Annotated in this window: 55 protein-coding genes, 1 tRNA gene and 1 pseudogene (1 of these 57 running past the window's edge); 27 read left to right on the forward strand and 30 right to left on the reverse strand. The window is 50.0% G+C overall.

Annotated features, from left to right (window positions below; genetic code table 11):
- Positions 1-126: 126 nt before the first annotated feature.
- The 3 genes and pseudogenes from HQ48_RS09545 to HQ48_RS09470 all read right to left on the reverse strand — a co-directional run bounded on the left by HQ48_RS09545 (position 127) and on the right by HQ48_RS09470 (position 651).
- Positions 127-258 (reverse strand): hypothetical protein, encoded by a 132-nt coding sequence (locus HQ48_RS09545; RefSeq protein ID WP_255360625.1) that lies wholly within the window; start codon positions 256-258, stop codon positions 127-129.
- A gap of 3 nt (positions 259-261) precedes the next feature.
- Positions 262-369: pseudogene (locus tag HQ48_RS09550) on the reverse strand (hotdog domain-containing protein); the annotation flags it as partial.
- Positions 370-396: 27 nt separating this feature from the next.
- Positions 397-651, reverse strand: coding sequence for a hypothetical protein (locus HQ48_RS09470; RefSeq protein ID WP_235300177.1), 255 nt, complete (start codon positions 649-651; stop codon positions 397-399).
- 389 nt (positions 652-1,040) lie between these two features.
- On the opposite strand from HQ48_RS09470, the gene rpsF reads away from it, so the two are divergent.
- The 9 genes from rpsF to rbfA all read left to right on the forward strand — a co-directional run bounded on the left by rpsF (position 1,041) and on the right by rbfA (position 9,846).
- A complete protein-coding gene (gene rpsF, locus HQ48_RS01545) occupies positions 1,041-1,385 on the forward strand; it encodes a 30S ribosomal protein S6 (RefSeq protein ID WP_044188089.1) in 345 nt (114 codons plus the stop codon).
- 3 nt (positions 1,386-1,388) lie between these two features.
- Complete coding sequence (rpsR, locus tag HQ48_RS01550) at positions 1,389-1,661, forward strand: 30S ribosomal protein S18 (RefSeq protein WP_044188091.1); 273 nt, start codon at positions 1,389-1,391, stop codon at positions 1,659-1,661.
- Positions 1,662-1,686: 25 nt separating this feature from the next.
- Positions 1,687-2,187, forward strand: coding sequence for a 50S ribosomal protein L9 (gene rplI, locus HQ48_RS01555; protein ID WP_044231369.1), 501 nt, complete (start codon positions 1,687-1,689; stop codon positions 2,185-2,187).
- Between the two features lie 245 nt (positions 2,188-2,432).
- On the forward strand, positions 2,433-2,624 hold the full coding sequence (rpsU, locus tag HQ48_RS01560) for a 30S ribosomal protein S21 (RefSeq protein ID WP_044188095.1): 192 nt from the start codon (positions 2,433-2,435) through the stop codon (positions 2,622-2,624).
- A gap of 246 nt (positions 2,625-2,870) precedes the next feature.
- Positions 2,871-3,134, forward strand: a complete 264-nt coding sequence (locus HQ48_RS01565) for a YtxH domain-containing protein (protein ID WP_044188097.1) — start codon at positions 2,871-2,873, stop codon at positions 3,132-3,134.
- A gap of 157 nt (positions 3,135-3,291) precedes the next feature.
- On the forward strand, positions 3,292-4,158 hold the full coding sequence (locus tag HQ48_RS01570; RefSeq protein ID WP_152568284.1) for a hypothetical protein: 867 nt from the start codon (positions 3,292-3,294) through the stop codon (positions 4,156-4,158).
- 175 nt (positions 4,159-4,333) lie between these two features.
- Positions 4,334-4,903, forward strand: coding sequence for a superoxide dismutase (locus HQ48_RS01575; protein ID WP_235300181.1), 570 nt, complete (start codon positions 4,334-4,336; stop codon positions 4,901-4,903).
- An 85-nt stretch (positions 4,904-4,988) separates the two neighbouring features.
- Positions 4,989-9,485 (forward strand): translocation/assembly module TamB domain-containing protein, encoded by a 4,497-nt coding sequence (locus tag HQ48_RS01580; RefSeq protein ID WP_044231371.1) that lies wholly within the window; start codon positions 4,989-4,991, stop codon positions 9,483-9,485.
- Between the two features lie 25 nt (positions 9,486-9,510).
- Positions 9,511-9,846, forward strand: coding sequence for a 30S ribosome-binding factor RbfA (gene rbfA, locus HQ48_RS01585; RefSeq protein WP_044188108.1), 336 nt, complete (start codon positions 9,511-9,513; stop codon positions 9,844-9,846).
- A gap of 77 nt (positions 9,847-9,923) precedes the next feature.
- Here the strand turns inward: rbfA and HQ48_RS01590 are convergent, their stop codons facing one another.
- The 16 genes from HQ48_RS01590 to HQ48_RS08960 form a co-directional block, all read right to left on the reverse strand.
- Positions 9,924-10,259, reverse strand: a complete 336-nt coding sequence (locus HQ48_RS01590) for a tetratricopeptide repeat protein (protein WP_235300182.1) — start codon at positions 10,257-10,259, stop codon at positions 9,924-9,926.
- Positions 10,250-10,960, reverse strand: coding sequence for a tetratricopeptide repeat protein (locus HQ48_RS01595; protein ID WP_369794295.1), 711 nt, complete (start codon positions 10,958-10,960; stop codon positions 10,250-10,252). Before HQ48_RS01595 ends, HQ48_RS01590 begins: the two co-directional genes overlap by 10 nt.
- Positions 10,875-11,966 (reverse strand): tetratricopeptide repeat protein, encoded by a 1,092-nt coding sequence (locus HQ48_RS01600; protein ID WP_044231374.1) that lies wholly within the window; start codon positions 11,964-11,966, stop codon positions 10,875-10,877. The genes HQ48_RS01595 and HQ48_RS01600 overlap by 86 nt, the downstream gene beginning before the upstream one ends.
- A 39-nt stretch (positions 11,967-12,005) precedes the next feature.
- On the reverse strand, positions 12,006-13,961 hold the full coding sequence (locus HQ48_RS01605; protein WP_044231375.1) for an LTA synthase family protein: 1,956 nt from the start codon (positions 13,959-13,961) through the stop codon (positions 12,006-12,008).
- A gap of 181 nt (positions 13,962-14,142) precedes the next feature.
- On the reverse strand, positions 14,143-15,087 hold the full coding sequence (gene trxB / locus HQ48_RS01610) for a thioredoxin-disulfide reductase (protein WP_044188116.1): 945 nt from the start codon (positions 15,085-15,087) through the stop codon (positions 14,143-14,145).
- Positions 15,088-15,268: 181 nt separating this feature from the next.
- Complete coding sequence (locus HQ48_RS01615; RefSeq protein ID WP_044231376.1) at positions 15,269-16,216, reverse strand: DUF4300 family protein; 948 nt, start codon at positions 16,214-16,216, stop codon at positions 15,269-15,271.
- A gap of 587 nt (positions 16,217-16,803) precedes the next feature.
- Positions 16,804-17,043, reverse strand: a complete 240-nt coding sequence (locus tag HQ48_RS01620; protein ID WP_044231377.1) for a hypothetical protein — start codon at positions 17,041-17,043, stop codon at positions 16,804-16,806.
- Positions 17,044-17,120: 77 nt separating this feature from the next.
- Positions 17,121-18,500 carry a hypothetical protein gene (locus HQ48_RS01625; protein WP_052408922.1) on the reverse strand — a complete coding sequence of 460 codons (1,380 nt, stop codon included), beginning with the start codon at positions 18,498-18,500 and terminating at the stop codon, positions 17,121-17,123.
- A 142-nt stretch (positions 18,501-18,642) separates the two neighbouring features.
- On the reverse strand, positions 18,643-19,353 hold the full coding sequence (locus HQ48_RS01630) for an SAM-dependent methyltransferase (protein WP_044231378.1): 711 nt from the start codon (positions 19,351-19,353) through the stop codon (positions 18,643-18,645).
- A 20-nt stretch (positions 19,354-19,373) separates the two neighbouring features.
- Positions 19,374-20,537 carry a hypothetical protein gene (locus HQ48_RS01635; RefSeq protein WP_152568285.1) on the reverse strand — a complete coding sequence of 388 codons (1,164 nt, stop codon included), beginning with the start codon at positions 20,535-20,537 and terminating at the stop codon, positions 19,374-19,376.
- A 172-nt stretch (positions 20,538-20,709) separates the two neighbouring features.
- Positions 20,710-21,183 (reverse strand): biopolymer transporter ExbD, encoded by a 474-nt coding sequence (locus HQ48_RS01640; RefSeq protein WP_044188126.1) that lies wholly within the window; start codon positions 21,181-21,183, stop codon positions 20,710-20,712.
- A 4-nt stretch (positions 21,184-21,187) separates the two neighbouring features.
- Entirely contained in the window at positions 21,188-21,793 is a 606-nt protein-coding gene (locus HQ48_RS01645; protein WP_044231379.1) for a biopolymer transporter ExbD, read from the reverse strand.
- A 39-nt stretch (positions 21,794-21,832) separates the two neighbouring features.
- On the reverse strand, positions 21,833-22,309 hold the full coding sequence (locus tag HQ48_RS01650; protein ID WP_044231380.1) for a hypothetical protein: 477 nt from the start codon (positions 22,307-22,309) through the stop codon (positions 21,833-21,835).
- A gap of 25 nt (positions 22,310-22,334) precedes the next feature.
- Entirely contained in the window at positions 22,335-23,174 is an 840-nt protein-coding gene (locus HQ48_RS01655; protein ID WP_369794217.1) for a MotA/TolQ/ExbB proton channel family protein, read from the reverse strand.
- Between the two features lie 478 nt (positions 23,175-23,652).
- Positions 23,653-24,684 carry a thiamine-phosphate kinase gene (gene thiL, locus HQ48_RS01660; protein WP_044231381.1) on the reverse strand — a complete coding sequence of 344 codons (1,032 nt, stop codon included), beginning with the start codon at positions 24,682-24,684 and terminating at the stop codon, positions 23,653-23,655.
- A 33-nt stretch (positions 24,685-24,717) separates the two neighbouring features.
- Complete coding sequence (locus tag HQ48_RS08960) at positions 24,718-25,533, reverse strand: META domain-containing protein (RefSeq protein WP_081969683.1); 816 nt, start codon at positions 25,531-25,533, stop codon at positions 24,718-24,720.
- Between the two features lie 1,700 nt (positions 25,534-27,233).
- Between HQ48_RS08960 and HQ48_RS01680 the strand changes: the two genes are divergently transcribed.
- Positions 27,234-30,083 carry a pitrilysin family protein gene (locus tag HQ48_RS01680; protein ID WP_044231385.1) on the forward strand — a complete coding sequence of 950 codons (2,850 nt, stop codon included), beginning with the start codon at positions 27,234-27,236 and terminating at the stop codon, positions 30,081-30,083.
- Between the two features lie 291 nt (positions 30,084-30,374).
- On the opposite strand, the gene HQ48_RS01685 is transcribed toward HQ48_RS01680, so the two are convergent.
- The 10 genes from HQ48_RS01685 to HQ48_RS01730 form a co-directional block, all read right to left on the reverse strand.
- Positions 30,375-30,446 (reverse strand) — tRNA-Arg (locus HQ48_RS01685).
- A gap of 130 nt (positions 30,447-30,576) precedes the next feature.
- A complete protein-coding gene (locus HQ48_RS01690; protein WP_044231388.1) occupies positions 30,577-32,223 on the reverse strand; it encodes a leucine-rich repeat domain-containing protein in 1,647 nt (548 codons plus the stop codon).
- A gap of 161 nt (positions 32,224-32,384) precedes the next feature.
- Positions 32,385-33,476, reverse strand: coding sequence for a GDP-L-fucose synthase (locus HQ48_RS01695; protein ID WP_044231389.1), 1,092 nt, complete (start codon positions 33,474-33,476; stop codon positions 32,385-32,387).
- Between the two features lie 4 nt (positions 33,477-33,480).
- Positions 33,481-34,635: a GDP-mannose 4,6-dehydratase gene (gene gmd, locus HQ48_RS01700; RefSeq protein WP_044231391.1), complete on the reverse strand. Its 1,155-nt coding sequence runs from the start codon at positions 34,633-34,635 to the stop codon at positions 33,481-33,483.
- 11 nt (positions 34,636-34,646) lie between these two features.
- Positions 34,647-35,204 carry an FHA domain-containing protein gene (locus HQ48_RS01705; RefSeq protein ID WP_044231392.1) on the reverse strand — a complete coding sequence of 186 codons (558 nt, stop codon included), beginning with the start codon at positions 35,202-35,204 and terminating at the stop codon, positions 34,647-34,649.
- On the reverse strand, positions 35,197-36,897 hold the full coding sequence (locus tag HQ48_RS01710) for a S41 family peptidase (RefSeq protein WP_044231393.1): 1,701 nt from the start codon (positions 36,895-36,897) through the stop codon (positions 35,197-35,199). Before HQ48_RS01710 ends, HQ48_RS01705 begins: the two co-directional genes overlap by 8 nt.
- Positions 36,898-36,939: 42 nt before the next feature.
- Entirely contained in the window at positions 36,940-38,295 is a 1,356-nt protein-coding gene (locus HQ48_RS01715) for a dihydroorotase (protein ID WP_044231394.1), read from the reverse strand.
- Positions 38,292-39,041: a polyprenol monophosphomannose synthase gene (locus HQ48_RS01720; protein WP_044231396.1), complete on the reverse strand. Its 750-nt coding sequence runs from the start codon at positions 39,039-39,041 to the stop codon at positions 38,292-38,294. The genes HQ48_RS01715 and HQ48_RS01720 overlap by 4 nt, the downstream gene beginning before the upstream one ends.
- Positions 39,042-39,230: 189 nt before the next feature.
- Positions 39,231-40,211 carry an SPFH domain-containing protein gene (locus HQ48_RS01725; protein WP_044231398.1) on the reverse strand — a complete coding sequence of 327 codons (981 nt, stop codon included), beginning with the start codon at positions 40,209-40,211 and terminating at the stop codon, positions 39,231-39,233.
- Between the two features lie 37 nt (positions 40,212-40,248).
- Complete coding sequence (locus tag HQ48_RS01730) at positions 40,249-40,716, reverse strand: NfeD family protein (RefSeq protein WP_044231401.1); 468 nt, start codon at positions 40,714-40,716, stop codon at positions 40,249-40,251.
- A gap of 299 nt (positions 40,717-41,015) precedes the next feature.
- On the opposite strand from HQ48_RS01730, the gene HQ48_RS01735 reads away from it, so the two are divergent.
- Positions 41,016-41,684 (forward strand): YceI family protein, encoded by a 669-nt coding sequence (locus HQ48_RS01735; protein ID WP_235300178.1) that lies wholly within the window; start codon positions 41,016-41,018, stop codon positions 41,682-41,684.
- An 823-nt stretch (positions 41,685-42,507) separates the two neighbouring features.
- Here the strand turns inward: HQ48_RS01735 and HQ48_RS09475 are convergent.
- Positions 42,508-42,672, reverse strand: a complete 165-nt coding sequence (locus HQ48_RS09475) for a hypothetical protein (RefSeq protein WP_235300179.1) — start codon at positions 42,670-42,672, stop codon at positions 42,508-42,510.
- Between the two features lie 37 nt (positions 42,673-42,709).
- On the opposite strand from HQ48_RS09475, the gene HQ48_RS09255 reads away from it, so the two are divergent.
- From HQ48_RS09255 to HQ48_RS01810, 16 genes are all read left to right on the forward strand, one after another.
- Positions 42,710-42,859, forward strand: a complete 150-nt coding sequence (locus HQ48_RS09255) for a hypothetical protein (protein ID WP_235300180.1) — start codon at positions 42,710-42,712, stop codon at positions 42,857-42,859.
- A gap of 194 nt (positions 42,860-43,053) precedes the next feature.
- Positions 43,054-43,602 carry a DUF177 domain-containing protein gene (locus HQ48_RS01745; RefSeq protein WP_044231431.1) on the forward strand — a complete coding sequence of 183 codons (549 nt, stop codon included), beginning with the start codon at positions 43,054-43,056 and terminating at the stop codon, positions 43,600-43,602.
- A gap of 66 nt (positions 43,603-43,668) precedes the next feature.
- On the forward strand, positions 43,669-43,854 hold the full coding sequence (gene rpmF, locus HQ48_RS09130) for a 50S ribosomal protein L32 (protein WP_081964789.1): 186 nt from the start codon (positions 43,669-43,671) through the stop codon (positions 43,852-43,854).
- Positions 43,855-43,951: 97 nt separating this feature from the next.
- Positions 43,952-44,950, forward strand: coding sequence for a beta-ketoacyl-ACP synthase III (locus HQ48_RS01750; RefSeq protein ID WP_044189513.1), 999 nt, complete (start codon positions 43,952-43,954; stop codon positions 44,948-44,950).
- A 109-nt stretch (positions 44,951-45,059) separates the two neighbouring features.
- A complete protein-coding gene (locus HQ48_RS01755; RefSeq protein WP_044231404.1) occupies positions 45,060-46,997 on the forward strand; it encodes an acyltransferase family protein in 1,938 nt (645 codons plus the stop codon).
- A 117-nt stretch (positions 46,998-47,114) separates the two neighbouring features.
- Positions 47,115-47,690, forward strand: a complete 576-nt coding sequence (locus tag HQ48_RS01760; protein WP_044189517.1) for a superoxide dismutase — start codon at positions 47,115-47,117, stop codon at positions 47,688-47,690.
- 118 nt (positions 47,691-47,808) lie between these two features.
- A complete protein-coding gene (locus HQ48_RS01765) occupies positions 47,809-48,789 on the forward strand; it encodes a polyprenyl synthetase family protein (protein WP_044231405.1) in 981 nt (326 codons plus the stop codon).
- 26 nt (positions 48,790-48,815) lie between these two features.
- A complete protein-coding gene (locus tag HQ48_RS01770) occupies positions 48,816-49,001 on the forward strand; it encodes a hypothetical protein (RefSeq protein ID WP_044189521.1) in 186 nt (61 codons plus the stop codon).
- 893 nt (positions 49,002-49,894) lie between these two features.
- The gene (locus HQ48_RS01775; RefSeq protein WP_052408925.1) at positions 49,895-51,016 is read left to right on the forward strand and encodes a DUF2589 domain-containing protein; all 1,122 of its coding nucleotides are present in this window, start codon (positions 49,895-49,897) and stop codon (positions 51,014-51,016) included.
- 101 nt (positions 51,017-51,117) lie between these two features.
- On the forward strand, positions 51,118-51,999 hold the full coding sequence (locus HQ48_RS01780; protein WP_044231406.1) for a DUF2589 domain-containing protein: 882 nt from the start codon (positions 51,118-51,120) through the stop codon (positions 51,997-51,999).
- A 28-nt stretch (positions 52,000-52,027) separates the two neighbouring features.
- Positions 52,028-53,179 carry a DUF2589 domain-containing protein gene (locus HQ48_RS01785; protein ID WP_044231408.1) on the forward strand — a complete coding sequence of 384 codons (1,152 nt, stop codon included), beginning with the start codon at positions 52,028-52,030 and terminating at the stop codon, positions 53,177-53,179.
- Between the two features lie 31 nt (positions 53,180-53,210).
- Entirely contained in the window at positions 53,211-53,978 is a 768-nt protein-coding gene (locus HQ48_RS01790) for a hypothetical protein (RefSeq protein WP_044231409.1), read from the forward strand.
- Positions 53,979-54,023: 45 nt separating this feature from the next.
- Positions 54,024-54,974, forward strand: coding sequence for a hypothetical protein (locus tag HQ48_RS01795; protein WP_152568286.1), 951 nt, complete (start codon positions 54,024-54,026; stop codon positions 54,972-54,974).
- Positions 54,975-54,998: 24 nt separating this feature from the next.
- Complete coding sequence (locus tag HQ48_RS01800; RefSeq protein WP_044231411.1) at positions 54,999-55,217, forward strand: hypothetical protein; 219 nt, start codon at positions 54,999-55,001, stop codon at positions 55,215-55,217.
- A gap of 53 nt (positions 55,218-55,270) precedes the next feature.
- Positions 55,271-56,398, forward strand: coding sequence for a DUF2589 domain-containing protein (locus HQ48_RS01805; protein ID WP_081969684.1), 1,128 nt, complete (start codon positions 55,271-55,273; stop codon positions 56,396-56,398).
- A gap of 5 nt (positions 56,399-56,403) precedes the next feature.
- Positions 56,404-57,671: the 5' portion of a DUF6734 family protein gene (locus tag HQ48_RS01810; protein WP_081969685.1), read on the forward strand. 571 nt of this gene lie beyond the right edge of the window; 1,268 of the gene's 1,839 nt are visible here — the first part of the coding sequence; it begins with the start codon at positions 56,404-56,406; its stop codon lies beyond the right edge, outside the window.

Here is a 57,671-nt window from a genome sequence, read left to right on the forward strand (position 1 = left end):
GTTGGTTTAGTTGCCATGTCGATACAATGTAATTACATATTAAAGATAATAATAATCAGAGATATATACAACGTTTCTAACCGAAAAGAGGCAAAATGCCGTGCAACGGTCTCAATGTGTGATTTGCTATTCTTCTAGTGGGCTACTAGGTGGCTGAAATGCCTTAGATCGTAGTTGCTGATTGGCTAAGGGGAGGAGGACGGAGGTCATCGTCCCCTCGACTGTCGTCTGTCCATTGGCTATTAGCCAGAGATTCATGCAGACTTTTCTGTCTGTTGTGGCTGTAATTTTTGCCCGTAATTCCAGTGATTGACCCATTGGGGTAGGGTGGCGATAGTTAAGATTGAGATTAGCTGTGACGTAGCGCAGGGCTGGTTCGCTCCCTAGTGCTCGGCCCTAGTGCCGGTAGCCAGCCGCAGAGGCTGTCGCATTTCCATGGCAGTCTAGTATCGCCGCGATCAGTCCGCCGTAGACAAATCCGGGGAATCCCCCAGTGTATTCCTCCGAAGGAGTAAAGGTGGCTATCGTTTCGCCTGCTGCTTCGTCCGCCCAATAGCTCAAGATGTGCAGACCATGAGCATTGTCTGTACCACACCCGAAGCAGTGGCTGAATTGAGGAGGATAGTACTCCTGAAAAGCTTTCGATTTCATCTTAATAATATGTATGGAGGTTTGGCTATAACCCACGAAAGGTACATAATACTCTGCACAAATCATTTGTAGGCATTCGGATAAGTAGCTATCTTTGATGTGCCTTTGGGCTATGCAAGTATCGCCGAAAAGGCGCGACCAACTGAAGGAGGTTGGACAATCAAGCCGGCTGAGTATATCCCAAATGTCGTGGGGCTGTGGCAAAATTCATTTTTGCTGCAGCCCCATTTAATACACCTAATAGGTTGCCCAAGTTTGCCTTCGTATTGGCAGCGATTTAGGGTGCTTTACGTTCGAAGTTGTACCGAGTGCTACGGCTAATTGCGTGGGTGTGATATTTTTTGTACCTTTGTCGCCGTTATTTAACAAACTAACAGTATCAATAAACAATGAACAATTACGAAACCGTTTTCATTTTAACTCCCGTTTTGTCTGAGGTTCAGATGAAGGAAGCGGTAGACAAGTTTATCGGTCTGCTCCAGAAAGAAGGAGCCGAGATCGTAAACCACGAGAATTGGGGTCTGAAGAAGTTGGCCTATCCAATCCAGAAGAAGTCTACAGGGTTCTACCAGCTTGTAGAGTTTAAGGCAAACCCAGAGACAATCGCTGTGCTGGAAACTAACTTCCGCCGTGACGAAGCTGTACTTCGCTTCTTGACTTTCCGTCAGGATAAGTTCGCTGCTGAGTACGCTGCTAAGAGAAGAAACTTGAAGTCATCATCTAACGCAAACTAAACAATGGCTGCACCTCAATCAGAAATTCGCTACCTAACTCCACTATCGGTAGACAAGAACAGAAAAAAGTATTGCCGTTTCAAGAAGAGCGGTATCAAGTACATCGACTATAAGGATCCCGACTTCCTCAAGAAGTTCCTCAACGAACAGGGTAAGATCCTTCCACGTCGCATCACCGGGACTTCACTCAAGTTCCAGCGTCGTGTGGCTCAGGCTGTGAAGCGTGCGCGTCACCTAGCTCTGCTGCCTTACGTAACAGACAACATGACTAAGTAATTTTAACGAGAGGAGACAGAATACAATGGAAGTTATTTTGAAAGAAGACGTAGCTGGTCTAGGCTACAAGGACGACGTAGTAACCGTAAAGAATGGTTACGGGCGCAACTTTCTAATCCCTCAAGGTAAGGCTATCATGGCTACGGAGTCTGCCAAGAAGATGTTGGCAGAGAACCTTAAGCAGCGTGCTCACAAACTCGCCGCTATCAAGAAGGAAGCCGAAGAGAAGGCTGCTAAGCTTGAGGGTGTGAAGCTTGTGATCTCTATGAAGACTGGTGCAGCAGGTGCTATCTATGGCTCTGTGACCAACATCCAGATTGCAGAGGAGCTAGCCAAGAAGGGCTTCGATGTAGAGCGTAAGCTCATCACCGTCAAGGGTGTTAAGGAGCTTGGTAGCTACACGGCTATGGTACGCTTCCACAAGGAGGTGTCTGTAGAGGTGCCATTTGAAGTGGTTTCGGAGAATGCTCCTGCTCAGCAGGAGGTAGCTGCGGAGGCTGCTCCTGCTACGGAAGCTCAAGCATAAATCCTACGTTAATAGGACGTTTACAAGAGCTATGCGAAAGGCCTGAGCCTTCTCACATAGCTCTTGATTATTTTGTTGCGATTCTTGCTGTAGAGAGTCCTTTTTGCGTGGCTACGTTGCGGCTATTCTAGGGAGTTTTGGTCTGTGGTTTTGGTGTTTACATAAAGTATAGCTAAATTTGCAGACCCAAACTTGGGTTCTTGCATCAAGAAAGGTATAACATAAATATAAAGAATTAAGTAATTATGATCGTAGTTCCATTAAAAGAGGGCGAAAACATCGAGAAGGCTCTGAAGAAGTTTAAGAGAAAGTTTGAGAGAACGGGTGCAGTGCGTGAACTGCGTGCTCGTCAGGCTTTCATCAAACCTTCTGTTATCAAGCGTAAGAAGATGCAGAAGGCCATCTATGTAAAGCAACTTCAGCAGATCGAAGACTAGTCGTCTGGCGACTCTCGTCGCAGGAGTCTAGAGCCCAAGGGCTACACTCTCTCCTTATATACGGAGCTTATCTGCACCAATCGGATATCCCACTAATGGGGGTATCCGATTGCTTTTTGCAAGATATTTGCGTCGTTTCTGAACAGATGTGCTTCAAAAAGGGTTTAAAAATTAGACAATAATTACTAACTTTACGGAGTAGTTTAATGGTCAAGATAAGTTGTTTTACAAAAAAAGAATAAAATTATGGCTAATTCAAATGGAGGAGGCAAGTTTGCCCTAGGACTGCTCATTGGCGCTGCTGTCGGCGCCGCTGTGGCTTATTTCTCGGATCGTAGTAAGCGTGAGCGCTTCGCAGATGACTTCTCATGCACGGTAGATCGAGCTCGTGATAGTATCGTAGAGGGGTACTACGAAGCCAAAGATCGCTACGACCGCTATCGCAAGCGCCTAAGCCACGAAACGGAGGAGCTACTCAGCGAGGTGCGTGACGAGATCAACGATCTCTAGGCCTACAGCTCTTGGGCTACCTGCCTCGCGGATCTTGGTAGCTGTGTATCTAGTGCAGTAATCTCAAGCGTGGCCATGCCCCTTGGGATTGCTGTTTTTTAGTAGTATTAGGAGTTCGTAGAAAGCTCTGCTCTTACCCAAATTATTCGTAGAAACTATGATGACAACCGAACGCCAAGCGCTCAATAAGCTCTCTCAGGCATCTGTCTCCCTGCTAAGAAGTAAGCTCAACCAAGGGCTCAGCTTCTTGGGGCTTCGTGGTGCCCAAACGACGAGTCAAATCGTCCAGTATGTGATACTGGTTTTTTTGCTCTGGCATCTCTTCCTTTTCCTCAATATCGCCCTCGGGCTGTATATCGCTGAGATCTATCAAGCTTCTCAAGCCGTGGGATTGCTGATTGTGGCTGCGGGCTATGCCGTCCTAATCCTACTATATATATTGCTCAGAGGGGTGATACAATCCTATGTGCAGAACCGTGTGGCTCGTAAGGCTATTGATGCGATCGATGCTATCAATAAGCAGATCGACACAGAGCCATGGCTCGTGGTATCGCCTGCCTATAGGGAGGAGTGTGTCATCGCCAGCGAGAAGGCCTATGATGATCTCTCCTGTCGCTCTCTAGAGGCTCAGCGAAAATCTGAGGTAGCTAGACACGATGTGGAGGTAGGTGTGCGTTATGTCCAAGAGAACTATGCCGACATTGCTATCAGCTTGATCGGCGAACGTCTCGAGCAAGTTGTGCCAGCCTATCGCTATGTGGCTCCGCTGGTGCGCCAGTTTAGCTCCAAGGAGCGAACTAAGCTCAGTACCAACGTGCAGACAGCACGCTTGCGCTCCAAGGCCTATCAGCCCAAGGAAGATGGTCTGCTGACTAGGGGCTTCAATTATGTGCGCCCCTATATGCCCTACTTGGGTGTGGCATATAATATCGCTCGCCCCGTCGTTTCGGCTTTCTTGATGACACAGACCCGTGGTATACTCTGGAAGGCTCTAGGGTTTTTCCTTAGGAAGAAACGTAAATAGACATTCATTCAATGGTTAATTTCATCAAATAGATTTAGTACAAAATATGCTTACAGTTATGCTAAGTGGCTTGCTTTTGGCAGGCTCTTTGGCGGGACAGCCTGCCCTAGCAAGCACTCCAGCTCCACATCACAAGGTAAAGGCCGAGGCCGCAGAGGCGCATCGCTTCGAGCTGATGAAGCTTCCATACGCTACCGATGCCCTGGAACCAGTGATCAGTAAGGCTACGGTCGAGCTACACCACGGCAAGCACTTGCAGGGCTATGTCAACAACCTCAATCGCCTCAAAGCAGGTACTGTGTTTGAGCACGTGACCGATTTGGTGAGCATCGTCAAGCAGAGTAAGGGGGGGATATTCGATAATGCTGGTCAGCTCCTCAATCATAACCTCTACTTTGCTCAGTTCTCCCCCAAGCCACAAGCACTCTCAGGAGCATTGGCCGAGGCCATCAAGAAGCAGTGGGGTAGCGAGGCCGAGTTCCGTGCTGCTTTTGAGCGTGAGGGCATGACGCTCTTTGGCTCTGGTTGGCTCTGGCTCGCCTCGGACAAGGCTGGCACACTCTCTATCGTCAAGGAGGCCAATGGGAGTAACCCAGTAGTTCGTGACCTAACACCACTGTTAGGCGTAGACCTGTGGGAACACGCCTACTACCTCGACTATCAGAATAAGCGTGCCGATCACCTCAAGGCTCTCTGGCGCATCATTGACTGGCAAGTGGTAGGCCAACGCTACGACCAAAGATAGAGGAGCGACTAGGATATTAGTAACCCATTCGGTGGGAGCATTAGCTCTATTCCCAACGCTACATCTAAGAAGATCTGAGTAATCGATGAGCTATTGGCAGATCAATAGGCGTGTACTCGGTAGGCTCCGCGTCGCATTCATTGCGATGGCGGTGCTTGCCTTTTTGTACATACTCCCCTCGTTGCTCTTCCTTATACCAAGTATTCAGCGTAGCGCTGGCGATCGGGTCGCCCATACGTTGGGCAAGCTTCTCGGCACAGAGGTGTCGATTGGGCGTGTCAGTGTCGATGGTTGGCTCGACTTGTCGGTCGATGATATTCTGGTATTGGATAGCCTTAGCCGTCCAGCTCTCAAGGCCGATCGTTTGCTTGCTGGTATCGAGCTCTCGGACTTGATCCTAAGCCAGAGCTTGAGGGTTAGCTCAGCGCGCCTTTTTGGGGCATCAATTCATCTGATTGTAGATAGTGCTTCGGGACGGCTCAACGTCCAGCCCATTCTAGAGCGGCTGAGTGGCTCGGACGAGGATTCGTCTTCGCTCGTCGTAGACATCAATACGATCATTCTGCGTGACGCCTCTATCAGTCTACAGCGAAAGACGGGGCAGATACTTGCACTTGAGCGGCTGAATACGAAGATCCGCCGCCTCAATTTCGCCCCCAATCAGTTTGGTGGAGTCGTGGACGAATTGAACTTCTCTACCTCATGGGGCTTTGTTCTCAGGGATATGAAGGCTCAGATCGAGGGGCGTGAGAGCCGCATTACTCTGAGCAATCTTGGTCTTCAGCTCGACGAGAGCGAGATCTCTATCCCACGCCTCACCCTCAATACCTCCCGAGAGGGTTTGGCGATCGTTGAGGAGCTAGATCTAAGACGCATGGAGCTCTCGGCCGGAGATATTGCACCATTCTATGCCCCACTAGAGGCTCTAGGGCAGGCTAAGCTCTCCGTGCAAGCCAAGCTACTGGGCCAACGCGACCATATTGATGTCGAGGAGTGGCAGATGCGTCTGGACAATCGTATGTATCTCAATAGCCAAGGGCAAATTCATCTAGATAGCCTTGGGCAATTTGAGGGGGCGGATTTGCATACCAGTCCGCTCCAACTATCCTCTTCACTGGTATTGCTTTTGCCTAAGTTCATTCCGAATTTTAGTTTGACGGAGCAATTGGCTGCTCTCTCCTCACTCGGGCAAGTGAGCTATCAGGGAGGGTTCAAGATCCGTCTAAACGAATTGCTTGCGGTGGACGGCCTACTCAGTACAGGCCTCGGACGTTGGCAAACGTTTGCGCTCTTGGAACGTATGGATCTAGGGCAGGAGTTCGTTCGTCTGAAGCTCAGTACGCCACGCTTCGATGCAGCTCCGCTCATTGGTCAGACCATGCAGCTAGGCCTATTGTCAGGAGCGTTGGAGCTCGAGGCCAATCGACCCGATAGCCTCTCTGCATGGCAGGCAGCAGGTCGTGTGGATATTGAGCAACTTGCTTGGCGTGGCTACACCTATCGTGACTTACAAGCCACGATTACGAACCCACGAACTGGACGCTATCAGCTAGATCTACACTCGGCCGACCCCAATGCTCAGCTCACGGCGGAGGCCTCATTCTCTCTAACTGGCTCTACACCTCGAGATTTGACATTGGGCGTCGTGAGCGAAGGTATTAACCTTGGGCATCTAGGGCTAGAGGATGGTGAGCTATCTCGTTACTTTACTTTCGATGCTGAGGCACATTTGTCTTCTCTAGATATGCAGGAGGCAGTGGGCACACTTAGGCTGAAGCACTTCTCGCTCGTTGAGCGAGCGGATAGTATGACCCTACGAGATCTTTACCTTAGTCTGAGCAAGGACGAGCATCAACGCTACCTCTCGGCTGTCGCTCCGTGGCTCTCGCTTAGTCTAGTGGGGGACTATCAGCTTACTGAGCTACCTAACCGAATGGTGCATTCGTTCTATCGACATATTCCCCTGCTGCATCACATTGCCCCAGTTAAGAGGAATAGCGACCGCGCACAGTGGGCACGCCTAGAGCTCAAGGTCGATAGCCTGCCTCGCCACCTCGACCGTCATCTTGGGCTTTCGCTTGCCCTCACAGAGCCACTCAGCCTCTCGGGGAGCTACGACGAGGCCAAAGACCACCTTGCTCTTACCCTCTCGGCTAAGGATATGGAGCTATCTCAGCATCGTTTGCGGGATCTGCAGCTATCTCTTGTGGACAATCGGATAGAGGCTAGTGGTGACGTCAAGCTCCTCGGTGGGGGAGCTCTCCTCGGATCTAAGCTCTCACTTGCCTCAAGTGGCGACAGCGTAGAGCTCAAACTGAATCTAGGCCGTGAGGCTGATGGGCAGGAGAATGGCGTCCTTCACCTCTCTACACTTCTAGAAGCAGCCTCTAGCCGAGTCGCTAGCTGGGAAGACTTGCGGGCCAAACTCCGTCTATACCCCTCCAAGTTACGTATTCACTCTGCTCTGTGGCACCTAGCTCCAGCTCATGCCGATTTGTCTGCCCAATCCGTCGCCATACACGGTCTGAGGTTGCAGACCGAGGGGCGTAGCCTAAGGGTAGACGGTTCGCTCGGTAAGCTACCCGGCGATGAGATCGTCGCTCAACTAGAGAATATCAATCTGCGCTACATACTCGAGGCATCGGGCATTGACTTTACGATGATCGAAACCGATCTGACGGGCACAGCTCGTGCTCGTCTAGATGGCGATGTCATCAGAGCCGAAGCGCAGGTAACTAGCCCGAATTTCCATCTCTCGGGTTACGATGTCGCAGCGATTGATGTCGGGCTGAACTGGAATAATGAAGATATGAACCTCAACCTACACGGCTGGGTCAATCAGTTCGCTGGCGGGCGCTCACGTGTGGACGGACATATTCGCCTCGAACCCCCCGCAGGGATAGATCTACAGTTCAAGGCCGAGCAGTTTGACCTTGGCTTCGTACATGTATTCACAGACGGATTTCTCAGTACCATTGGCGGACGAGGCACGGGCTCGGTAAGGCTCTTTGGTCCCTTCGAGCGGGGTGTGACCGTGGCGGGCGAAGCGCAAGTAGACGGGGGCGAAGTCGGAATTAAGATTTTAGGGACTAAGTACTTTTTTGACCAGAAACTGCGCTTCACGCCTGAGCGCATGATCTTCGATAAGCTCCGTCTAAGGGACGAATCTGGGCGGGCGGGGACACTCGAGGGCTATATTGGGCACGATCACTTCGGCGACTTCGACATCCAACTACGTGCCTACGACATTGACCGCCTTAAGCTCCTACAGACCACGACCAATAGAGATATACCCGTCTACGGCACGGCGTACGGCTCTGGTCAGGCGACGCTACGAGGCAATGAGGATCGTCTCTCGATCGATCTGGCACTCTCCAGTGAGGCGGGTACGGATCTGACACTCGACTTCAACCCCGTGCAGATTGGCCGTGAGGAGAGCTTGATGCGCTTCCGACCACTACGCTCCGATAGCCTGCTCTATCAGACCGATACACTTGCCCTTGCCCTAGAGGAGCAGCCTATGGCGTTTGATATGAAGATGAACCTCACCGTGACGCCAGAGGCCAAGATGACTCTGCGCCTTGGCTACGATGGCAACAACGAAATCAAAGGCCGTGGAGAGGGTAATCTGATGATTAACGTACCCAATCTAGGAGAATCCACCGTCTTCGGGAGCCTCGACATTACCGAGGGGCTCTACACCTTCCGCCTAGAGCAGCTTGCGCATAAGCGCTTCACCATCGCCGAGGGCGGAGAGATCGTCTTCCGTGGCAATCCGATGCAGGCCAATCTTGACCTAAAGGCGGTCTACGCGCTGACGGCTAACATCGCCGACCTAGACGAAGACCTTGCCCTCGATGCACGGCGAACGAACATCCCCGTGCACTGTATGCTCGGCATTACGGGCGAAATCACGCACCCCAATGTCCGCTTTGCTCTGGAACTCCCGGGAGTAGACTCTGAGCTAGAGCGCCGTGTCCGCTCGCTGCTGAATACAGACGATGCGGTGATGCGCCAGATGCTATACCTGATTGCTCTTGGTAAGTTCTACACGCCCGATCAGCTCGCCCGTGAAGGCAAGAATACGACGAGCAACTGGACTGCTGTGGCCTCCTCTGCCCTCTCGGAGCAACTGTCGTATCTGCTAGGCAACTTAAGCGAAACGATCAACATCGGCACGAGCATCAAGACGCGCAATACCGCCTTCGAGGATACAGATATTGAGCTCTTGCTCTCGGGGAGCTGGTTCGACAATCGCCTGCTCTTCAGTGCCAACGTCGGCTACCACGACAATCCATATCTCAACAATACGTACATTGGCGAGTTCGATATTGAGTATAAGCTCAACCGACCCGGCACGATTCGCCTCAAGGGCTACAACCACTACAACCAGATGTACCAGTATCTGCGTCAGGGGCTGACGACCCAAGGGTTTGGCATTCTCTTTAGGCAACGCTTCGACCGCCTAGGCGATCTTTTCTCCCCTGCTAAGAGTCGTATCAGACCGCCTCGCATCCTGCCTCTAGATACACTTCCGTCGGATGCAGTACCTTTGCAGGTGCGATCATCAATAGTAGAGTAACATAATAATAAGACAAAAGATAAGTATGGATAATACCCGTATGAGCCGTATCAATCGGCTTCTGCAGAAAGAAATCAGCGATCTCTTTCGCCAACAAACCTCGGCGATGCCGGGCGTACTCGTGACCGTCACCTCGGTTACTGTTAGCCCCGATTTGAGCATTGCACGTGTTCGTCTCTCGATCTTCCCTACCGAGCGAGGCAAGGAGCTCCTCGCGAATATCCGAGAGAATACCAAAACGATTCGTTACGACCTAGGTCAGCGCGTGCGCACTCAGCTACGTAAGCTACCAGACCTATCCTTCTACATCGACGATTCGCTCGACTATCTAGAGCGCATCGACGAGCTACTCAAGAAGTAGCCTACATTTATTCGAGTAAAAGCTAAGGGGGCTGTGCCGAAGTATTGACTTCGTGCGCAGCCCCCTTGCTTTGATTTTTAGTGCTCTTTGAGACGCTTGTCTATTATTTCTAGTAATCTTTTTGCCTTGGGATGTTCAGAGTATTTGAGTAGGATAGCCTTCGCCTCCTCAAGTTCTCCCGTCGGCTTACCCAGCGAGACAACACCCATCACAAGTGTGCTGGCATAGTCTATTCCGTAGGCTTGGGGATTGAGACTTGCTAGCTCTTGGCGGATGTTGCGAGCTTCTTGATAAGCCTCTTCGGCCTTTTCTTTCATCCCTAGCTTCCAGTAGAGGATAGCTAGGTTCTGTTGAGTCATCGCCACATCGGGTTTGTATGCCTGTGGATTCTTGTCCGCCAACTCTAGGCGTATTTTGAGTGCTTCCTCGTAATGCGTTTGTGCTTTCTTAAGCTCTCCGAGGTTTTTGAGTAAGNGCGTATTTTGAGTGCTTCCTCGTAATGCGTTTGTGCTTTCTTAAGCTCTCCGATATCGCTGAGTAAGTTCCCTAAGTTATTTAGAGTTGTCGCCACATCGGGTTTGTATACCTGTGGATTCTTGTCCGCCAACTCTAGGCGTATTTTGAGTGCTTCCTCGTAATGCGTTTGTGCTTTCTTAAGCTCTCCGAGGTTTTTGAGTAAGATCCCTAAGTTATTTAGAGTCGTCGCCACATCGGGGTTGTATGCCTGTGGATTCTTGTCCGCCAACTCTAGGCGTATTTTGAGTGCTTCCTCGTAATGCGTTTGTGCTTTCTTAAGCTCTCCGATATCGCTGAGTAAGNATGCCTGTGGATTCTTGTCCGCCAACTCTAGGCGTATTTTGAGTGCTTCCTCGTAATGCGTTTGTGCTTTCTTAAGCTCTCCGATATCGCTGAGTAAGATCCCCAAGTTATTTAGAGTCGTCGCCACATAGGGGTTGTGTGCCTGTGGATTCTTGTCCGCCAACTCTAGGCGTATTTTGAGTGCTTCCTCGTAATGCGTTTGTGCTTTCTTAAGCTCTCCGATATCGCTGAGTAAGTTNGCGTATTTTGAGTGCTTCCTCGTAATGCGTTTGTGCTTTCTTAAGCTCTCCGATATCGCTGAGTAAGTTCCCTAAGTTATTTAGAGTTGTCGCCACATGGGGCTTGTATGCCTCTGGATGTTTTTTCCAAAAATCCCGGTATATCTGTAGTGCCTCCTCGTAATGGCTCCTAGCTTGATCAAACTCATTGAGATTTTGGAGTAAGAGAGCATAATTGAAGTGATATTCTGCTGTTGGAGCTAACTCAAGCAGACGCTCGTAGAAACCGCAAGCTTCCTTGAAGGAGAACTGCAGCTGAGCAGCCTCTATTAGCTCCTCAAGGAGCCTAGTCTCTTCCTGTATCTCTTTCTGTCGCTTCCGCTCCTTGAACTCCTCGTGGATAGCGGTCAAGCTTCGCTTACTCTCTCCTGCCAACACTCGCTTAATGTCCTCTAGGGTCTCAGCAAGATAATTGTCACCAGTCGCTCTCAACCGTTGTATTTCCTCAGTCAGGTTATGGGTATAATCGAAGAAGAATTTTACAAACTCAGCGATCAGCTGCTTGACCTCTTCGCTGGGGATGCGCTTCGTGTGGAGCATTTCCTCCAGAGCCAAATCTGTCGCTACTTGTCCCTCCTTGAGTGGAAGTTCTCGAAGAAGGGCTCGGAGCTCCTCTGGCTTTATCCCGACTCCCTCCAATATACTCATAATCCTTTCTAGTTCCTCGTGCGTCTTGCGGTGCCCCAAAATATTTTGCTCTTCGCTCCTTGCCTGCTCGTCCGCTCTTAGGGTCATCAGATAATTGTGCGCAGCAGGTTGCTCGCTCAGCCTTTTCTTGAGGCAGTCGATAAACTCTTGAGTGTCTGTATTTGGTGTCTTGTATGCAGAGGGATTCTTGAGGTACTCATCTTTTGCTCGTTGTAGACGGAGTCGATCGCTAAAGCTCGCACCATTGGGCATATAGTCGTTGAGTGCAAGCTGGAAAGCCTCTTCTATTTCACTGTCTGCTTGTGGCGAGGTAAAGAACCTCTTAAACTTATTAAATAAGTACTTGAGTATCTCGCCTATAATCGAGAGATCCATTGTATCAACCTATTGTGTACGATATAGTCAAAGTTAAAACTAGGGCTTGACCTGCAGTTTGTCCTCTCGCATACGCTGGCTAAACTGCTGTAGGTAGCTCTGCATCAGAGGTAGAAGCTCACCGAGAGCCTCGGAGTCGCTATGCTGGAGGTCGGTCTGCAAATGCGGATCTTGCTTGTAGTTGTACAGAGCAATGACTCTCTCGCCATCGAACTGTAGCAGATAATCCCCACGCACCATCTGATATGCTCCGTCTAGTGTGCTCATCGCCCAGTGGTCGGCATTGCTGTCAAGCATATTATGCCCAAACGCCACGACGGGCGCATCTAGCCCGAGTAGGTCGAGGAGCGTGGGCATCAGGTCGGCTTGCTGGACGATCGTCGTGCTATCTCGCCCAACGAGTTGCCCCGAGGGGTCGAAGAAAATCATCGGTATGCGGAAGAGGCCTCTAGAGTTCTTATACTCCTCGAGATGCCCCGGCACGGCATGGTCAGCCGTGATGACGAAGAGCGTATTCTTGTACCAAGGCATCTGCTTAGCTCGCTCGAAGAAGCGTTTGAGCGCATAGTCGGTATAGCGGACGCAGCGGTGAATGGGTATAGGCCCATGTGCGAAGACGTCCTCGTACTGCGCAGGCAGCTGGTAGGGCTCGTGCGAAGTGGTGGTAAATTCGCCTGCGAAGAATGGTTCACGCAGCGTACCAATCTTCTCGCATACAAACTGCAAGAAGGGCTCGTCCCAAATCCCCCATTTCCCATCGTACTGGCTATCATCGCCAAACTCGGTCTTGCCGTAGTACTGCTCGAAGCCCAGCTGACGAGCCATGGCATCGAAGCCCATCGAGCCATTGGGAGCATTGTGGAAGAAAGCCGTCTGATAGCCTGCTTGGCGAGCGATCTCTACGACCGAGCTGATGCGATTGCCAGAGTAGGGCGATAGCACGAACGAGCTCTGTGGCTTGGGGATCGATGCCATCAGGTTGGGCATAGCGTCAATCGACTTGCCTCCACCTGCGTAGCCGCACTCGAAGTAGTAGCTGTGTTGCAGTAGCGAATCGATAAAAGGCGTATAGCCCTCGTAGCCTTCGATGTCACGATTCAGCGCTCCGACCCACTCGCGTGCCATACTCTCCCAGATGATGAGTACTACGTTGCGCCCCTTCATTAACCCAGTGTACTGCGTACTATCGCTTCTGAGGCGTACTGGGTCGAAAAGTGCCCTAGCCCTCTGCTCGTCCATAAACCGATAGTCTGGCAGGACGAACTTATCCGCCAGACGTATCATCATGAAGGGAGTGTTGAGTACCATAGCTCTCTGCTCGGCTCTATCGACATAGGCAGAGGCATTGGCAGGGGAGATAGGTCGAGTAGCTGCAAGGAAGCCTCCACGCATCGCCCCGATGAGTAGGGCTATAGAGCCAGCCGCTAGGGCAACCGAGCCTGCATAGTAGAGCCAAGGGCTACGCACTAGCACGGTCTGGGTGGGGCGAGTTCGACGATACAGCCATACCCATATCAGCACGATGACGATGCCGATGAGCGTAATGCCCCAGTAGCTCCAAAGGAAGTGGACGAAGTTGAAAGGATTCTCGTTGCCAAACTCCTCAAAGACGGATAGGCTGGTGCGTCTGCCGCTGAAGCGATAGTAGACCACATCGCCAAGGTTGAGGATCAACATCGGTATATTGGATAGCCAATAGATCCAATCGGTGAAGCGCTGATAGCTGGCGCTGCTCCTCATACGCAAGGGCAGTAGATGCAGTACGATGACCAGCAGGTTGGTGTAGGCAATGGCCGAAGCGTCGAATCTGAGCCCACCGAGCATAATCTGGTTGAAGCTCGCCCAGCTGTCTATGCCCAATAGGTCCTTGTTGTAGAAGTAGAAAATGAGCCTACATAGGGTATAGACTGCAAAAACTAAACCTAGCCTAAGGGCCAGAGCACCGTAGATGCTACCCCAGATGCGCCCTTTGCCCTTCTCTGTATTTATATTCATCTTGTATTCATTGCCTAACGAGGCTCAAAGGTACAGCTTTGTCCCCACTCCACCCACGAGGTAGAGTGGAGGGTACAAGTCGCAACTCGTCTTGATGCGCCTGTCTAGATATATTGGGAAAGGCGGTATGCCGAGATTTATGCCCCGACACACCGCCTTCTGCTCTCTACTGTGATGATGCCTAGAGGCCCTGCTCGCTTAGATAGCGCTCTGCCTCGATCGCTGCTTTGCAGCCAGATGCAGCAGCCGTTACCGCTTGGCGATAGTGTGGATCTGCCACGTCGCCTGCGGCATAGACGCCCGGTACATTGGTGCGAGGCGAGTGGCCCTCTGTGATGATGTAGCCAGTTTCGTCTAGCTTGAGGTAGTCGGCGAATAGGCCAGAGTTGGGGGTATGGCCAATGGCTAGGAAGAAGCCGTCAATGGCGATATCTACCTGCTCCTCGTCGGGCTCTCCCTTGCGCTTAACCAGATGAGCGCCTTCTACACCATTCTCCCCGAATAGACCTACCGTATTGTGCTCAAAGAGGATCGTGATGTTCTCTGCTTTGCGTACACGCTCCTGCATAATCTCGGAAGCACGGAGGTAGTTTTTGCGCACGATCATGTAGACGTGCTTGGCTAGGCTAGCTAGATATAGGGCTTCCTCGCAGGCTGTGTCGCCACCACCCACTACGGCTACTACCTTATTGCGATAGAAGAACCCGTCGCACGTAGCACATGCCGACACGCCCATACCCGCATACTTGGCTTCGTCCTCTAAGCCAAGGTACTTGGCTGTAGCCCCTGTAGAGATAATCACCGTGTCGGCTGTGATCTCTTCACCTGTGTCGAATGTAATGAGGTAGGGGGCCTTGGATAGGTCGGCCTTGACTGCGATGCCTCGGCGAATCTCAGCGCCGAAACGCTCGGATTGCTTGCGTAGGTCGGTCATGAGGGACGTCCCCGTGGTGCCCTCGGGGTACCCGGGAAAGTTCTCTACCTCGGTCGTTGTGGTCAGCTGACCACCGGGCTGTATCCCCTCGTATAGGAGGGGGGATAGGTTGGCACGTGATGCATAGATAGCGGCTGTGTAGCCTGCTGGACCAGATCCGATGATCAGGCAGCGACGATGTTCTCTGCTCATATATGGTTTAATGTCGGATTATTTACTATAAGAGTATAACTCAAATGGTTGAGCCTTGGTTTATTTTGATGCACACAAAGATAAGACAAAAAGCACTTCCTCTCTGCCCTTAGGGCTAGATAGATCCCCGCTTTTGCCCTCTGCTTCGCTAGATAATAGGCTGGCTGTTCTGCCCTGTTAGCTATTCGCTGGAGCCCACTAGGTGCTTCTTGGGGTTTGGTCTGTAGCCTTTGAGCAGCTCGTCATTCTCCATCAAGAAGGGGACAGCCGTAGATTGCTCCCACTCGACGTCGTACATGCGCATCAGGTAGTCGCTCAGCTCTTGTCGGTTGTTGAATAGAGTCGCTTGGTAGGGCGCTTGGAAGGTGAGCTTCTCTACAAACATCAGTTTCCCTTGGTATGGGAATAGCACACCTGCATGGCCGACGAAGAGGAAGCTCTCGGACGGTTCAATCGCCGAGTGCATCACTACCGAGATGAGAGAGGCTTTGGTGGAGTCATTTTTGTGTATGAACTGCACACCCTGCTGCTGCCAGTGGTTCTGTATGTTCTTCAGATGCGTCTGTATATTTGGCTCGTATGGGGTGGGAATGGCAGAGAAAAGTGTGCGGAAGGTTTTTCTCTGCTCGGGGTCAAAAAGCTCCTTGCCACAGCTGTCTAGGCTCTCTTCGTCGAACATGAGCGTAGGTTGGCGCTCTGTCGTATGTCGCTCTACTCGGATCATATCCTTGAGCAGATCGAATGAGGTGATGCGACAGTTGTAGCCAAAGAAGTTAGGGTAATGCTTGTCCCACAGCCCCTGAATGGTCAGCTCGTCGTAGCGAGGCAGTATGCTGTCTAGCTTCACGAAGCCACTAGGGACTAGCCCCTCGGCTTGGATAATACTGTTGAACTGATTGACATTCTCCCAGAGCGACTCGATGTTACGCTCCGGTATGCCTGAGGCTTGCATGGCTATGGTTAAGTCGTCTTGACTAGCTCGATCGACAAGATTGGAGTATAAAACCAATTCTGTCGTATCAGATGGGGGAGCATCCGCTGGTTTGGAGGTTGGCTTACAGCCAAGAGATAGGGCGAGTGTACACAGAGTTAGCGAGCTAAACCTCCCGAATGCACTATATAGATTCATTTAAGTGTCTATAATTGTTTATTTTATATTTTGATAATCACAGAGCCGAGAGTGCGCCACGAGTATGTACACACCCCGAACTTACCACAAAGCTAGATTAATCTTGCTCATTAGCAAAGCATTTTTGCCATGGCATACTTCATGGGTACTGGCTTAACATATACCTACAACTTTCGTACCAAGATTTATATTTTAGACCACTTCGCAAAATTTCGTAGGGAAGTTCCTATTCCGCTAGGGCTAGAGGTAGTAGACTGCATATTTGCCCCCTAGAGAGCTCTGTATGGCGACCTGCCTCGTTTGGGCACTTGGCTCCACCCGAGAGGAGATAGTCGCTTAAATGAGGTTTTTGTAAGGAACTGTCATACAGATGTCTATGTGGGATTTGTGGTTCTTTTTACATCAGTGTGTTGTATTGGGGAGCATTTCTTCCCACCAATCTTTGTCGATTGGTGGACACACCTCGGCAGATTAGCCCATCAGTCCGAAATAATCTTCCCACCAATTCCCTTCAGCCACTCTACGGTGCTTTACAAACCTTCGACTTGTTATTTGAAATTATTCATTAACCCTTTAATACTCCTTAACTAAACAGTAGACAAACGAAGTGCCAAATTGCTCGCCCAGTCCTCTGGCTCTTCTATGGGCGGCCTCCGATTAGTTAGCTGGTTGAGGTATGCTATGGTATGAAAAAGCGGTGTGTCATAACGCACAAACAGCTGTGTTGCTTGCGACATTTGCTCCGCACAGACTTCGTCGTCGGCTTCAGCCACATACTCCAGTATGCTCCTTTTGTTTTCATTATTAGCGACTTGAGTTTTACCCATTCTGAAATATCTTAAAGGGGCTGTGCCAAAAATCAATTTTGACACAGCCCCTTTAAGGTGTTTAGAGCAGGCTCGCCCTACTTGATCTTGATCGTCACCTTGGCAGCGAAGAGGCGCTTAGGGTCGCCCCATAGAGCGGTAGACTCGGCTAGGTAGGCCTCCGAGAGTGCTACGGTTTGGTTGTAAACTTCCTTGCCGTTGAGGCGTACCATAATAGGTTTGGAGAAATCCACTTGGTCGATGTAGATCCCCAGCTCGCCCGTTACCTTTTCATCTGTACCCACGGTCGCCACATCGTAGGTATTGCCCTGCTTGCTGATCTCGAATAGTAGGCTAGAGCCATTGTGCGAGAGCTTACGGAAGTCGAGATAGTAGACACCGGAGCTGTAGCTAGGTGTGGGATAGTCGGCCGTCATATTGTAGTAGAGGTAGCTGATACGCTCTGGGTAGATGCGACGCTTGTGCTTCGCTAGCCAAGGGGTCGTGCGGAAGTAGTCTATTGAGTGCCCCATGCGAGGTCGTATCTGTACCTCGTGGACGAAGTCGTCGGGGTTCTGAGTCTTGAGTTCGGCTAGCTTCTGCTTCCATTCTTGAGCATACTTGCTGCGTCCGAAGCCGTGGTCTAGCTCCCCAACCGAGAGATGGAAGGCTACATTGCGCAGGTTACGCTCGCCCTTGAGAGGCTCTGCCCCTGCCATCGGGCCAATAGCAGCGAAGAAGTCGGGCATGAATATGGCTAGTCTGTGGCTACCATAGCCTCCCTCGGAGATCCCAGTCATGTAGATACGTAGAGGATCGACGTCCTCCCCTAGCATAGCAAGCTGGCAGGCACGGCGGAAGGCGATGCGCTGTGGTGCTAGATACCAACGTCCCTTGCGGTCGTCTGCCATACGAGGCACTAGGTAGATAGAGCCAGTGTCGTTGTAGGCTTTGCCTAGAGCGATAGCTGTTTTCCACTGATCATCATTCATGGTCGAGCCCCATTCATTTGGCACCTCTGCTTTACCTCCGCCATGTAGGTTGATGAACATGGCATAGCCCTCTTGAGGCTTCTGCCCCTTGGCGAATAGGCGTAGCTTCATGCGCTCGCCCTCGGTGAGCGACCAGATGATGTCGTGCTCGGCTTGGTAGGGAGCGAATAGCAGGTGCTTCTTGATGCGCTCGGCGTTGGCCTCTCTCCATGCTCCCCATATCTTGTCCCGCTTAGCTTGTAGCTCGTCTATGCCGAAGCTCTGCTTGTAGAGCGACTGGTCTGGATAAGGGATATCCTCAGTGTCGAGAGTGGTCTTGAAGTAGTCCGCCAGATTAGTCGTTGGGGCCGTAGGAGGCTCTGGCTTGGGCGTCTGTGGATTGGGATTATTGTTGGGTGGCGTTGGCTGCTCCCCGGCATTGCAGGCGCTACAAGCTGGCAGAGCGAGGCAGCTGAGTAGGCTGAGTAGACACAGAGTTTTATTCATTCGTTTGATGATGTATTGAGATGTAACATCGAGGTAACGTGACAAAGTTACACTTATCGCTACATTCTAGAAACAAAGAAGCCCACAGCAGAGATCTATACGGTCATCTCTGCTGTGGGCTTAGCCCTGCGAATGGGGCAGCCTAGCGCCCGAGGACGAAAATCGTTGGTTTCTTGTGTATGGCGGGTATGTGCCCACGCCATTGGGAGAGGGCTCGTGTCTGGATAAGTGCATTGGCCGAGGTTACTTCGCTGGCGATGCAGAGGCGTGTGCTGGGTTTGCACAGGCGGACGAGCTCCTCGACGAGCTTCTCGTTGCGATAGGGTGTTTCGATGAAAATCTGTGTTTCGCCCGTGGCGAGTAGTCGGTGTTCTAGATCTCGAATTGCCTGTGCTCGTGCTGCATCGTCTATGGGCAGGTAGCCAAGGAAGGCAAACCGCTGGCCATTGAAGCCCGACCCCATCAGAGCCAGTAGGATAGAGGAGGGGCCTACAAGAGGTTCTACTCGATAGCCCTCACGCTGAGCTAGAGCTACTACATCGCTCCCCGGGTCGGCTACCGCAGGGCAGCCAGCCTCGCTGATCACGCCCAAACTCTCGCCCGAGCGCATCGGAGCGAGGAAGGCGGCTACATCTTCTGGGGAGGTATGCTTATTTAGCTCAAAAAAGGTTAGAGAGTTGATGTCGATAGAGCGGTCTACGGCTTTGAGAAATCTGCGAGCAGAGCGAATGTTCTCTACGACGAAGTGTTTGAGGCTACAGACAACCTCTCGGTTGTACTCTGGTAGGCAAGTCCGATGCTCTACCTCGGCCAGTGGCACGGGTATGAGGTACAGTGTTGGTTCGTTGGTCATATTGATGGATTTAGTTGATTTTAGCTCTCTCGTAGCCTTGCTCTGAGCCGGTGCGCAAGTAGCACTGTCTGCTCTAGATAGGGGAGCTCTAGGCGAAGGTAATGGCTAAAATCTTTTTGTGCAAGCTGGGGCTGAACCTGTGCTAGAGGCCACCATTTGCCCTCAATGGGCTTGCAGTCGATCAGTAGTAGGTCGGGGGCATCGAGCTCGGCTGCGAAAAAGTAGACCGAGAGGGGCTGTCCGCCCTTGGCCTCGGTGTGGTAGTGTAGCAGCTGGCGAGGTTTAGCTCGCTTCACGCCGCAGAAACGCTGGTCAATCATCTGTTGAGCAGCCTCGTAGGGGCTCTGGCCTTCTTGGAGCCAAGTGTCGAAAGGCGTGTCGTAGCACGGCTCATGCTGGCAAGTATTCGCCTGCTCTAGGTAGATCATGCCCTCGGTGAAGGCGATTAGCCGTACCAGAGGCAGACGACCGAGCGTAGAGTGTGGGGCTGTCGATGAAACACGTCCGATCGTCTGTTGCCGATCGTCCATAACGGGGATCCAGAAGTCATTGTCTAGCCTCGCTTTGACCCAAGCTAGATGTACTAGCTCTAGTGATAGTGTGCCGATTGAGCCTATGGCGACGACGCAGGCCAGTAACGTCAGTACGAGAGCAGGCAGGCCGAGTGATAGGGCCACGATGATGAGTGCTATGGTCGCTAGAGAGAAATACAGGAGGATATGTTCGAAACGTAGGTACTCCTGCTTGAGAACTTCTCCACGTAGCTGTGTACAGCAGCGTTCGTCTTCGTACTCTCGGCGGTAGCGTCCGTAGCGACCGATGAAGCGATCGTACTGGCATAGGACGAAGAATAGGACGAGCCAGAGTCCTTGTAGATGTAGAGCAGTGGACGAGGGTAGAAGTAGGCTCAGCGCATAGAACAGAACCGAGTGCACCGACAGATATGTCATCGAAGCCTTGTGGACCGATATCGCCCCATCTTGTCGGAGGCGATACACGCAGCCAGCGATAAGCCCTGCGAAGATAAGCGTAGCCCATAGGGCGGAGCATACCAATAGCAGGAGCAGCATGATCGGCTGCAGGCACAAGTCTATCGGAAGACTGCTGAAAGTTAGACGGTCTAAGTTTCTTTTTACTGTACTATACATTGAGTCTGGGTGGGGCGACGTGTAGTATATCATCATAGATAGAGGCTTCTTTGCCTAGTTTGGTCTACCCACTTTAGTCTAAACAAAGGTTACTTCTGTTAAGTTCTCCGCATAGTTGTAGATTTTAGGCAGATGCATAAAAAAACTCCCACCAAAGGGGTTAGCCTTTTGGTGGGAGTTTTAATTAAAAGTTTAAGCTACGAAGTCTTTACTTCTTGCCTTGACGAGCAGAGTAGCTTACGTTGAGTGCATCGGCACGACGCAGCTCTTCCTTGACTTCTGAGATGATGTTCATCTTCGTGTCCTTATCTGCCTTGATAGAGATCTGCATGAGTTTCTTACGCTCGTCGCGGATCTTGCTCTCGGCCTGCTTCACATAACTGTAGACGGCAGACGCATTCTGCGTGACTTGGTCGTTGAGCTGGATAGCAGAGTTGGTACCATACATATGGCGATAGGCCTCTGTTGGTTTACCAATGTAGATGAAGGTCACGAGCGACTTCTCCTCTAGTTTGGTCAGCTCGGTAGCCTGTGGTAGGTTGCTATAGCTAATCTTCGGTGATACTTCACGCATCGACGTAACCATCATGATGAAGAATAGGAAGGCAAATACCAAGTCAGGCAATGATGAGGTATTCAACTCGGGCATTTCGCGCCCGCCTGATTTACTGAACTTTCCCATTACTCTATTTCTTCTTTTCGAGGTTAGACAATGGCATTTCCGAGATGTGCATTGGGTAGGCTTCGGTCACCGACTTCTGCTGCGATACAGTCAGGTCGTTGAAACCCTTGCCGAACTTCTGCTTTGCGTAGGTATCCCACGCCTCGTTGTATGCTCTGATTAGCTCATTCTGCACGCTCACAAACATCTGGTAGCTGGTTTCGATCTCACTCTTGAGCGAGATCGCATAACCGGGGATCACCACACGCTGCATGCCAAGGCCGGGGATTTCTCTGACTTCCTTCTCTGGCAGGTTGGGATCATCGTTGGGGTTCAAAATGAACTCTACAGCTACGTCTTTGAGCTTGTCGAGCGAAACAGGAATTACCTGATTCTGCTTAGAGATCACGATCTCGTCCGCACGGTTTACAAGCAGACGCATGATGTTGCGATCTCGGATCTCTACGGGTTGGTCTTTCTGCTGCTTAGGTGCTAGCGGCGGCAAGCGACGCTTTAGCCCCTTATCGGTATCCATTGAAGTAGTAATCAAGAAGAAGATAAGCAACATAAAAGCGATATCGGCCGACGACGATCCGTTGATGCCTGGAGTCTTTCTTTTTTTCTTAGCCATAATGCTTTCTGTTTTTTATTCGTTTTCGATTACCTCCGATTAGCGATTGAGCAGAGCCTTGTTGATTGCGCCCCATAGAGCAGCCAATACAGACAGAGTGAAGAGGATATACGTAGAGTATAGCCACATGTCTGTTAGTTTGAGCCAGCCCGGAGTGTTGAACTTCTGAGCGTCTGCATTCATTCCTGCGATAGGCTCTCCGCTACCGATAGCGTAAGAGATGCCTAGGATTGCGATGAAAGCCACAAGACCTGAAACAGACATCACGGCAGACTTGGGGTTGCGGGCGAATGAACCTACAAATCCTTTGAATGCGAAGAATAGGGTCGCAAGGACAGTCACGCCAAAGAGTGCGTACGCCCAGTAAAGAAGGAGATCCGTGAAGTTATACACTACGTTACCCTTGTCGTTCATTTCGCTACCTCCGAAGAAGAACGCTAGGAACACGGCCACGCTGACGGCGCCGAGGATAAGCAGTGTATAGCTGGATACCTTTCTGATTCCAGTAACAGCCATTTTCTTATCTAATATGATTTGTAGATTACTTACCGAACTTTACGTTGCGCTTGATGATCAGGTCAAGCATCGTGATAGAAGCATCTTCCATGCGGTTTAGGATGCCTTCTACGAGAGATAGGATATAGTTGTAGAATACCTGTAGGATTAGGGCTACTACAAGACCACCAATCGTCGTGATCAGAGCCACCTTCATACCACCTGCTACTACTGTTGGGCTGATGTCACCGACCTTCTCGATGTTGTCGAAAGCAAGCACCATACCGATCACAGTACCCAAGAACCCGAGAGATGGAGCCATGGCGATGAAGAGAGTGATCCAAGATAGGTTTTTCTCAAGAAGACCACCCTGTACACCTCCGTAAGAGATTACAGCCTTCTCTACTACGTCGATACCTTGATCTGCACGCATAAGAGCCTGATAAGCGATAGATGCGATAGGACCACGAGTGTTGCGAGCGATAGCCTTAGCACCCTCGATGTCGTTCTTCTCAAGAGCAGCCTCGATGTCCTTGAGCATCTTCTCTGGGTTAGTGTTGGCCAGGTTGAGGTAGATGATACGCTCTAGGCAGATAGCAAGACCTAGTACTAGGGCGATAGCTACAAGAGCCATGAAGTCTGCACCCCCTTCGATGAACTTAGTCTTTAGGGCCTGATGGAAAGAAACGTTCTCGGCCTCTGCAGGTACATCGGCAGGAGTCTCTGCGGGCATCTCTGCAGCTGGTGCTACATCTGCTGCCACAGCCGTAGTGTCCACACTTTCAGTCGCTACTTCTGGTGCAACTGGTTCTTCTGCTAGGGCTGAAGTGCTGAAGCCAACAGACAACATAGCAACACACGCAATTGATGCAAAAAACTTTTTCATCGTGTTTTGTTTTTGAGTTAGTTGTTTAATTATTATTCTATTATTTCTGTTTGTTAAATATTAAGCTGAGAGAACCTGCCAAGCTCTAGCTCCGCCGAGCCACTTAGCAAGATTCCGACTTAGAAGCGATGTCAAAACTCTAGTATATGCACATCTTAATTGACACACCTATAATAATTAAAGCGTCCGGGCTTACCGGGTGTATTACTAAAGGATGTAGGGTTATCCTCTCCGGTATTTACTGAATACAATACCCTACATTCGGGTTCAAAAATACAGTTTTTCCTTACTACAACCAAATTTTGGTCGGTTAATCTATCCTGAGGCTAAAAAGTATTACAAATCACCACGTTCTAGCCTCGTGAAGCTAACGAACGCTTCCTCCAGCTCGCTTAAATTATAGGCCTATAATATATACGGTAGGCAATCGTCGCTTTCTCGGCTGCCGAGGTTTGAACAGCTCTCAGAGGCGTATGCTCTACTGCTGCTCGACCCAGCCTTGGGCACGCAGGGCAATCTCCGAGCCATCTCTCGTGATCAGGCTTGCCCCTAGGCTTGCCTCCGTAACGTGGCCAATGAAGCGAATTCCCTCAATCTCCTTGGCTTGATCCATTAGCCCGAGCGGAATGGTAAAGAGAAATTCATAGTCCTCTCCTCCACTGAGGGCTACCGTCACTACGTTGAGGTTCATCTCCTCTGCCATACGTGCCGTCTCGTAGTCTATGGGTAGGCGCTCCTCGTAGATGCGCACGCCCACTTGGCTCTCCCTGCATAGGTGGAGTAGCTCGCTAGAGAGCCCATCAGAGATGTCGATCATACTAGTGGGGCGAATGCCTCGCGCTTGAAGGGCTTGTAGGGGCTGTAGGTGAAGCTCGGGCTTGAGCTGTCGCTCTAGAATGTATTCATGTCCTGCGAAATCGGGGTCGAAGCCCTCCTTTTCGCCAGCGAAGACACGCTTCTCTCGCTCGAGTAGCTGTAGCCCCATGTAGGCTGAGCCGAGATCGCCCGTGCAGCAGATGAGGTCTGTTGGCTTGGCTCCAGAGCGTGTCGTTACCGACTCGGGCGAAACTTCCCCTAGTGCGGTCATGCTGATGGTAAGACCCGTGAGGCTTGCAGAGGTATCTCCGCCAACGAGGTCTACGCCATAGCTCTGGCATGCTAGCTGCATGCCAGCATAGAGCTCCTGCAGATCCTCGACAGCGAAGCGGGAGGAGATCCCTAGCCCCACGAGGATCTGCCTAGGCACGCCGTTCATCGCATAGATATCTGCGATACTTGTCACTACGGCTTTGTAGCCTAAGTGGCGCAGTGGCGTATAGGTCAGGTCAAAGTGAATACCTTCTAGCAGTAGATCGGTAGATACTAGAGTCCTATTACCCGTTGTGTAGAGTATTTGAGCAGCATCATCGCCGGCACCTACTAGGCTACTGGGGTTGCTTAGCTTGATTGTATCGGTGAGCTTGCGGATTAGCCCAAACTCCCCGAGTGATGATATTTCGGTTCTATTCATTGATTCTAAAAACGTTCGTGCCTGATACCCTCCTTATGGGTTCTCGGCTTTCTTGTAGCGCAAGACCTCGGTATGCCCCTCATCATATAGCCTAAGGGTCAGCCCCTCTATTTGATAGCTGCGCACTCTGTCTATCGCCTTATCGTAGGCATTGGCTAGAGTCATATCTGGGCAGAGCATCATCGTACCTGCCAAAGTGCCAAGTATGAGTTTCTTGCCAGTGATTTCTTTGATCTCGCCCATATAGTGGTTGCAGCCGTTGTTGCCCCCGACACGCATCTCCGAGAGGTTGATCTCCAGAGTAGGGCGTCCCTCGGCTTGTATCTCCTCGCCCTCTATGTGCGTGGCCGACCACATATCGTAGATGCGTGGGTTGGGAGCACTCTTGTCCTCAATCTTGCGAGCCATTACCGCTAGGGTATGGCCTCTATCGTCCATTAGGGCCAGCTGCTCACCACTGAGTTTGTAGGCTCTCACGAGGTCGAGCATCAGTAGGTACTCGTCCTCCACGTGTTCGTCCATGCAAGCCATACGGGTGGCGCCGATACGGCCAAAGAGGATCTGATCCTCAGTAAGATTCTCTATCTTGCCGAAGTACTTGTTGCAGCCACCTGAGCCATGAATGGACATTTCGCTCCTACTAATATGCAGGTCAGCAGGGTGTGTCCCCTTGGTTAGGGGTCGATCTCTCAGCTTGACGAGTGTCCACTCTCCGTCGATGCTAGTTTTTTGCATATTTTGTGTTTCTTCTGCCGACGCAGAGGTCTGTTTCTGGCTTGGAGCGCACCCGCTGCCTAGGGACAGGGCGCAAGCGAATAGCGCATACGCCACTACTTTTTTCGTAACCATACCTATACTATTTTGAGTCAAAGATAATCTGTTTTTGCCGTCACTACAGTAATATCCCAACGCTCGAGAGGGGGAATATATTGGATTGAGGTGTGGCAGGGGAAAGGCATTGTGCCGAAAAACTAAGGAGGCTGCGCATGATGATTAACCTTAAAAGGACGTGAGTTCGGTATAAGAATAAGAGTCTAGAGAAGCTCTACAAGCTGATTTTAAGCATATGATATTGTAACAAGAACAGTCCGTTCATGCTCTGTTATGACAAAATGACGGAATAATTATCATTCCTTAGAGTCTTCAGTATAAAAACACTCTAAATTTCTTGATATTGCTCATCTGGTATTTGTGTATCAGCCTTATATTTAGGAGATTGATTGGGATTCTTATACCGAACTCACGTTAAATAGAGATAGGATAAACAAAGTATTTGGGTCGTATTGGATGCATCACTACGTTAAGCCTAGAAGGGGATCCACATGAATTGTATTTGACTTTGCCTGTCTTTGTGGGTGTCCTTAGAAGGTTCCTAGCCCCGCTGGAGTTTGTCCTAGTAGTCAGTCACTCCGCTTTGCTCATTCGTTCCGCCTAGTGGCGGCGATGTAGCACACAGCAGCGCCACAAGTTGCCAGCATCGACTCTCGACCAGCGAGTCGATGCTAGTAGCCACGCTGTGTGTAGCGTTGAAAGATCCGATGATTTTGAGAGATCGTTTTTCGTGCTTTTGGTTAAAGTATGTAAACGAATTGGCCTTGAATTGGAGCGAATGGGAGAGGTAATCTGGCGAGATTACGTCACCTTGGGAGAAAAACTCCCAGAGTTTTTTCCCGAGGAGTCCTACAATTCGATGAGATGTGTACATAAATCCGAAAAGATTGGTGCAGAGAAATTCTGAAATCTTCGCTTCGCTTAGATGAAATCAGACTAAATGTGTTTTTATCTATTTGATTATTAGAGTTCTGCGAAAGACGTGTTTTGCAGTGCTATTCCTGTGCGGCTGGGACCAAGTGCCAAAACGAGGTCAAACTCAACCTAGAGCCTTCTAGAGGCCAAATACGCAGTCTACCCTTCTTCCCCACTGAGGGGGTAAAACGGCTCTATTCGTCTACTAGAGTGTTAAGGAGTGTTTATCTTGAGGTAGGCTCTTGGCGTTGGTTGTTTTGTCGTGTCGGTATCGATTCTTGGACTCAAATAGGTAGTAGAGAGGCTGATTATTTTTCTCTGGGGCTATCTGATAGAAAATTTTTTTGCTGTATCTTTGCTGTATGTCTACGAACCCCAATGATGCCTATGGCAGATAGTCACTATTCGGACCTTAAAAATATAGTATAAACTACAAGCAAGCCCCCACCAGTGCTTTGGTAGTGGGAGGCAGAGATCCCCCACAATGCTCTTTGTCCTAGTTGTTCATCGCTGCCTCTCTCGGGTTGGCTATGTGAGCGGTTCTCGGCCATCAGCTCGAGATATATTGCCTCTCGGGGATAGTGAGCAGGTATGTACGCTTCATGTAGGAGGTCGGTTGCTATATACTCTTGGGCAGAAGCCTGAAGCATCGGTCGAACTTGATAGCTTACAATCAAGTTGTATTAGTGTCTGAAATGGAACAGTCATACAGAAGAAACTCCAACTCAATTCTGTACATTTGTGGTGTTTAAGCGAGCAAACTAAAATATTTTTATAAATCATTCTGATCATTTTTTAGGCTTATGAATGTTTTGAATAAACTTCGCCACTCCCTAGTAGCATTGTCTACGGGAGCTCTACTAGCCGTTACTACTCTAGCCTCGGCTCAGCAGTTGCCTCCGCCTCTACCTGCGGATACAGCTCTGCGCATGGGGCAGCTGGAGAATGGGCTAACGTACTTCATTCGCAAGAATGCACTACCCGAGGGGCGTGCAGACTTCTACATCGCTCAGAAGGTTGGCTCAATGCAGGAGGAAGATTCGCAGAGCGGTTTGGCTCACTTCCTAGAGCATATTGCCTTCAATGGGACGAAAAACTTCCCCGGCAAGGGTATGATCAACTGGCTCGAAACCATCGGCGTGCGCTTTGGCTTTGGTATCAATGCCTACACGAGCTTCGACGAAACGGTTTATACCCTAATCAATGTGCCAGTAGAGCGTCAGTCCGTAGTAGACTCCTGCCTGCTGATTTTGCACGACTGGAGTAATGCCATCAGCCTAGAGGATAAGGAAATCGACAACGAGCGAGGTGTGATCCAAGAGGAGTGGCGCTCACGTGATAGCGGTAACCAGCGCATCGCCGAGAAAGCCTTCGAGGCCGCCTTCCCCGGCAACCGCTACGGTAAGCGTATGCCTATCGGTAGTATGGATATTGTGCGCAACTTCAAGTATCAGGAGCTGCGTGACTACTATAAGAAATGGTATCGCCCCGATCTACAAGCTCTCATCATCGTGGGGGATATTGACGTAGACCATGTAGAGGCTACGATCAAGAAGCAATTTGCCGATGTGCCCAAGCCTGTCAATCCTGCCGAGCGTGTCTACATCGCCGTAGAGGACAACGATGCCCCTATCTCGATCATCGCTACTGACCCGGAAGGGGTAGGGACACGTATCTCTATCGCCTTCAAGACGGATGTTACGCCTGCTGAGATCAGAGCGACAGCCTTTGGCGTGGCAGAGCACTACATCAAGAGTGTCATTACGGCTATGATCAACGATCGCTTCGAGGAGATCTGGAAGAAGCCCAATGCTCCATTTATCGCAGCCTCGGCAAACTTCGGCCCCTACTTCCAGGTAGCCAAGACGAAAGATGCTTGGACTTTCAGCGCAGTGGCTGCCGATGGCAAGTATGAGCCAGCACTGCAGGCCCTTGTAGCCGAGATCGAGCGTGTGCGTCAGCATGGCTTTACCGAGGGAGAGCTTAAGCGTGCCAAGAAGAACTTCATGGTCGGTATGAAGACCACCTACAACGAGCGCAATAAGCGTAAGAATGGTAGCTTTACCTCTGTGTATGTAGACTACTTCATCAATGGTGGCACATTGGCCGATATAGATGTGCTATACCCCATCTATGAGCAGTTTGCCGAGCTGCTCCCATTGGCTCAGATCAATGCGATGGCTCAAGAGCTCTTGGGAGAGAAGAATATCGCCATTTCGCTCACTGGGCCAGAGAAGCCAGAGTTTAAGTACCCAACCAAGGACGAGTTTGTCAGCCAGTTCCTTAATGCTCGCAAGCAGCCGGTTGAGGCCTATAAGGAGCCAGTAAGCGACGAGAAGCTAATGAAGAAACTCCCCAAGGCCGGTAAGATCGTCAAGGAGGACAAGCAGGGGCAGTATGGCTCTACCGTCTGGACGCTGAGCAATGGCGTCAAGGTAATCTACAAGAGCACTGACTTCAAGGAGGATCAGATCCTCATGTCTGCTGTGCGCCATGGAGGTCTTGCCTCTTTCCCCAAGGCCGATCCTACAGAGCTGCGTATGATCAATGACATCAGCAGCCTCGGTGGTATCGCCGAGTTTGACGAAACAGCTCTTGGCCGAGTGCTTACGGGTCGTGTTGTGAGCCTCAATGCTTCGCTCGGGCAGATCACAGACGGGCTGTCTGGTAGCTCAAGCAAGGAAGATCTAGAGACCCTACTACAGCTGATTCATTTGAGCTTCACGGCTCCACGTCTAGATAATCAGGCCTACGAGGCATTCCGTGAGAAGATGGTTAATCTGATCGAGACGCAGAAGAGCAACCCTATGAGCTCTGTGGGTGATAGCATCAGTGCAGCTATCTATCCCGGCAATAAGCTCTTCCAGAGTGTGACTGTAGAGGAACTCAACGCTATGAGCTACGAGTCGGCGATGAAGCTCTACAACGAGCGTATGACCAACGCCAAGGACTTCCAGTTCTTCTTCGTTGGCAATGTTGCTCCCGAGAAGCTCCGCCCTCTAGTTGAGCTATATCTAGCCTCTCTCCCAGTGAAGAAGAACCTCGACACCAAGCCCATGGAGAGTCGTCTGCCCAGCCTGCGCAAGGGTGTTTTCACCAATCACTACACCAAGAAGCAGTCTACACCAGCAGGTCTAGTCTTCGACTTCATCTCCGGTAAGCTCCCATATAGCCAGCGCAACGCCATGATCATGAGCATCGTCGGTGAGGTGCTCAATCAGGTCTATACGGCTACAATCCGCGAAGAAGAAGGCGGTACCTACGGAGCCAATGCTTCGGCTTCGGTGATACGTTACCCAGAGGGAGAGGCTAAGCTACAAGTAACCTTCCAGACGGATCCTGCCAAGGCTCATCAGCTCAACAAGATTGTCTATGCCGAGATCGATCGTCTAGTCCAAGAGGGAGCCAAGGCAGAGAACTTCGATAAGGTGCTAGAAAATATGAAGAAGTCGCACGCTACAAGCCTCAAGGAGAATAGCTACTGGCTGAGCCAGCTCTCCAACTACTACTTCAGAGGTACAGACAACGTTAGTCAGTATGAAGCAACCCTCGGTAGCATCAAGCGTGAGGACCTAGCTCCACTCGTCAAGCAGCTGCTGGACCAAAAGAACAGAGTAGAGGTGATGCTGATGCCAGAGGCTGAAGCGAAGTAATCTAAACTTAGAGCATAGTTCAATACAAAACAGCCAAGGGGCGTGGTGATCTTCTGTTCACCACGCCCCTTGGCTTAGGTTAATATCGGAAGCCATGTCCCCAAGATAGATGGCTGATTTGAGGGGCTTATCCTTGGCGCACGCCGACCAACTTCGAGGACGGAAGATGATTATCATACGCAAACTCCGCTCTGCTCTTAGCTGAAGCAACCTTGGTCTTTTGAGTATATCTCGATGCACCTAAAAAGGGGCTGCGGCAAAATTTGAATTTTGTCACAGCCCCTTCTTGAGTACCCCCGAGCAGAATCGAACTGCTATCTAAAATTTAGGAAATTCTTGTTCTATCCGTTGAACTACAGGGGCAAGAGTATATGTAAGACCTAACCGATGGGTTAGATACCCTTTTTCTGATCGCAAAGATAATGGTTTATCCCATAAGTTGCCAAATATGCCTCGTAGCTCAAGGTCTAGAGAGGATATCCCTCCGAGGCTACTACTCCCCTGAGATGATGACCTCCTTGGCAACCTCGCTGTAGATGTCTAGGATAGCATTCTTTTTGGGGGAGAACTCAGCCTGCTTTGGGTGTATGATTTGGCAGTCGCCTAGGATAATATCTTCGAGATCGAAGATGGCTCCTTCGTCTGCTCCTACTACTTTGAGAGTTCCCTGCTCGACGATGAGTTGCTCACGCATGGTCAGTGCCCAGCCGCATATCCCACCATAGCTGCTATCGATGTTGATCTCTGCGCCCGAGTCTATCGTGAGGGTAACGTCTTCACGGAGCTGTATACCATAGCGATCGTCGGCATAGATATCCAGAGTGCCATCGCCCGAGATCCGTGTGTTGCAGTAGAGCTCAATGCACGCCTCTAGGGGTAATACATCTTGGATCACATTGTGCCCACGTAGCTCGATAGTCATACCGATATTGCCCAAGTTCATGATTGGCGTGATCTCATCAATCTCGTTTTTATTTCTGATGGTTACGTCCTCCAGAGTCAGGGTTCTGGTGTCGGGATCGTAGCTGATTTCCCCCGAGATACCGGGGATCGAACTGATGCTATCGAAGTTCTCTGCCGTGATCGCTTCTCCCGAGATACTGAAGCCATAGTCTGGGCCATCTGCAAATCCTCTAGAGGTTAGGACGCTGGCTCCGCCACGGCGATAGATGACTCGCCAGCCTCTCTCTTTAGCTATACGACTACTCGAGGCCCTTATCTCTGCAATATTGTCGTCTTGGTAGCTGTAGGCGACTGTCATTGTACCTTGTTCATTGTCGCCGAGTTTTGGTAGCAGGGTATAGATCCGGTTGAGGCTGTAGGTAGAGAGTGGGTTGCGATAGCAGGTCAGCCAGCGCAGATTGTCTAGTCCTTGGACGTCTAGATCATGTAGTTCATTGCCATGGCAGGCTAGTGTCCTAAGCTCTAGACAGTGGCGAATATCTAGATTTTTGAGATTATTCTTGCCGCATACTAGAGTATCGAGCATGCGGTTGCCCGAAACATCAAGCTCCGCTAGACCACACTGGAAGCAGTTGAGCTCGGTCAGTAGAGCGTTGCAAGAAATATTAAGGTACCCTAGATTGTTCCGGTCGCAATAGAGGCTCTTGAGCCGACGTGTCTGCGTTATATCTAAGTGGGTAAGCTGATTAAATCCGCACGAGAGCCAACCGAAGGTATTACTCTGGGGTAGATTGAGAGATCGAAGTTGATTGCGGTTGCAGTACAGCAGTCGGAGGTCGCCATTGGCCGAGGCATCGAGGCTCGTGAGCTTGTTGTCGCCACAGTATAGGGCCTCTAGCTCGTGGCTTGAGGTCAGGTCAAGCTTTTCGAGCTCGTTTTCTCCGCAGAAGAGTACTCGTAGCTCTGGGTTTTGGCTTAGATCTAGGTGTGTTAGTTCGTTGCCACTGCAGTTCAGCTCTGTGATATTGCCGACCAAGACAACTTCTTGGCTCGTCAAGGTGTGGGAGCGTGACTCACTTCTAGCAGCTGATAGCGTAGGCTGCTCTACTCCCTCTAGACGAACGTCGCCCTTTGCGACTATACTTAGCTGGATTGTTTGGCCACTGGCTCGCCGAGTCTTGAGTGTGATTCTGGGCTGGGCCTGAGAATGTGGGTAATTGAGAGCTTCGGATTTCATAACGACTATTTTTTATTGATTGATCTGCTGCACAGTTTTATCCTTCGTAGGGGCGATGCCGTAGCTTCACCATTACTAGATGTAGGGATACGGAGCTACTAGCCTCGTCTGTACAAAGATAAGACTATTAGCTCATGTTCAACGCAATGCTTGAGAAGTCTTTACGATTCGGCTAGGTCGCCGCAGTACCACTCGTAGAGCAGAGGTACACCCTCTTGGAGCTCCACAGTATGGTGCCAGCCTAGGCTGTTTAGTTTGCTGGGGTCGGTTAGTTTACGCATCGTGCCATCGGGCTTAGTCGAGTCGAAGGCTATATGTCCCGTGTAGCCTACCGTCTGGGCAACTAGATGTGCTAGTTCGGCAATGCTGATCTCTCGACCTGTACCGATGTTGAGGTGGGTATTGCGTACTTGTGTCTGTCCGTACGTCAGATCGGAGAAGTCGATGTGTTCCATCACATGTACGCAAGCCTGTGCCATATCCTCACTCCATAGGAACTCGCGCATGGGGCGCCCGCTTCCCCATAGCTCTACTCTGTTGGCATAGATGCCATAGCGCTGCCCCAGAACGTCGCTGATCTCTCGCTCCGATGCGCTCTGTGCATCTGCAATCTGGGAGATGGGGCGGCGTGTGAGGTCACAGCGTATCATAGCCCAGTCACCATGCTCTAGGGCGTGGGCAAGGTGAAACTTGCGGACCATGGCAGGCAGTACGTGGCTGTGCTCTAGATGGAAGTTATCTCCCGGCCCGTAGAGGTTGGTGGGCATCACGGAGATGAAGTTGGTACCGTACTGTAGGTTGAAGCTCTCGCACATCTTTAGGCCTGCGATTTTGGCTATCGCGTACGGCTCGTTGGTGTACTCAAGCTCGGAGGTAAGTAGAGAGCTCTCAACCAATGGTTGAGGAGCATTGGCTGGATAGATGCAGGTGCTCCCGAGGAATAGGAGCTTTTTGACGCCGATGCGTTTACTCTCGCCGATGACGTGCTGCTGTATGGCAAGATTCTTGAAGATGAAGTCGCCTCGTAGCGTATTATTCGCCATGATCCCCCCCACGAAAGCCGCAGCTAGGAAGACATACTCGGGGAGTTCCGCCTCGAAGAAAGCACGTACAGCTGAGTAGTCCATCAGGTCTAGCTCTGCATGTGTTCGGCCTATCAGATTGGTGTAGCCCTTAGCCTCGAGCGCACGCCAAATAGCAGACCCTACAAGGCCACGATGCCCTGCTACGTATATTCTAGAGTTTTTGTTCATGAATTTATTCAAAGTAGTTGGGAGCAACGAATCCGCCTTCTTTGAGGTAGGTATCTCGCTTCGCCTCGAGGATATCACTGCCTATCATATCCGAGATAATGCCCGCAAGATCATACTCTGGCTTCCAACCAAGTTTTGTCTGTGCTTTGGTAGGGTCGCCAAGTAGAAGGTCTACTTCTGTGGGGCGGAAATAGGCAGGATCTACTGCTAGGAGCTCCTGACCAATGCGCACCTTGATCGCTGTGAGGTATTCGGTTCCCACAATCAGAGCAAAGCGCTCTTCGTTGATTTGTGTCAGCACACCCACTTCGTCTATCCCTGTGCCTTGGAACCCAATACGTAGCCCTAGCTCCTCGAAGGCCAAGCGAGCGAACTCTCGCACCTCGGTGGTGCGGCCAGTAGCCACGACATAGTCGTCGGGGGTATCTTGCTGTAGGATTAGGTGCATCGAGCGTACATAGTCCTTGGCGTGTCCCCAGTCGCGCTGGGCCGATAGATTGCCTAGATAGAGCTTGTCTTGTAGGCCTAGGGCTATGCGTGTAGCACTGCGGGTGATCTTGCGGGTCACGAAAGTTTCTCCTCTTAGAGGTGACTCGTGATTGAAAAGGATACCATTGCTGGCGTGCATTCCGTAGGCTTCTCGGTAGTTTACCGTGATCCAGTAGGCATAGAGCTTGGCGCAAGCGTATGGACTGCGGGGATAGAATGGCGTAGTCTCTCGTTGTGGCGTTTCCTGCACGAGGCCGTAGAGTTCACTCGTCGAGGCCTGATACATACGCGTCTTTTTCTCTAGCCCGAGTAGTCTGATCGCCTCGAGTATGCGTAGCGTCCCGATGGCATCGACATCGGCGGTATATTCGGGGCTCTCGAAGCTGACTTTGACGTGGCTCATAGCTCCGAGGTTGTAGACTTCGTCGGGCTGTACTTCCTGTATGATGCGAGTAACATTCATGGAGTCCGAGAGGTCGCCGTAGTGTAGGTAGAAGTTGCGATTCGCTTCGTGCGGATCTTGATAGATATGCTCGATACGCTGCGTGTTGAATAGCGAGCTGCGTCTTTTGAGACCGTGTACCTCGTAGCCTAGAGATAGGAGGTACTCCGAGAGGTATGCCCCGTCCTGCCCCGTTACACCTGTGATTAACGCTACTTTTTTCGTCATGACTTCGATATTTAGTTTTCTCCTTCAATGCTACCAAGTGCCTCGTCTGGGAGAGGCTCTTTGGAGAAGATAATGGTCGTTGCCCCTAGGGTAATGATATCGCCCTCGCTTAGGTTGTACCATTCTTTGGCTCCAAGTAGCTGCCCCGAAACGAATGTGCCGACACGGCTGTCGTCGTCGGCGATGGCGTGGAGCAGACGTCCCGATTTGGTTGGGGTAATCTTAATAATGGCATGGTGCCGATCCATGCTAGGGTCGCCCGTGATGATGGGGATATCCGTTTTGGTATCCTTGTTACGACGCCCGATGTGGTTGAGCCCTCGGTACAGCGGGAATAGCTGTCTGTAGCCGAAGACATTCTCAATGATCGTGATGTGGCCGCATTGCTGGTCTACCGTCTGCTCCGAGTCGCTAGAGCGCTTGGGCGGCTTGATGCGGATGCGTAGCTGATGCGTACAGCTAGGGCAGATGATCGACATACGTTCGTCTGCACGCTCTCTGAGCTCTTTGAGTTTGGCAGAGGAGAGAGCAATCTCTTCGTCACATTTGGGGCAAAAGATCTTACGCATCGGCTAGCTCCTTTTTCTCTTCGTCCTTTTTCTTTGGTCTTAGGATCGCCTGATAGCGTGCTTGGTCTGCAAGTAAGCGATCGGCTTCGGCTACTATTTGGTCGCTCAGGAGCTCACGTTCGATCACGCCACGGCGATAATAGTAGCGGTTGATGATACTCGTATTGAGGAAGCGCATGATATGAGGACGAAGGCTCTCTAGGTCGTGCTTGAGGTCTGGTTTGAGAGCCTGTTCTAGGCTGTCGATCAGTGGAGCCACACGCTCTAGATAGCCTTCTAGCTTGGCAATCTCCTTGAGTGTTACGAGGCGCTTGGCGCTCTGACGGTCGTAGTCGAATTTCTTCTCGATGAGCATACGGCCAAAGGCTTCATAGTCTGTATCGCTAACGGTGAACGACGCAGGCGGAGCGATCGTTTTGTGGCGCTGTGCGTAGGTCGTGATCCAGTCGAAAGCAGACTCGTTGTAGGTCAGGTAGTACAACATCGTAGGCAGAGAGTCTACTTCGACCTTGACATCAGGTAGGATACCTCCAGCATCGTGCACCTCTCGACCAGCAGCCGTGTGGAAGATCTGCGTCAGGCTGTCTGGTAGCTCGGCCTCACGGCCTGCACGAGCTTCCTTGTAGTTGATGCGCTGTATGCAGCGACCGCTCGGAATGTAATACTTGGCGGTCGTCAGTTTGAGGACACCTTGGTGTGGTAGCTGCATCGTTGTCTGGATTAACCCCTTGCCGAAAGACTTCTGCCCTACCACGACAGCCCGATCGACATCTTGCAGAGCGCCAGCCACGATCTCGGCCGACGACGCACTCTGTCCGTCAATCAGCACGACAAGTGGCAGATTTGGATAGATGGGTTTGGAGCGTGTACGGTACACGGCCTCTTGCTTGAGCTCTGCTCGAGCTTTGGTGCGCAGCACTTCCGTTCCTTCGGGGACGAAGAAGCTAACGATCTTCACGGCTTCTTCCATCAGCCCACCACCATTATCTCTTAGATCTAGGACGAGTCCGTTGATCTTCTGTGTCTTTTGCAGCTCCGTCATCGCACGGCGAACCTCGGTGGCGGCAGTATTGGGGAAGTTCGTCAGCTTGATGTAGCCATAGCCTGCTGGGGTCACTCCGTAGTAGGGGACTGGATTAACCATAATCTTGCGACGAGTGAACTCGACCTTGCGGGGCTTGCTCTCGCCGAGCCGCTGGATCAGTAGACTGATCTTGCTCCCGGGTTTGCCCTTGAGCGCTTTGCTCACGGCATCGCTTGTCGCCTTGCGGAAGTCTTGTCCATCGACCTCGAGGATGCGGTCGCCAGCTTTGAGCCCTGCTTGTGCTGCAGGCATTCCCTCCATAGGGTCGTTGATAATAACCGTGCTGTCGGGGCGCTGTGAGATGATTGAGCCTATCCCTCCGTATTCGCCAGTGGTGATGAGCTTGAGCTGTTCATTGTCCTCTTTGGAATAATACTCTGTATAGGGATCTAGGCTAGAGAGCATAGCATCGATGCCACGACGGCTGATGCGTTCTAGGTCTACCGAATCGACAAAGTAGCGATCGAGTAGGGACATCGAGGCCCCTACGATATCTAGAGCCTTGGTGTAGCTCTCTTGATTGCGTGTTTTGGCTGGTTTCTGAGCCAAAACAGAGCCGCCCAGACATAGGGTTAGGGCAACCCAAATGATATTTACGAATCGTTGCATACGATATAAGTTGTCAAGATAAAATGAATGAATAGCACCTCGCTAGCCGAAAGCCAAGCTGTAGACAGAGGGACGCTCGTCTGTGAGCTGGCCGTTCGAATACACAACGTGTCCATTGACGAAAGTCGTGTGTACACTATGGGCAAACGTTCGTCCCTCTAGGGGTGACCAGCCACAGTAGGTCAGGTTGTTCTCCGCCGTCACGATGTAGGGGCTCTTGGGGTCTACCAGTACGAGGTCTGCGAAGTACCCCGTGCGTATGAAGCCTCGCTTCTGAATACCGAAAAGTATAGCCGGTAGGTGTGCCATGCGCTCAACTACCAGCTCTTTGGTGAATATGCCTTGGTTGGCTAGATCGAGCATGATGGGGAGAGAGTGCTGTACCAGAGGCCCTCCGCTAGCAGCCGAGAGGCAGTCGCCCTGCTTCTCGCTCCAGAGGTGTGGGGCATGGTCTGTGGCTACGATATCGACTAGGCCGCTGCGTACGGCTACACGTAGTGCTTCTCTGTCAGCAAGCGTCTTGATCGCAGGGTTCCATTTGATCTTGTTGCCCAGTGTGGCGTAGTCTGCGTCTGTAAATAGCAGATGATGCACACAGACCTCCGAGGTGATGCGCTTCTGCTCTATGGGTAGGTCGCTACGGAAGAGCGATAGCTCCCTCTCGGTAGATACGTGTAGGATATGCAGGCGGCTATTGAGTCGGGTCGCAAGCTCCACAGCTTCGGCAGAGCTTCGATAGCAAGCCTCGGCTGAGCGAATGAGGGGGTGGTAGCTGACGTCTAGATGATCTTTGCCCACGAGTGCTTTGTAGTGCTCTTTGTTGGCACGGATAATTCCCTCGCTCTCGCAGTGCGTGGCGATGATCATATCCGTCTCTGAGAAGATACGCTCGAGGGTCTGTTTGTCGTCCACGAGCATATTGCCCGTGGAGCTCCCGAGAAATAGCTTGATGCCCGGTAGGCGATGCTTATCTAGATGCTTGAGTTCGTCGGCGTTGTCGTTGGTACCACCGAAGAAGAACGCATAGTTGGCCCAGCTGGTTTCGGCCCCACGGCGCATCTTATCCTCCCATGCCTCCAGAGTTGTCGTGGGTGGATTGGTATTGGGCATATCCATAAAGCTCGTGACGCCACCAGCTACGGCTGCTTGGCTCTCCGTGGCGATACACGCCTTATGGGTGAGTCCCGGCTCACGAAAGTGGACTTGGTCGTCGATTACCCCGGGCATGAGCCACAGCCCCTCGCAGGCTACGACTTCATCTACCTCGCACTCTAGAGCCTCGGGGTAGGTATGCTCTCCCTCGTAGATGGCTTCTATCAGTTCGCCCTCGATGACTACCGAGGCCGTATAGCTTCGCCCCTCGTTGATGAGTAGGGCGTTTCTAAGCAGTTTCTTCATACTTTTCTTTTGCCTTTGGGGAATGTCCCTTTCATTTTATCTCGGCGCAGGTCTAGGACACCTACGAACGCCTCTCCGAAGATAGAGCTACTCATCTTGGACGAACCGAGTACACGATCCTCAAACGTGATGGGTACCTCCACGACCTTGAAGCCTAGGCAGTGAGCCGTGTACTTCATCTCGATCTGGAAGCCATAGCCTCTAAATCGTATTTGGTCAAGTTCCATGCTCTCTAGCACCTCCCGGCGGTAGCAGACAAAGCCCGCTGTCGTGTCCTTGACAGGTAGCCCTGTGATGACCCTAACGTATAGAGATGCCCCATAGCTCATGGCGATGCGTCCTAGAGGCCAGTTCTTCACTCGCCCTCCGCTGATGTATCTAGAGCCTACCGCTACATCAGCGCCACCCTTGTGGCAGGCCTCGTAGAGCTCCATGAGCTTGGTCGGAGGGTGGCTAAAGTCGCAGTCCATCTCATATATATATAGGTATGGACGCTCTAGGGCCCAGCGAAACCCAGCGATGTATGCCGTACCTAGACCTTGTTTGCCTGCACGTTCGAGTAGATGCAGGCGCTTTGGGTACTGGGCTATCTTCTCACGGACGATACTTGCCGTGCCGTCAGGCGAATTGTCATCGATAATCAGTAGGTCAAAAGCGTGAGGGAGTGCCATAACCGTGTCGATCATTTTGGCGATATTCTCCCGCTCATTGTATGTGGGGATAAGGACGATGCTGTCGCTATACATTTAGTCTGATTGATTGTACAAGTCTACGGACTTGCCTACCTTAAATTATTAATGTACAAAGATAATACAATCCCCTCATACGGCTTGCCTTGCTCTGTCCAGCTCTCCGTATGGCAAGGGGCGACGGGTCAAAACCTGCATTCTGACTCGCCGCCCCTTGTTGGGATTGCCTCCCGGTACCTCTGTGGGTTACTTGCTCAGTAGTTCCTTGATGCCTCCTAGGGAGCTGAGCACCCCAGTGGCTTCGTAGGGAATGTAGACTGTCTTATTGTTCTGTCCGCTGGTCATCTCACGCAGTGTTTCCAGATAGCGTACGGCTATGAGGTACTGAGTGGGGTTGGCACCTGAGCCTGCTGCGGCATCGGCTATGAGGCGAATAGCCTCGGCTTCTGCCTGTGCCGTCAGGAGTTTAGCCTCGGCCTCGGCCTTGGCATGTAGCACTTGGGCTTGGCGCTCACCCTCGGCATGGTTGATAGACTCCTGCATACGTCCTTCCGACCCACGGATAAGGGCTTCTTTTTGTCCCTCGGCGTTGAGGATCTGCGCACGCTTGTCACGCTCGGCTCGCATCTGCTTCTCCATGGCGTCACGAATGTCACGTGGCGGGTTGATGTCTTGCAGCTCTACACGATTGACCTTGACGCCCCACTTGTTGGTCGCATCGTCTAGGATCGTGCGTAGCTTGCTATTGATCGTGTCGCGGCTGGTAAGCGTTTCATCTAGATCCATTTCGCCGATTACGTTCCGCAGGCTCGTCTGTGTGAGCTTCTCGATAGCATCTGGCAAGTTCTGGATCTCGTACATTGCACGTATAGGCTCGACGATCTGGAAGTAGAGGATCGCATTGATCTCTGTTACTACGTTGTCTTTGGTGATGACACTCTGGCGAGGGAAGTCGTAGACCGTCTCACGCAGGTCAATAGTCGTCACATCGGTAAAGCGTACGATGGTGTCGCCATTCCCCGCAGGGATTGTGTAGCGCCAGCGCATAGGTCTGGGGCGGTCAATAAAGGGAATAATGATATTCACCCCAGAGTTTAGGGTCGTGTAGTACTTACCTAGTCGCTCGATGATCATGGTTTGCGACTGCTGTACGATTTTGAGCCCCTTGGAGATGATGAAAATGACCAAGAGAGCAATGGCTCCGAAGATAATAAGTCCTGATGGCATAAGCTGGAAGATAAATTGGGTTTGAAACTTAATGAGTCTATGATGATATGTTTGTAGCTGAGATGCCACGCACGATGAGGACAAGGCCATCAATGCCAACGACCTCCACCAAGGTGCCCTCTGCGAGTGAAGTTCCGGACTCTGTGCGGGCTCGCCAGACATCACCGTCTATGGAGATCTCTCCGTAGTCAGCTGTGGCGGAGATGGGAGATTTGAGCCTAATTTGTTTGCCTATGAGTGCATCGATACCGGTTGGTACGCTACGTTGCTCCAAGCGTCGCATCATCACTGGCCGAAGCAAAAACAGTGAGAGTAGGCTGATGGTAGAGAACGCTCCTAGCTGCCAAGCCAAACCAAGCCCTAGTATCGCGACAATGGTAGCTCCTAGAGCACCTATCCCGAAGCAGGCCAGTAGAAAGCCCGCAGTCACAATTTCCAAGATGAGCAACCCTACGCCTACGATGAGCCAAAGCTGCCATGAGGAGAGGAGGGCAAATTCATTCATAATATTCCTGAGTGTTAATTCTTGAACTGCATAAATCTGTCACACCCAAAGATAGGCAATTATTAAATATACCCTATTGGTTTCGACTAAATATTTGTGTGCTTGTTTAGTATTTTGTGTTTACAAAATTAAACTTTTTTCATCTTCTCTTGTTTTAACTCTGTTATGTAGATAATTCCAAAATGTGCTACGTCCTAGACGAGTGGTGCTAGCGGAGTGCTGGGTTGGAGCCTTGGGGTTGCCTGTGCAGGTTGATAAATAAGATGATAATAGTTCTAATCTGATAAAAATAAAGTTGTATGATGAAAAAGATGATTCCCTCTTTGGGATTATTCACTATGCTTGCTGCCATAGCTTCCTGCTCAGGCAATAAATCGAATAACACTGTCAAGGCTGCAGACTCTGTAGCTGCTACACAGATCAATGTAGCGATGGCCTATGAGGTAGACTCGGCTCAGTCAGTGATGACATGGAAGGGATTTAAGCCCGGAGGCGAACGCTTTGGTAAACTGCCAATATCCTCGGGTAAGGTGTCGATCACAGATGGGCTACTGCTGGGAGGTCACGTTGAGATCAAGATGGATGGGATCGTAGTAGATGACCTAGAAGGTGAGATGGCTAATAAGCTCAAGGAGCACTTGCAGAACGAAGACTTTTTCGATGTGGAGCGCTATCCTGTGGCTCGCTTCGAGCTAACCGATATTCCCGAGGCTGGGTTACCTCTTGGTACGCTCGCCGAGCTCAAGGGTAATCTTACTCTCAAAGATGTGACTAAGAATGTGACTATCCCTATCGATCTTGTGAACTTCAACGCTAGTGATTCCTCATGGAGTATCCGGAGTAAGGTTTTCCGTATCAATCGTGCGGACTGGAATGTTAAGTACGCTTCCAAGAGCTTCTTCTCTAATCTGGGAGATAAGTTTATTGATGACGAGATGGAGCTGAGCTTCTGGCTCAAAACCCGATAGATTAGCAGTGCGATATTTGAGGGCGGTGTGTCGAAATTAGGTTTTGGCACACCGCGTTTGTTATGTATATGTCCCTGTATCCCCAAAAGTATTAGGTGCTCGATCTTCTGCTTTTTGGTTAAGGAGTGTTAAGGAGTTGCTTAGAGATTTAGAGAAATAGGCCGCTGGTTTGTAAAGGGAGGTGAGGCTGATCTGCAAAATTGATGGGAAGACTTTTTTGGGTTGATCGACTAACTCGCTCAGATATGTCCATTAATCCGAGAAGATTAATGGGAAGAAATGAGTCAAAATGTGACACATGGAGCCGTGAGTGTGCTTGTATTTAATGTATATAGCTAGTTATTAGATGCTTGTGCTTAGCTTGTTTTAGAGGGTTATTTCCTCGTGGGTGAGGTAGGGTGCGCAAGCGAGGGAGAGTGCACTACAGAGCCTGCTAAGCGGCAAATACGAGGTTGCTCCGATGGTAATAGGCATAGAGCGTGGCGTTGATCATGCGCTCAAATATACTCTATAAGTGTAAATTTATGTAAGGACTTCGATGTGATGAGCGATACTCCCTTGATACTCTGAGGAAGAGAGAGGAAAGTGTTTTGACCTAGGTCGTTTGCTTTTTTTCTTGTAGGTATTTTCTTTTACCTTTGCCATGTCTGAGTGAGCTGCTCTTGCTTGGATTGTGAGCATTTATATAGAGCCTTGATGGGGCCTCTATTCTGCTCATTAGGCTTTTGGAGCGACTGCTCTCGTATCATACTTGTGATTATCATTAGGAACATCCATACACGAAGCATCATGATGAACCACCCTGCCTCACGGCGTAAGCCCATTAGCTGCCGCCCTCTGCGACCTCTGCTAGGTGGTAGGCTGGTATGTGTTTATTGGGTTTGTCAGTTTGGCTCTGGAGTGGTTGATGCGTTTGCTCCCAAGTAGACCCAAATGGCTTCTGCCTCTGCTCTTGATCCTTACTCTTCTCTATGCGTTGGGTTGTCACTATCCCAAGGGTGTAGGCTATTAAGGATCGTCGTATTATGACGGACGTCTTGCCTCATGCGATCATCGGGCTGCTGGGGGTAGATACTCCACTCTACAAGCCAGAGCTGGACTTCTGGGGTACGGCCTACGATGAGCAATGCCCACGTATCATCTATGTGGACGATGTTTCTCTAGCCATTGACTAGGGGCTTCTTGCAGGGCCAAGGCTTGGATCGTTGGTATAGAGTGTTATTCTAATGATTTATGGTTTAGAATGTTGGTGTAGGGCTTGCCTTGTGCCTAGGCCAAAGTTTGCAAAAATAAAGGCTAGAGAGCTAGTAAAGTATTGGGAGAATAGGCATTTTTGATTACCTTTGCGCAGATTTTACGGTAATTGGCAGTGACGAATACTGATCTATATAAGCTCAATCTCAAGTCGCTTTCTCAGGGGAGGCACAGCTTTTCGTATGAGCTAGACGATGCGTATTTCGCAGGCGTTGAGGCCGATGATATACATGGCGGAGATGTGAGCGTGGCTGTGAATCTTGAGAAAAATGGCGAGGTTCACAAGCTAGAGTTGTCCTACGATGGCTATGTTTTGGTCAGTTGCGATCGTTGCCTAGAACCCGTAGAGCTAGACGTCTACGACAGCTACGAGATGGTCGTGAAGTTTGGCCCAGAGTATAGTGAGGAGGATGACGTGCTTATCCTGCCAGAGCGTGAGGGTGTCCTCGACTTGCACTGGCATCTATACGAGGATATAGCTCTATCTCTCCCGATGCAGCGTATGCACGAGGAGGGCGAGTGCGATAGTTCTATGATGAATCTCTATGGCCAGTTGGCTACCGATGAGGTTAGAGAGGCGGGCGATCAGCCTAGCCAAGACGTAGAGCGTGACGAAGATGGTATTGACCAGCGTTGGGCAGCACTCAAGAAGCTGAAGAAGTAGGATAATCGCCCAGTTGGGCGTCCTGCTCCAAGAGAAGAAGATTAATAAATTAAAATAAATAAGACAATGGCACATCCAAAAAGAAGACAGTCCAAGACAAGAACAGCCAAGCGTCGTACACACGACAAGGCCGTAGCGCCTACATTGGCTAAGTGCGCGAACTGCGGAGAGTGGCACATCTTCCACACTGTGTGTGGTGCGTGCGGTTACTACCGTGGTAAGCTAGCTATCGAAACAGATCTAGCTCTATAGCAGCAAGGTTAGTTTTATTCAAAAGTCCCGTAGCTCTGTCTGTGGGACTTTTTTTGTACCTTAGCGGGGCATTATCTCATCAAACTAAGACTTTATAATGAACGCAATTAATGCAGTTATTACGGCAGTCGGCGGTTACCTACCAGAGGATAAGCTGACTAATGCTGATATTGAGAAACTAGTAGATACCAACGACGAATGGATTATGACACGTGTTGGGATCAAGGAGCGTCGTATCCTCAAAGATCCCACTAAGGGAGCATCCTATCTGGCTATCCAAGCCGTGCTCGATATGTTTGAGCGCAATGGGATAGATCCTCTCACTGTCGATGGCGTGATTCTCGCAACTAATACTGCCGACTACCATTTTCCTACCACATCGTCTATTGTAGCGCACGAAACAGGCTGCTTTAACGCCTTTACTTTCGACCTGTCGTCCGCCTGTCCCGGCTTCATGTATGCCTTGGAGACAGGTGCCAACTATATCCGTTCGGGCCGATATAAGCGCCTCGTAATCGTCGCAACAGAGAAGATGTCGGCTGCGGTGGACTATACCGACCGTGCTACTTGTCCCCTTTTCGGCGATGGAGCTGGTTGTGTGCTGCTAGAGCCTACGACCGAGGAGCTGGGCGTGCTAGATGCGCACTTCCGTACAGATGGTACGGGGCGTACGCATCTGATTATGAAGGCTGGTGGCTCTGCCAACCCTGCCTCTCACGAAACGGTAGAGCGTAGAGAGCACTATGTCTATCAGGAGGGCTCAGTGGTCTTTAAGCAAGCAGTTAAGGGTATGTCCTCTAGCTGCAAGCTCATTATGGATCGCAACAACCTCAAGTACGAAGACATCAACTGGGTAGTGCCTCACCAAGCAAATATGCGTATCATCGACGCCGTAGCTCGTATGATGGAGGCACCTATGGAGCGTGTGATGGTCAATATAGAGAAGTGTGCCAACACCAGCTCTGCGACTATCCCTATCTGCCTATGGGAGCGTGAGAAGGATTTGCGCAAGGGCGACATCCTAATCCTAACGAGCTTCGGTGCAGGCTTCACTTGGGGAGCGATCTACCTCAAATGGGGCTACGACCCAAAGTAGACGACCTTACAAATTTTTAAATACAGCAAGCTTGGGAAGCCATAGACTAGACGCTGATAATTTCTAGTCTGTGGCTTTTGTTTAGAAATACACGATTCATAATAATTAGATGAAAACACTGAAGTATAGAGCTGATATTGATGGGTTAAGAGCTCTAGCAGTCCTTTCCGTTGTGATCTTTCACATTGATCCATCTTGGATGCCTAATGGATTTCTTGGAGTCGACATTTTTTTTGTTCTCTCAGGATTCCTAATCACATCAATTCTATATAAGGAGATTATAGCAAAGAGTTTTTCTTATAAGACTTTTTACGTTAGACGAATACGTAGAATCCTCCCTGTATTTTTCGTCGTTGTTGCTGCTTCTCTGGCTCTATCCTATTGGCTATTTCTTCCAGACGATGCAATATCTGTAGGGAAATCAGCTATTGGCTCTATTCTATTTGGTGCGAATATGCTTTTTGCCAGACATAGTGGTTATTTCGATGTTTCATCAGAGGAAAAGCCCCTGCTTCACATCTGGTCACTATCTATTGAAGAGCAATTCTACTTCATTTTTCCAACCATCCTTATTCTTCTTGTATGGTTTTATGGCAGATTCATAAAAGGTCGCTTTAAAGGGGAAATGAATCTCCGCAAATTTCTATATTTTACACTGGGCGCTATGCTCATCTTATGCCTAATTTCTTCATTTGTTCCTGTGCAGTTTTTGGGCATAACATTATCTAGCTACTATCTACCTCACATACGCTTCGGGGAATTGCTCGTTGGATCACTTCTAGCTATACATATGTCCGAGGCATCAGAAAATGGATGTTCTGCCCCGTGGCGCTATAAACTAATGGGTATACTGGCGTTAATAGTGTTGCTCCTATCCCTAATACCTAGGAACACATTCATAAGCCCATGGTTTCCAGGATTACTAGCTTTGATCCCATGTTCGGCCACAGCTCTACTCATATACTGCAATCGAGAGAGCTATTGGGTCAGCAAATTCTTCTCTCTAGCCCCTGTCGTTTGGATAGGAAAGCTATCCTACTCTCTATACCTTTGGCACTGGCCTGTCTTAGCTTTCATAAGATACTTCTGGGGAGTGGGTGTATTACCTCTCTGGCTGACAGGCTGGGCTATAGTGGCAATGTTTGGACTATCTGCCTTAAGCTATTACTTGGTAGAACAGCCAATCCGTAAGCTTCCTCTCTCATTTGGCAAAAGTCTAGCGGCCTTTTACCTCATACCTGCTGTAATTATTATCTCATTCGTCTTACTAAAAAAAGATTTTCTGCCAATAGAGCCACAATACTCAGGATTTTTGGATCAAACCAACTGTTGTTTCAATACATTGGAAGGTGATTGTCTTATGGGAAACCTAGAAAAAGAACCTAAGGTGCTGATTGCAGGAGATTCTCATACAGCTCAACTCAGTCGATTCTGGGACTATATGGCTCGCTACGAAGGATGGAGTGCATTTGTATCTGCCTCAATATCATGTCCATTCTTTTTTGAATATGATAATTTCATAGAATGGCAAGGCGAAGGTGTTTGTGCTTCACGCAATGATTTTCTCCGGCAAGAATATAAACGGTACCCGATTATCATTTTGGCTAACTATTGGGGCGCTAGAGACTATGCTGCTAATCAAAAAGTAATTCTTGCCAATTTATTCCAAACCCTAGAACGCTTGACCAAGGAGAGGAAAAAGGTCTACCTAGTGAATTCTTCGTATCAAGTCAACACTCCTCCTGTACGTGAATACTATGCCGAAATGAAAGGTGTGGCTCTACATTTAAATCGATGGGATAGAGACCCCAGAGGGAGTTTATATGAAGAGACGAAAAGGAATGCTACGGTTGTCCGTGAGTTCGTAGAAAAGAACTTTCCTCATGTCACATGGATCGATTTAGAACGCTACTTACCCAAAGACCTCAAATGGGAAGGCAAACCCATGATGGGAGATGCTCATCATCTGAATGCCTATGGAGCTGAGGTTCTGGCCAAGATCTTCTCTCAGAATGGACGACTAATTGAGCCCAAAGACCTCCAATAGCGAACTTTTTGTCCGATAGAGAGGTTTGAACCTAAGGAGGGGAATGAGTCAAGTAGCTCACCCCGACGGTTAAAAATTACAGAAATAAAACTCAAAAATTAAGATCACATCATTATTATGAAGCATGAACTAGTTAAGCTACCCTATGGTCCCAACGACCTAGAGCCAGCAATCAGCGCCGAGACCCTAGCATTCCACCACGGTAAGCATCTACAAGGCTATGTAGACAATCTAAACAAGCTCATCGAAGGAACTGAGTTTGCCGAAGCTAGCCTAGAAGATATCGTACGCAAGAGCGAGGGCGCTCTATTCAACAACGCTGGTCAGACGCTCAACCACAACCTATACTTCACTCAGTTTGCACCCAACGCTGGTGGCGCACCTACGGGTAAGCTACTTGCTGCTATTGAGAAGAAGTGGGGTAGCTTCGAGGCTTTTCAGGCTGAGTTCCTCACGGCTTGTACCACGCTATTTGGTTCGGGCTGGGCTTGGCTAGCTTCTGATGACAAGGGCGAGCTCTGCATCACCAAGGAGCCTAACGGTAGCAACCCGGTGGTGAGTGGTCTGAAGCCTCTCATGGGTATCGACGTTTGGGAGCATGCTTACTACCTAAGCTATCAGAACCGCCGTGCCGACCACATCAAAGATGTTTGGAATATCATCGACTGGAACGTAGTAGCCGAGCGCTACTAGTAGTCGACTTGGTTCGACGTATGGACTAACTGAGTGGGAGTGCTGTATCTATGCGATATAGCGCTCCCATTTTGCGTTTTATAGCTATATTTGTTTCTATTACTTCAATACTCTCTCAATGACAACGCTAGATGAGATTAAGGCGCCAGTGGCGAGCTATGTGGATCAGTTCCACCAGCAGTTTGAGCAAATCCTCTTATGCAAGAGCCAATGGCTGACCACGGCCGTGGAGCATTTGTCCCGATCGACGGGTAAGATGGTTCGTCCCATCATGACGAGCTTGATGGCTGGCCTGATTACTCCAGAGCTACCAAGCAAGACGATTGACTCCGCCATACTGCTCGAGCTAATCCATACTGCCACCCTCATTCACGACGATGTCATCGACGAGGCTAGCACACGCCGAGGCCGTCCAACGCTCAATGCTATATTCGACAATCGTGTGGCTGTCTTGATGGGCGACTTTGTCCTCTCCTCTGCGCTTATCGGTGCTATTGCTACCAAGGATCTACGCATCATCGGTGTCGTGTCGGCAATTGGCAGAGAGCTGACCGAGGGCGAGATACGTCAGTTCGAGACAGCCGACAACGTAGTGCTGAGCGAGGCCGTCTATATGGACGTTATCCGTCAAAAGACCGCTGTCCTCTTCCGCTCGTGTGCTGAGGTCGCCGCCATTACGACTGATGCCTCTGAGGAGGCTATATGTAGTCTTGGCGACTGTGGCGAATATCTAGGCATGGCTTTCCAGATAAGGGACGATATCTTCGACTATTATAGCGCCGACGTGGGTAAGCCTACTGGCAACGACATAAGAGAGGGCAAGGTAACACTCCCTCTATTGCACTGCCTCATTGAGGATCATGGCGAGAGCCCCGAGGGTGCTCGTGCTTTGCATATACTACGCAGCAAGGACTTTTCAGAGACCAATATCGACTACTTGCTCACTTTTGCCAAAGAGCGTGGGGGCATCGAGTATGCTCAGAGCCGTATGCTCCAATTCATCGAGCAAGCTAAGTCTATTCTCTATACTTATCCCGAGGGTAGCTACCGTACGGCTCTGCTTGCCCTTGCGGACTTTATCGCAGGGCGTAGCATCTAGCCCAACTTACGCTCCCCTAACTTCCTATGGCATACAAAAGACCGCTAACTCGTACACAAAGCATCATCATCGCTGTGCTGTGGTTTGTTTTCGTCGGGCTCTACCTCTCCTACGGCAAACTTACGGCTGGTGGTCTGGTGATGCTCCTGATGTCTGCTTTCATAGTCTTCTATCCTATTGTCAAGAGCCTCAAACAGCGGCGAGGCTTGTAGGCTACGGACTGGGCGATGTGTTGTGGTGTATATCCCTGCATATCGCCTTTATTTTTGCGGGGTGGGGATAGTCACTGATGTATGTGCATATATCAGTGGCTTAGAAGTACGTCAAATTTATATTTTAGACCAAGTTGCACAAAATCTATGGGAAGACTGTGGATAAGCGGTGGATAATCTGTGTACACTTCGTATTTGGCCTCTAGCAGGCTCTCTGTGCGCTCCTCCCTCGTTTGCGCCCTTACCCTTGCTCGTATGAAAACATCTGCCTAGAATCGCATTTCTACAACTGTTTATTAGCTAGATGTATATGCTAGCTCATTGGGTGATTTTACCACTTGCCGAGTCCATTTTTGATATTTCTTCCCATCAATCTAAGCGAATTGATGGATACATTTTGGCTAGCTAGTCCACTAATCTGAAAAGATCAGTCCTTCAATTTTTGCCAAAGGTGGGCTAAGGTACGGCCAAAGTGCTATCCAATCTTAGGTAATTCTTGGGTTTTTGATAATATTTTTTAACAGAAATATATGATGATTGATGCGTTTTATTTTGTGGATAGTTACTTATGGTGTATCCTTGAGTTTGTATGTTATCATCTTGTTTTTGAGTGATATATTTTTAGTTTAGAGGAATTTTTAGGGATATTGAGAAAAATTATTTTTACGAAAAGTTGCGCTTTATATGGTTAATTCGATAACTTTGTCGTATACGATAAGTGGTGCTATCAAAAAGAGAAAAATCGAAGCCTGTGAGTTTGCTGTGGCCTCCTTTTTCATTGACCAAGTTAATCCCTTAGTAGGTACGCTGGAGCACCGCTATAGGAGTGTAATTTTAGAGAGATTGGATGTTGCATCTTTTTCAAGGTTTAATCATAAACAATTAGAGTTACTATGGAAAAAGTTATTAGTACAGCACCATCTTCGGTAGCTACAAGTGCTCTCAGAGCAATCCCATTCGAGAACATCATCGGAGGCCCTCTACAGGCGTGTGTCAAGGCTCAGCGCTTGGCCGCTCAAACCACAGTAGACTTCATTCGTGAGGTTGGGCTAGAGGATGTGCCAGTAAGAGACCCCAAGGGAGAAATTGTCAAAGCACCTCGCTTGGATAAATATGGCAATGTAATTAAAGACTCCAAAGATCAACCTATTATGGATCCTGTATTGGAGAAGAAAGCAGTCTATGTGTGCTTTCAGTTCATTCAGGCGGGTCGTTTGGTGCGCCTCAATGTCCCTATGCTGAGCATTGTCCCCATTCCCTACATTGCAATTAATACGATCGACATCAGCTTCAAAGCCAATATCAAGGCACAAGCCAGTGCCATGGATCAAGACGCCATCACAGAGGCAGATGATAGAACTAGCTCTAACTACAATAGTAGCTCGGACACCCAGAGTAGTCGTAGCTTTGGACGCTCTGGTCGTTGGTGGAATAAAAACAGAAGTGGTCACAACGAGTCTAGCTACTCGAGCGATTACTCTCGCAACTCGATGCAGGCCTCTATCTCGAGCAAGAAGGACTCGGTCGGTACACGTGAGTCTAAGTATAGCGTGGAGTACACGATGGATGTGGCAGTACACGCCTCACAGGACAGCATGCCAGCAGGTATGGCTAAGGTCTTAGAGCTTATCGGTAACGCTATGGACGTCTGCAACCCAGAGGGAGAATTCCTTGTCAATGGTAATCCTCTGATTCTTAGAGTACCCTTAGGACAGGCGAATAATAACAGCTACACCATAACCTTTGAGGCTGTCTACAAGACTCCAGAGGGACTACTCTCCACAAGCAAGGAAGACTTCTGGCTCAAGACGATGACGAAAGATGGCAAGCCAGAAGGAAAAGACTTGCTCATTAATCGCAATAAGAATAGAGCGTCTGCTCAATTATCAAAAGGAGAATATCTGCTCTCCAATGCTGATGGTACTCTGACTGAAACGATCTCTGTGCAGGCCATCGAAGACGCTTCTCTTACGACTACGACGGAGGGTCATACGAAAGACACCCCAAAATCATAGAGAGGAATATCCTTAGATGAAGTACTGAACATTCTAACTGGGGATATTAAGAGTCGAATATAGAGATATTCGTGATGGTTTAACTTTTAGACACAAACGCTATGGCTAATATAGACACAACCCCCTCTCAGGTTGCGACCTCTGCCTTGCAGGCTATCCCCTTTGGTTCGATCATCGGAGGACCACTTACTGCCTGCATCAATGCTCAGGCTCAAGCTGCCCAAACGACGTGGGAGTTTATCAAGCAGGTAGGTTTGCAGACGGACAAAGAGGGGAATACCAAGGCTATAACTGTCATCTTCGAGTATGTACAGGGAGGTCGTAAGATGATGCTTATCGTCCCATTGTTGACCATTGTCCCGATACCTTATATCGCAATCAATGAGATTGAGATCAACTTCAAGGCTCAGATCTCCGCATCAGCATCCAGCTCAAGCGAAGTGAAGAAGTCTACGGCAGTTGATGCAGGAGCTAAAATCAAGGCTGGCTACAAAGGGATATTTTCTAGGGCCTCGGTAGAGATGCATGCCAATTTCTCGAGCAAAAAAGATTCTAAGGCAACGCAAGAGTCGAAGTACAGCGTCGAGTATACTATGGATGTGCATGTCCATGCAGGTCAAGATAGTATGCCTGCTGGTATGGCCAAGGTATTGGAAATCCTCAATAGCGCAGTGGATACTGTCAATGCCAAAGGTGAACTGACAGTAAGCGATCACATGGTACCAGTCAACCAATCGGTCATCATCTCCTATCGCAACAACACTGGAGTTTGGTCTCCTGCTGATGTAATGTGGCGCAAGGCCACAGATGGAGAGGACAAATGGCAAGGACAAGATGGAGAGAAAGGTGCCTTCGGAGCATTAGCCAAGAAACCTCTGAGGGTATCGAGCAATGGAGAGAATGTAATTGCGACTTTCGACGAAGAGGGGGAATACTATATCAAAGGTGGCGAATGCCAAGCCTTGATTGTAGTAACTCCATAACCCTAACTAAAGAATAGGAGATACGACTATGGCTGAAGAAACAAATCAATCGCAGAACTCTAATAGCTCGATCGACTATGCAGCCCTGCGTAAGGCTACATTAGGTGGAGTAACAGACATCCCTTTCACACACTTAATTAGCGAACCGCTAAGGGCGTGTGTGGCTGCGCAAAACGAGAGCCACCAGACGACGATCGCTGCTCTGAGAGAGATGGGAGTCTTCTCGGGCAAAGAGAATAATCAGGTTGCCTCTTCGGTAGGATTTGAGTTTGTCAAAGATGGGAGGCGGCAGAAGATTATGGTGCCACTCATCACACTTGTGCCAATCAATTTCCTGCAAATCAATGCCGTCAATATCAGCTTTAAGGCAACGATCAAGGCCTCGTCCTCATGGGGAACCGGACCCGGTATTGCTCTTGAGCTGAACAAGGACAAAAAGGAAGACAAGAAAGACGAGAAAAAAGCGGAAGCCTCCGACAAGGACGAGAATAAAAAAACGGGAGAGTCTGCTACGCAGGAGAAGTCGGGCGACAAATCCGATGAAGGAGGCGGAGGATCAGACAAACCGACTGGCTCTGGAGATGATGGCAAGAAGGGCGACAAGCTCGACGGTAAATCTGAGCAAGCAGAGAAAGATAAGGATACATCTAGCAAGTCTGACGAGGGCAAGAAGGCAGACAAGGACGATGACTCCGCTTGGTGGCGTGAAGTAATCAAGTATGGGGGTAAGGCTATCGACTTCTACAAGGACTACAAAAAGTCCAAAGATGCCAAGGAGGCCGAAAGCAAGGCCGAATACTCCAACAAGAAGGACTCCAAGGTAACCCAAGAGTCTAAGTACTGCATCGAAACGACGGTAGACTTTGATATCCACGCAGGCCCTGCGGATATGCCCGGTGGTCTAGCCAAAATTATCGAAACGCTCAACAATGCCATTGTTACCTTCGATCCTGCAGGCGAGCTACAAGTTACTTCCGAGCCTAGCTCTGGTGGGCGTAAACTATTCGTTCGTTACCTCAACGAGGACGGCATCTTGGCTCCCGGAGAGATCAAATGCAGCCCCAACGAGGGCGTACAGCTCGAGAGGACCGACACGGGGGTGACCCTAACCTTCTCCAAGGCTGGGGTCTACAAAATAGAGGCGGGCAAGAAGGAGCAAAGCATCACAGTCGCCGAGTAGCTCACCACTCGGGTCATCACGTATATATCTTATGACAAACCTCAAGCAAGTAATATCATCGGTGCTGCGAGATGTGATACAGGCGCAGCACGAAGCCGCTAGCTACGCTCGTCAGCTAGCCCAATCTAGCCAGCAGACCACTGGGGGGACATTGATCTCCCCAGCGGCTACGGTTGGCGAGCTGACCTTAAACCTGCGCTATGCTATCCAAGACGGAGAGGACATCACGGAGGTTAAGGTCCTCAATGCAGACGTTAGCGACCGGCTCCTCGGCAATATCTCCGAGCAGCTTGCCAAGCTTGTGATCCGCAAGCTGGTTCAGCAGACCCAAACCTCGGGAGTGCCCTACGCACGCAATGGGTTCTCCTACATAGACGATTTAGGGGACAATCGTCGTCTTATCGACTATATCGCCCATCAGATGCTTACTCGGCTCAGAGCCAATGTAGACAAGCTCTATAATCAGCAGCACGAGATAGAGGTTGAGCCTATTGCCGATCAAGTACTAGCCGTGGGTGAGCAGGATCTCTTCTTGCATAGTGATATTGAGGGGCTCTTCGCCCTCTCGGGGGGAGCTGAGCTATTGGCCAAAACTCGTCAGGTACTTGATGATGAGGTCAGCGAGGAGATCCACAAAATCATACACGAGGAGCAGGGCGCTCAGCTCTTCTCTTGTCGTACCGAGCGTTCGTTGCGCATCGAGATCGACGCCGAGCGACTCAAGGATTACCCAGCCGAGGCCATACAGTCTATCACTCTAAAAGTAGTGCCACCACAGCTGTCTGGCCCCAACGTCTAATCTTGTGGTTGCCCTCTAGGGCTGCACAGACACATCAGTACAACAATGAGTAACATATTACCCAAGATGGATATAGGGCTAGCCGATCTGATCAAAGAGGCTCATGTAGCTACGCTCAAAGCTGAGCAGATGGGACTACAAGAGTATTTGCGCATATTGGGCGAGCTTCGTGATATGCCTCCCATTTCTTTCGCTTATAGCGATGAACAGGGGCGTAGGCTACGCCTACAGATCCCCGTCATCACGCTAGTGCCACTGTCACTATTGCGTGTCGAGGAGGCTGAGTTTTCCTGCTCGTGCCGCTTGGATCTAAACACCCAAACTCAGAAAACGAACACTCAGAACGAGGTGCCCAGCCTAATTGGCGAGATAGACAAGTCCCGTGCCTTGACCGAGTACTACGACAAACAACAAGATCAGCGAGTTTATGCTCGTCAGATCCGAGTCTATCAGTCTTTGGTGAATACGAATAAGCTTACCTTCGAGATTATAGATGAGCATGGCAAAAGCTCCTATTACAAGAGCGACCCGACCAAGGAGCTTAAACACAAGCGATGTGTCCTACTCTCTCTAGGTCGGCCCTACATCACACTGTGGGAAGAGAAGCTCACGGAGACCAAACTTAAAGAGTTTGAGTGGAGCAACCGCCTACTCGTTAGCCTCCATGGCGATGGCACTTTTTGGTATCAAGGCAGAACCTATCGCCGCAATAGCAAATCGACCAGAGAGATGCGTATTGAGTTTCCCCTAGATGGCCTGCGCTACGACTATGCACACAAGCATATCGCTTGGCGATTTTTGCTCCATGAGAAGGTTGATGAACCTACAAAGCAAGATGACTCTAGCACTAAGGTGACGATAACTAGCAATGATCAGCTGGCTGAGCAGAGCAACTTCTCATTTAGAGTGAAACTAAAGCAATCCCCCCTCCCCACAGGGTTCGCCGATATATTCAGAGTAATGGGGAATAGTACAAGACTATCGGAAGAGTATTAACCTATTTAGATCCTAAAAAATAGTATGAACGAACAAAGAAGACCCGGGCTCAACTGCCCCAAGTGCAACCGCTTCATCGAGACCACCATTACCGAGCTTATCTCGGCTTCATATATAGAGTGCAAGCACTGTCGCCTCAGACTAGAGATTAATAAACAGGAGTCTAAGCGTGCTCTAGAGATCCTTGGTGATGTAGAGCGTGCCAAGCAGCGTGTACAGGACGCGAGCACCTTCCGTCGGTAGTCTATTCGTCATAAATATCGTAGTCGGCCGTACTACGAATAATAATAAAAGGCATGAGTAGTGTAAACGAACAGATGAAAGGTATCCCCTTTCATCATCTGATCGGTGGACCCCTCAAGGCGTGTATCGTAGCCCAAGAGCAGGCCTCGATGAGCACTTGGCACTATATCAGAGATGTAGGGCTAGAGAGTGGCAAGGAGGCCGTTATGGTATCCTTCTCATTCATCAGCAATGGTTCCAAGGCACACTTGCGCATTCCGTTGCTTACATTGGTTCCCGTGCCTTACTTCTCTATTGATACGCTTGAGATATCGTTCAAGGCCAAGGTAACAGGCATCAACGCTAATGCCTCCAATAGCGAGAGCAAGATCTCTGCTACCTATGCGACGACCTCTAGCGACACGATGACCACCAAGCTCGAGAATACGATTGATGTAGCCGTGCGTGCTACGCAGGATCACGTACCTTCAGGGCTAAGTAAGGTGCTCGGCTTCATGGAACAATCGGTAGCACCAGACAGCATCTATATGCAGCTCAGAGATCCAGAGATCGCTAGAGCTATCTCTCAGGGCTGCGTGAGATCTTTGCCCGAGAAGATTACCCCAAGCTATTCGTTTGGGAGTAATGCCGAGGTCGAGGTTAAGGTTCCGTTGGACGAGAAGAATATCCTAGAGCGTGCTATAATTCCTAAGATCAAAGCACTAGATATACCGCATGACAAGTTCCCATTCTTCAGTATAGATGATTTTGGAGCTTTTTATAGCTTGCATGCCTTCAGATGTACCGGGCTCAACTTGTCCGAGGTGCAGTCTTTTGCCATGAGTCGTCTAGCGGACTTGCACTATCTTGAGCTATGTGGTACGGGGATGAAGCTGGGGCAGGGTCAGCATCGAGCCAATGTAGACTTTGGTTGGCTTGAGCAAGTTCATACCTTGGTACTCTCCAAGTGGGGGGCTGGGTTTATCCCCAAGGTGTCACTGACCTCTGCTACAAGTCTGGCTAGGCTAGTTATCAAAGACTGCGTACACGATGTGGTAGATATATCGTACTGCGAGGGGCTCACGCACCTAGATATCGAGAACAGCCGCATTGGACGGATTGTAGTGTCTAGGACTTTTGAGGAGAAACGCAAGAAATATAAGTACGTTATCCCCGAGGGGATCGAGATTATTAGGAGGTAGTAGCTATGAAAGATCAACAAACACCCCAGTCCGCATTGGCCACACTCCCCTTTAGCCAGATGCTTGGAGATCCTGTGAGGGCTTGTGTGCAGGCACAGGCAGAGGCCGCTCGAGTGACCAAGCAATATCTCAACTCTGTTACCCTACGCACCAATGAGGCGGGGAAGCAGGAGGCCGTGATGATTGCTTTTAGGTATCAGAATGGCACTCAAATGCTGGAGCTGTCAATTCCCTTGATGACCCTTGTCCCTCTCCCTCACTTCTCGGTCGATAGGCTCGATATAGAGTTTAATGCTTTGGTGGATAGCTTCGATGATAAGCATATGACATGCTCATTTGCATCGAGTGGTGCACAGAGCAATAGCGAAGAGCAGCAGACCATCACCACCAATCACCACCTCAAGGTTAGGCTCCAAGCCTCCCAGAATCATATGCCCATCGGGTTGTCTAGATTATTTACTCTTCTAGATGACACCATTGCTCTAGAGCAGCCCGTGCGACCAAGCTCTCAAGCAGATCTCCAGCTCAACACAGATCGGGTCGAGCTCTTTGAGGGGAGTCGTTACCTTCTATATCCCGTGGAGCCCGTTGCTCCAGAGGCATTGTCGTGGAGCTCGAGCGACCCCTCGGTGGTTACTGTCAGTGATCTAGGGGTTGTGCGGACGTATCAAAAGGGAGAGGCTTACATCTTCGTTGAGAGCCGTGAAGCACGTGCTCGCTGTCGTGTGGTTGTTGAGTCTGATCGTACTAAACTGTGCCAGATTTTGTCCGCAATTAAGCTAAACAGCAAGAGGCGAGAGGTAGAAACCCCTCCAAAATCGGCATACACGAGCGCACCACAGAGCGATACTTCTTCAGGAGGGATTAGCTCTATGGGTAGTGGATCGACGACTCTAGAGGGCGGATATGGGCTAGAGCTCATCAAGCGGACGGATGTTGATCAGAGCGCTACATGGTTTGGCCCTAATCAAGGAGGATTGCCCGCTTTTCACGTTACGCATACAGCCCCAGCAATGGCTAGAGGGCAAGAGCCATATATCCATGACTTCGAGCTTCTCTCTACGATCATGTCTGCCTTGCAGTGGCGCAAGCACAACGGGCCGATTCGGCTCTATACCGATAGCTATGGTAGGAGGATCTATAATGAACAGAACATGTCTTTCATCTGGGACGATGGAGTCAATACCGATGTCCTAGATGGCATGCGGGATCAGGTAGATTTCTCTATCTTCTGGGCAGGGGCTAAGCTCTATGCTCTACGGGATATGCAGAC

Origin of the sequence: Porphyromonas sp. COT-290 OH3588 (assembly GCF_000769075.1) — a bacterium.
GTDB lineage: Bacteria > Bacteroidota > Bacteroidia > Bacteroidales > Porphyromonadaceae > Porphyromonas.

Bases quoted from the DNA above. Each gene is read 5' to 3' on its own strand.
- HQ48_RS09545 (WP_255360625.1), bottom strand. From the start codon at position 258: ATGAATCTCTGGCTAATAGCCAATGGACAGACGACAGTCGAGGGGACG.
- HQ48_RS09470 (WP_235300177.1), bottom strand. From the start codon at position 651: ATGAAATCGAAAGCTTTTCAGGAGTACTATCCTCCTCAATTCAGCCAC.
- rpsF (WP_044188089.1), top strand. From the start codon at position 1,041: ATGAACAATTACGAAACCGTTTTCATTTTAACTCCCGTTTTGTCTGAG.
- rpsR (WP_044188091.1), top strand. From the start codon at position 1,389: ATGGCTGCACCTCAATCAGAAATTCGCTACCTAACTCCACTATCGGTA.
- rplI (WP_044231369.1), top strand. From the start codon at position 1,687: ATGGAAGTTATTTTGAAAGAAGACGTAGCTGGTCTAGGCTACAAGGAC.
- rpsU (WP_044188095.1), top strand. From the start codon at position 2,433: ATGATCGTAGTTCCATTAAAAGAGGGCGAAAACATCGAGAAGGCTCTG.
- HQ48_RS01565 (WP_044188097.1), top strand. From the start codon at position 2,871: ATGGCTAATTCAAATGGAGGAGGCAAGTTTGCCCTAGGACTGCTCATT.
- HQ48_RS01570 (WP_152568284.1), top strand. From the start codon at position 3,292: ATGATGACAACCGAACGCCAAGCGCTCAATAAGCTCTCTCAGGCATCT.
- HQ48_RS01575 (WP_235300181.1), top strand. From the start codon at position 4,334: ATGAAGCTTCCATACGCTACCGATGCCCTGGAACCAGTGATCAGTAAG.
- HQ48_RS01580 (WP_044231371.1), top strand. From the start codon at position 4,989: ATGAGCTATTGGCAGATCAATAGGCGTGTACTCGGTAGGCTCCGCGTC.
- rbfA (WP_044188108.1), top strand. From the start codon at position 9,511: ATGGATAATACCCGTATGAGCCGTATCAATCGGCTTCTGCAGAAAGAA.
- HQ48_RS01605 (WP_044231375.1), bottom strand. From the start codon at position 13,961: ATGAATATAAATACAGAGAAGGGCAAAGGGCGCATCTGGGGTAGCATC.
- trxB (WP_044188116.1), bottom strand. From the start codon at position 15,087: ATGAGCAGAGAACATCGTCGCTGCCTGATCATCGGATCTGGTCCAGCA.
- HQ48_RS01615 (WP_044231376.1), bottom strand. From the start codon at position 16,216: ATGAATCTATATAGTGCATTCGGGAGGTTTAGCTCGCTAACTCTGTGT.
- HQ48_RS01620 (WP_044231377.1), bottom strand. From the start codon at position 17,043: ATGGGTAAAACTCAAGTCGCTAATAATGAAAACAAAAGGAGCATACTG.
- HQ48_RS01625 (WP_052408922.1), bottom strand. From the start codon at position 18,500: ATGAATAAAACTCTGTGTCTACTCAGCCTACTCAGCTGCCTCGCTCTG.
- HQ48_RS01630 (WP_044231378.1), bottom strand. From the start codon at position 19,353: ATGACCAACGAACCAACACTGTACCTCATACCCGTGCCACTGGCCGAG.
- HQ48_RS01635 (WP_152568285.1), bottom strand. From the start codon at position 20,537: ATGATGATATACTACACGTCGCCCCACCCAGACTCAATGTATAGTACA.
- HQ48_RS01640 (WP_044188126.1), bottom strand. From the start codon at position 21,183: ATGGGAAAGTTCAGTAAATCAGGCGGGCGCGAAATGCCCGAGTTGAAT.
- HQ48_RS01645 (WP_044231379.1), bottom strand. From the start codon at position 21,793: ATGGCTAAGAAAAAAAGAAAGACTCCAGGCATCAACGGATCGTCGTCG.
- HQ48_RS01650 (WP_044231380.1), bottom strand. From the start codon at position 22,309: ATGGCTGTTACTGGAATCAGAAAGGTATCCAGCTATACACTGCTTATC.
- HQ48_RS01655 (WP_369794217.1), bottom strand. From the start codon at position 23,174: ATGAAAAAGTTTTTTGCATCAATTGCGTGTGTTGCTATGTTGTCTGTT.
- thiL (WP_044231381.1), bottom strand. From the start codon at position 24,684: ATGAATAGAACCGAAATATCATCACTCGGGGAGTTTGGGCTAATCCGC.
- HQ48_RS08960 (WP_081969683.1), bottom strand. From the start codon at position 25,533: ATGGTTACGAAAAAAGTAGTGGCGTATGCGCTATTCGCTTGCGCCCTG.
- HQ48_RS01680 (WP_044231385.1), top strand. From the start codon at position 27,234: ATGAATGTTTTGAATAAACTTCGCCACTCCCTAGTAGCATTGTCTACG.
- HQ48_RS01690 (WP_044231388.1), bottom strand. From the start codon at position 32,223: ATGAAATCCGAAGCTCTCAATTACCCACATTCTCAGGCCCAGCCCAGA.
- HQ48_RS01695 (WP_044231389.1), bottom strand. From the start codon at position 33,476: ATGAACAAAAACTCTAGAATATACGTAGCAGGGCATCGTGGCCTTGTA.
- gmd (WP_044231391.1), bottom strand. From the start codon at position 34,635: ATGACGAAAAAAGTAGCGTTAATCACAGGTGTAACGGGGCAGGACGGG.
- HQ48_RS01705 (WP_044231392.1), bottom strand. From the start codon at position 35,204: ATGCGTAAGATCTTTTGCCCCAAATGTGACGAAGAGATTGCTCTCTCC.
- HQ48_RS01710 (WP_044231393.1), bottom strand. From the start codon at position 36,897: ATGCAACGATTCGTAAATATCATTTGGGTTGCCCTAACCCTATGTCTG.
- HQ48_RS01715 (WP_044231394.1), bottom strand. From the start codon at position 38,295: ATGAAGAAACTGCTTAGAAACGCCCTACTCATCAACGAGGGGCGAAGC.
- HQ48_RS01720 (WP_044231396.1), bottom strand. From the start codon at position 39,041: ATGTATAGCGACAGCATCGTCCTTATCCCCACATACAATGAGCGGGAG.
- HQ48_RS01725 (WP_044231398.1), bottom strand. From the start codon at position 40,211: ATGCCATCAGGACTTATTATCTTCGGAGCCATTGCTCTCTTGGTCATT.
- HQ48_RS01730 (WP_044231401.1), bottom strand. From the start codon at position 40,716: ATGAATGAATTTGCCCTCCTCTCCTCATGGCAGCTTTGGCTCATCGTA.
- HQ48_RS01735 (WP_235300178.1), top strand. From the start codon at position 41,016: ATGATGAAAAAGATGATTCCCTCTTTGGGATTATTCACTATGCTTGCT.
- HQ48_RS09255 (WP_235300180.1), top strand. From the start codon at position 42,710: ATGACGGACGTCTTGCCTCATGCGATCATCGGGCTGCTGGGGGTAGAT.
- rpmF (WP_081964789.1), top strand. From the start codon at position 43,669: ATGGCACATCCAAAAAGAAGACAGTCCAAGACAAGAACAGCCAAGCGT.
- HQ48_RS01750 (WP_044189513.1), top strand. From the start codon at position 43,952: ATGAACGCAATTAATGCAGTTATTACGGCAGTCGGCGGTTACCTACCA.
- HQ48_RS01755 (WP_044231404.1), top strand. From the start codon at position 45,060: ATGAAAACACTGAAGTATAGAGCTGATATTGATGGGTTAAGAGCTCTA.
- HQ48_RS01760 (WP_044189517.1), top strand. From the start codon at position 47,115: ATGAAGCATGAACTAGTTAAGCTACCCTATGGTCCCAACGACCTAGAG.
- HQ48_RS01765 (WP_044231405.1), top strand. From the start codon at position 47,809: ATGACAACGCTAGATGAGATTAAGGCGCCAGTGGCGAGCTATGTGGAT.
- HQ48_RS01770 (WP_044189521.1), top strand. From the start codon at position 48,816: ATGGCATACAAAAGACCGCTAACTCGTACACAAAGCATCATCATCGCT.
- HQ48_RS01775 (WP_052408925.1), top strand. From the start codon at position 49,895: ATGGAAAAAGTTATTAGTACAGCACCATCTTCGGTAGCTACAAGTGCT.
- HQ48_RS01780 (WP_044231406.1), top strand. From the start codon at position 51,118: ATGGCTAATATAGACACAACCCCCTCTCAGGTTGCGACCTCTGCCTTG.
- HQ48_RS01785 (WP_044231408.1), top strand. From the start codon at position 52,028: ATGGCTGAAGAAACAAATCAATCGCAGAACTCTAATAGCTCGATCGAC.
- HQ48_RS01790 (WP_044231409.1), top strand. From the start codon at position 53,211: ATGACAAACCTCAAGCAAGTAATATCATCGGTGCTGCGAGATGTGATA.
- HQ48_RS01795 (WP_152568286.1), top strand. From the start codon at position 54,024: ATGAGTAACATATTACCCAAGATGGATATAGGGCTAGCCGATCTGATC.
- HQ48_RS01800 (WP_044231411.1), top strand. From the start codon at position 54,999: ATGAACGAACAAAGAAGACCCGGGCTCAACTGCCCCAAGTGCAACCGC.
- HQ48_RS01805 (WP_081969684.1), top strand. From the start codon at position 55,271: ATGAGTAGTGTAAACGAACAGATGAAAGGTATCCCCTTTCATCATCTG.